This window comes from Microbacterium deminutum, assembly GCF_039530205.1.
Lineage (GTDB): Bacteria > Actinomycetota > Actinomycetes > Actinomycetales > Microbacteriaceae > Microbacterium > Microbacterium deminutum.
Genome location: NZ_BAAAOG010000002.1, coordinates 286,445 through 344,115 on the forward strand (window position 1 = coordinate 286,445; position 57,671 = coordinate 344,115).

48 protein-coding genes (1 of these 48 cut by a window edge) are annotated in these 57,671 nt (G+C 68.7%); 16 read left to right on the plus strand and 32 right to left on the minus strand.

The window, feature by feature from the left end:
• Positions 1–496, plus strand: partial view of a cation:proton antiporter gene (locus tag ABD212_RS07580; RefSeq protein ID WP_344092992.1) — the 3' end only. The gene continues 1,274 nt to the left of window position 1, outside the view; only the last 496 of its 1,770 coding nucleotides appear in the window; its start codon lies off the left edge, out of view; its stop codon occupies positions 494–496.
• 122 nt (positions 497–618) lie between these two features.
• Positions 619–1,077: a recombinase family protein gene (locus ABD212_RS07585; protein WP_425561258.1), complete on the plus strand. Its 459-nt coding sequence runs from the start codon at positions 619–621 to the stop codon at positions 1,075–1,077.
• A 95-nt stretch (positions 1,078–1,172) separates the two neighbouring features.
• Here the strand turns inward: ABD212_RS07585 and ABD212_RS07590 are convergent, their stop codons facing one another.
• From ABD212_RS07590 to ABD212_RS07605, 4 genes are all read right to left on the minus strand, one after another.
• Positions 1,173–3,527, minus strand: a complete 2,355-nt coding sequence (locus tag ABD212_RS07590; protein WP_344092996.1) for an ATP-binding cassette domain-containing protein — start codon at positions 3,525–3,527, stop codon at positions 1,173–1,175.
• Positions 3,528–3,723: 196 nt separating this feature from the next.
• Positions 3,724–4,713: an LLM class flavin-dependent oxidoreductase gene (locus ABD212_RS07595; protein WP_344092998.1), complete on the minus strand. Its 990-nt coding sequence runs from the start codon at positions 4,711–4,713 to the stop codon at positions 3,724–3,726.
• A gap of 12 nt (positions 4,714–4,725) precedes the next feature.
• Positions 4,726–5,301 carry a DNA-3-methyladenine glycosylase I gene (locus tag ABD212_RS07600; RefSeq protein WP_344093000.1) on the minus strand — a complete coding sequence of 192 codons (576 nt, stop codon included), beginning with the start codon at positions 5,299–5,301 and terminating at the stop codon, positions 4,726–4,728.
• Positions 5,302–5,369: 68 nt separating this feature from the next.
• Positions 5,370–7,475, minus strand: coding sequence for an acyl-CoA dehydrogenase family protein (locus tag ABD212_RS07605; protein ID WP_344093002.1), 2,106 nt, complete (start codon positions 7,473–7,475; stop codon positions 5,370–5,372).
• Between the two features lie 227 nt (positions 7,476–7,702).
• Here ABD212_RS07605 and ABD212_RS07610 point away from each other — a divergent pair, with 227 nt between their 5' ends.
• Together ABD212_RS07610 and ABD212_RS07615 are read left to right on the plus strand one after the other, a co-directional pair.
• On the plus strand, positions 7,703–8,233 hold the full coding sequence (locus ABD212_RS07610) for a GNAT family N-acetyltransferase (RefSeq protein WP_344093005.1): 531 nt from the start codon (positions 7,703–7,705) through the stop codon (positions 8,231–8,233).
• 46 nt (positions 8,234–8,279) lie between these two features.
• Complete coding sequence (locus ABD212_RS07615) at positions 8,280–9,560, plus strand: GNAT family N-acetyltransferase (RefSeq protein WP_344093007.1); 1,281 nt, start codon at positions 8,280–8,282, stop codon at positions 9,558–9,560.
• 89 nt (positions 9,561–9,649) lie between these two features.
• Here ABD212_RS07615 and ABD212_RS07620 read toward each other — a convergent pair whose 3' ends face one another.
• From ABD212_RS07620 to recQ, 4 genes are all read right to left on the minus strand, one after another.
• Entirely contained in the window at positions 9,650–11,446 is a 1,797-nt protein-coding gene (locus tag ABD212_RS07620; protein WP_344093009.1) for a glycoside hydrolase family 3 protein, read from the minus strand.
• Between the two features lie 223 nt (positions 11,447–11,669).
• A complete protein-coding gene (locus tag ABD212_RS07625) occupies positions 11,670–13,343 on the minus strand; it encodes a formate--tetrahydrofolate ligase (protein ID WP_344093011.1) in 1,674 nt (557 codons plus the stop codon).
• Positions 13,344–13,430: 87 nt separating this feature from the next.
• Entirely contained in the window at positions 13,431–13,928 is a 498-nt protein-coding gene (locus tag ABD212_RS07630; RefSeq protein ID WP_425561251.1) for a glutathione peroxidase, read from the minus strand.
• A 48-nt stretch (positions 13,929–13,976) separates the two neighbouring features.
• Positions 13,977–15,992 (minus strand): DNA helicase RecQ, encoded by a 2,016-nt coding sequence (gene recQ, locus ABD212_RS07635; protein WP_344093013.1) that lies wholly within the window; start codon positions 15,990–15,992, stop codon positions 13,977–13,979.
• A gap of 207 nt (positions 15,993–16,199) precedes the next feature.
• Here recQ and ABD212_RS07640 point away from each other — a divergent pair, with 207 nt between their 5' ends.
• Positions 16,200–17,081 (plus strand): SDR family oxidoreductase, encoded by an 882-nt coding sequence (locus tag ABD212_RS07640; protein WP_344093015.1) that lies wholly within the window; start codon positions 16,200–16,202, stop codon positions 17,079–17,081.
• A 29-nt stretch (positions 17,082–17,110) separates the two neighbouring features.
• Here ABD212_RS07640 and ABD212_RS07645 read toward each other — a convergent pair whose 3' ends face one another.
• Positions 17,111–19,801 carry a DEAD/DEAH box helicase gene (locus tag ABD212_RS07645; RefSeq protein WP_344093017.1) on the minus strand — a complete coding sequence of 897 codons (2,691 nt, stop codon included), beginning with the start codon at positions 19,799–19,801 and terminating at the stop codon, positions 17,111–17,113.
• A 66-nt stretch (positions 19,802–19,867) separates the two neighbouring features.
• A complete protein-coding gene (locus tag ABD212_RS07650; protein WP_344093019.1) occupies positions 19,868–20,773 on the minus strand; it encodes an SGNH/GDSL hydrolase family protein in 906 nt (301 codons plus the stop codon).
• 247 nt (positions 20,774–21,020) lie between these two features.
• On the opposite strand from ABD212_RS07650, the gene ABD212_RS07655 reads away from it, so the two are divergent.
• The 3 genes from ABD212_RS07655 (at position 21,021) to ABD212_RS07665 (ending at position 22,833) form a co-directional block, all read left to right on the plus strand.
• Positions 21,021–21,347, plus strand: a complete 327-nt coding sequence (locus ABD212_RS07655) for a GNAT family N-acetyltransferase (RefSeq protein ID WP_344093022.1) — start codon at positions 21,021–21,023, stop codon at positions 21,345–21,347.
• Positions 21,348–21,358: 11 nt separating this feature from the next.
• Positions 21,359–22,405: a pirin family protein gene (locus ABD212_RS07660; RefSeq protein ID WP_344093024.1), complete on the plus strand. Its 1,047-nt coding sequence runs from the start codon at positions 21,359–21,361 to the stop codon at positions 22,403–22,405.
• Positions 22,406–22,638: 233 nt separating this feature from the next.
• On the plus strand, positions 22,639–22,833 hold the full coding sequence (locus ABD212_RS07665; RefSeq protein ID WP_425561252.1) for an energy-coupling factor transporter transmembrane component T: 195 nt from the start codon (positions 22,639–22,641) through the stop codon (positions 22,831–22,833).
• A gap of 38 nt (positions 22,834–22,871) precedes the next feature.
• On the opposite strand, the gene ABD212_RS07670 is transcribed toward ABD212_RS07665, so the two are convergent.
• Genes ABD212_RS07670 through ABD212_RS07705 form a run of 8 tightly spaced genes read right to left on the minus strand, consistent with a single transcriptional unit; the run spans position 22,872 to position 31,887 of the window.
• Complete coding sequence (locus ABD212_RS07670; protein WP_344093027.1) at positions 22,872–23,867, minus strand: N-acetylglucosamine kinase; 996 nt, start codon at positions 23,865–23,867, stop codon at positions 22,872–22,874.
• Positions 23,855–25,114, minus strand: coding sequence for a 6-phospho-beta-glucosidase (locus tag ABD212_RS07675; protein ID WP_344093029.1), 1,260 nt, complete (start codon positions 25,112–25,114; stop codon positions 23,855–23,857). The genes ABD212_RS07670 and ABD212_RS07675 overlap by 13 nt, the downstream gene beginning before the upstream one ends.
• Positions 25,115–25,153: 39 nt before the next feature.
• The gene (locus ABD212_RS07680; protein WP_344093031.1) at positions 25,154–26,332 is read right to left on the minus strand and encodes an ROK family transcriptional regulator; all 1,179 of its coding nucleotides are present in this window, start codon (positions 26,330–26,332) and stop codon (positions 25,154–25,156) included.
• Entirely contained in the window at positions 26,329–27,198 is an 870-nt protein-coding gene (locus ABD212_RS07685; RefSeq protein WP_344093033.1) for an ABC transporter ATP-binding protein, read from the minus strand. The genes ABD212_RS07680 and ABD212_RS07685 overlap by 4 nt, the downstream gene beginning before the upstream one ends.
• Positions 27,195–28,097 (minus strand): ABC transporter ATP-binding protein, encoded by a 903-nt coding sequence (locus ABD212_RS07690; RefSeq protein WP_344093035.1) that lies wholly within the window; start codon positions 28,095–28,097, stop codon positions 27,195–27,197. Before ABD212_RS07690 ends, ABD212_RS07685 begins: the two co-directional genes overlap by 4 nt.
• Positions 28,094–29,176, minus strand: a complete 1,083-nt coding sequence (locus tag ABD212_RS07695; RefSeq protein ID WP_344093038.1) for an ABC transporter permease — start codon at positions 29,174–29,176, stop codon at positions 28,094–28,096. The genes ABD212_RS07690 and ABD212_RS07695 overlap by 4 nt, the downstream gene beginning before the upstream one ends.
• A complete protein-coding gene (locus ABD212_RS07700; RefSeq protein ID WP_344093041.1) occupies positions 29,169–30,173 on the minus strand; it encodes an ABC transporter permease in 1,005 nt (334 codons plus the stop codon). Before ABD212_RS07700 ends, ABD212_RS07695 begins: the two co-directional genes overlap by 8 nt.
• A 49-nt stretch (positions 30,174–30,222) precedes the next feature.
• Positions 30,223–31,887 (minus strand): ABC transporter substrate-binding protein, encoded by a 1,665-nt coding sequence (locus tag ABD212_RS07705; protein ID WP_344093043.1) that lies wholly within the window; start codon positions 31,885–31,887, stop codon positions 30,223–30,225.
• 196 nt (positions 31,888–32,083) lie between these two features.
• Here ABD212_RS07705 and ABD212_RS07710 point away from each other — a divergent pair, with 196 nt between their 5' ends.
• A complete protein-coding gene (locus tag ABD212_RS07710; RefSeq protein ID WP_344093045.1) occupies positions 32,084–32,260 on the plus strand; it encodes a hypothetical protein in 177 nt (58 codons plus the stop codon).
• Between the two features lie 12 nt (positions 32,261–32,272).
• Here the strand turns inward: ABD212_RS07710 and ABD212_RS07715 are convergent, their stop codons facing one another.
• On the minus strand, positions 32,273–33,208 hold the full coding sequence (locus tag ABD212_RS07715) for an aldo/keto reductase (protein WP_344093047.1): 936 nt from the start codon (positions 33,206–33,208) through the stop codon (positions 32,273–32,275).
• 242 nt (positions 33,209–33,450) lie between these two features.
• Between ABD212_RS07715 and ABD212_RS07720 the strand changes: the two genes are divergently transcribed.
• Positions 33,451–33,597, plus strand: coding sequence for a hypothetical protein (locus ABD212_RS07720; protein WP_344093049.1), 147 nt, complete (start codon positions 33,451–33,453; stop codon positions 33,595–33,597).
• A gap of 37 nt (positions 33,598–33,634) precedes the next feature.
• Here the strand turns inward: ABD212_RS07720 and ABD212_RS07725 are convergent, their stop codons facing one another.
• Positions 33,635–34,249 carry a dihydrofolate reductase family protein gene (locus ABD212_RS07725; protein WP_344093051.1) on the minus strand — a complete coding sequence of 205 codons (615 nt, stop codon included), beginning with the start codon at positions 34,247–34,249 and terminating at the stop codon, positions 33,635–33,637.
• 189 nt (positions 34,250–34,438) lie between these two features.
• On the opposite strand from ABD212_RS07725, the gene ABD212_RS07730 reads away from it, so the two are divergent.
• From ABD212_RS07730 to ABD212_RS07740, 3 genes are all read left to right on the plus strand, one after another.
• Entirely contained in the window at positions 34,439–35,188 is a 750-nt protein-coding gene (locus ABD212_RS07730; RefSeq protein WP_344093053.1) for an NADPH-dependent F420 reductase, read from the plus strand.
• Positions 35,189–35,363: 175 nt separating this feature from the next.
• Entirely contained in the window at positions 35,364–37,373 is a 2,010-nt protein-coding gene (locus ABD212_RS07735; protein WP_344093055.1) for an FAD-dependent oxidoreductase, read from the plus strand.
• 204 nt (positions 37,374–37,577) lie between these two features.
• Entirely contained in the window at positions 37,578–37,700 is a 123-nt protein-coding gene (locus ABD212_RS07740; protein WP_344093057.1) for a hypothetical protein, read from the plus strand.
• A 43-nt stretch (positions 37,701–37,743) separates the two neighbouring features.
• On the opposite strand, the gene ABD212_RS07745 is transcribed toward ABD212_RS07740, so the two are convergent.
• Positions 37,744–38,907, minus strand: a complete 1,164-nt coding sequence (locus tag ABD212_RS07745; RefSeq protein WP_344094115.1) for an acyl-CoA dehydrogenase family protein — start codon at positions 38,905–38,907, stop codon at positions 37,744–37,746.
• 183 nt (positions 38,908–39,090) lie between these two features.
• Positions 39,091–40,269, minus strand: a complete 1,179-nt coding sequence (locus tag ABD212_RS07750; protein WP_344093059.1) for a M15 family metallopeptidase — start codon at positions 40,267–40,269, stop codon at positions 39,091–39,093.
• A 121-nt stretch (positions 40,270–40,390) separates the two neighbouring features.
• On the opposite strand from ABD212_RS07750, the gene ABD212_RS07755 reads away from it, so the two are divergent.
• Positions 40,391–42,517 (plus strand): intein-containing Rv2578c family radical SAM protein, encoded by a 2,127-nt coding sequence (locus ABD212_RS07755; RefSeq protein WP_344093061.1) that lies wholly within the window; start codon positions 40,391–40,393, stop codon positions 42,515–42,517.
• Between the two features lie 120 nt (positions 42,518–42,637).
• Here the strand turns inward: ABD212_RS07755 and ABD212_RS07760 are convergent, their stop codons facing one another.
• Complete coding sequence (locus ABD212_RS07760; protein ID WP_344093063.1) at positions 42,638–44,656, minus strand: DEAD/DEAH box helicase; 2,019 nt, start codon at positions 44,654–44,656, stop codon at positions 42,638–42,640.
• Positions 44,657–45,012: 356 nt separating this feature from the next.
• On the opposite strand from ABD212_RS07760, the gene ABD212_RS07765 reads away from it, so the two are divergent.
• Positions 45,013–46,101: a DUF998 domain-containing protein gene (locus ABD212_RS07765; protein WP_344093065.1), complete on the plus strand. Its 1,089-nt coding sequence runs from the start codon at positions 45,013–45,015 to the stop codon at positions 46,099–46,101.
• An 81-nt stretch (positions 46,102–46,182) separates the two neighbouring features.
• Here the strand turns inward: ABD212_RS07765 and ABD212_RS07770 are convergent, their stop codons facing one another.
• The 5 genes from ABD212_RS07770 to ABD212_RS07790 all read right to left on the minus strand — a co-directional run bounded on the left by ABD212_RS07770 (position 46,183) and on the right by ABD212_RS07790 (position 52,111).
• Complete coding sequence (locus ABD212_RS07770; protein WP_344093068.1) at positions 46,183–49,824, minus strand: efflux RND transporter permease subunit; 3,642 nt, start codon at positions 49,822–49,824, stop codon at positions 46,183–46,185.
• A gap of 145 nt (positions 49,825–49,969) precedes the next feature.
• Positions 49,970–50,362 (minus strand): fluoride efflux transporter CrcB, encoded by a 393-nt coding sequence (gene crcB, locus ABD212_RS07775; protein WP_344093070.1) that lies wholly within the window; start codon positions 50,360–50,362, stop codon positions 49,970–49,972.
• A complete protein-coding gene (locus tag ABD212_RS07780; RefSeq protein ID WP_344093071.1) occupies positions 50,359–50,808 on the minus strand; it encodes a fluoride efflux transporter FluC in 450 nt (149 codons plus the stop codon). The genes crcB and ABD212_RS07780 overlap by 4 nt, the downstream gene beginning before the upstream one ends.
• Before the next feature lie 56 nt (positions 50,809–50,864).
• Positions 50,865–51,827, minus strand: coding sequence for a DNA topoisomerase IB (locus ABD212_RS07785; RefSeq protein ID WP_344093073.1), 963 nt, complete (start codon positions 51,825–51,827; stop codon positions 50,865–50,867).
• A gap of 17 nt (positions 51,828–51,844) precedes the next feature.
• Positions 51,845–52,111 (minus strand): DUF7218 family protein, encoded by a 267-nt coding sequence (locus tag ABD212_RS07790; RefSeq protein ID WP_344093075.1) that lies wholly within the window; start codon positions 52,109–52,111, stop codon positions 51,845–51,847.
• 302 nt (positions 52,112–52,413) lie between these two features.
• Here ABD212_RS07790 and ABD212_RS07795 point away from each other — a divergent pair, with 302 nt between their 5' ends.
• Positions 52,414–52,578, plus strand: coding sequence for a hypothetical protein (locus ABD212_RS07795; protein WP_344093077.1), 165 nt, complete (start codon positions 52,414–52,416; stop codon positions 52,576–52,578).
• 101 nt (positions 52,579–52,679) lie between these two features.
• Here ABD212_RS07795 and ABD212_RS07800 read toward each other — a convergent pair whose 3' ends face one another.
• The 4 genes from ABD212_RS07800 to ABD212_RS07815 all read right to left on the minus strand — a co-directional run bounded on the left by ABD212_RS07800 (position 52,680) and on the right by ABD212_RS07815 (position 57,495).
• Entirely contained in the window at positions 52,680–54,368 is a 1,689-nt protein-coding gene (locus ABD212_RS07800) for a glycoside hydrolase family 13 protein (RefSeq protein WP_344093079.1), read from the minus strand.
• A complete protein-coding gene (locus ABD212_RS07805) occupies positions 54,352–55,173 on the minus strand; it encodes a carbohydrate ABC transporter permease (RefSeq protein ID WP_344094118.1) in 822 nt (273 codons plus the stop codon). The genes ABD212_RS07800 and ABD212_RS07805 overlap by 17 nt, the downstream gene beginning before the upstream one ends.
• 92 nt (positions 55,174–55,265) lie before the next feature.
• The gene (locus ABD212_RS07810; RefSeq protein ID WP_344093081.1) at positions 55,266–56,201 is read right to left on the minus strand and encodes a carbohydrate ABC transporter permease; all 936 of its coding nucleotides are present in this window, start codon (positions 56,199–56,201) and stop codon (positions 55,266–55,268) included.
• A gap of 22 nt (positions 56,202–56,223) precedes the next feature.
• On the minus strand, positions 56,224–57,495 hold the full coding sequence (locus ABD212_RS07815) for an ABC transporter substrate-binding protein (RefSeq protein ID WP_344093083.1): 1,272 nt from the start codon (positions 57,493–57,495) through the stop codon (positions 56,224–56,226).
• Positions 57,496–57,671: the final 176 nt, after the last annotated feature.

The window sequence follows — 57,671 nt, forward strand, 5'->3', positions numbered from 1 at the left end:
CCTCGCCGCTGCGCAGACGCTGCCTCGCACCGCCACCGAGCGGCCGCTCCTCATCTTCGTCGCGTTCTGCGTCGCGGTCGGCAGCCTCATGCTGCAGGGCTTCACGCTGCCATGGCTCGTGCGCAGGCTGCGCCTCGAGCGGGCGACAGATGATCAGCTCGACCGGGTCGAGCAGTCGAGCCTCGACGGCGAGCTTCGGGATGCCGCCGAGTCGGCTCTCGCCGATTCCGCACTCGTGCGGCGAGACGGCACCCCCTTCCCCAGCGAGCTGGTCCAGCTCGTCGGATCTCGATATTCGGAACCGCCCGACGAGGACAGGTCGATCGCGTTCCGCGACGGGCTGGAGCTGCGTCTCGTGCTCATCGAGGCGATGAGGAAGCGCCTCAACGAGCTTTCCTCGGGCGGCGCGTACAGCACCGCCGCACTGCGGCATGCGCTCGCCGAACTCGACGCGGATCAGCTCAGCTTGCAGCTGCGCATCGACGACCAATCCTGAAGCGGTCGGCCGGGCGTCTCCGCCCGGGGCAGAATAGACCCGAGCGAAGGAGCGGCCGGATGAGCGAGCGCACGAAGTCGGTGAGAGTCGAGGCGACGTCCGTCGAGTCGATGGATGCCGCGATGTCGCGCGCGGCGGCGGTCGAGGGCGCGGCATCCGCCGACACCAGTCCGCTGCACCTGCCGCACCCCGCGGCCGAGTGCCCGCAGTGCTTCACCGAGCTGCAGCGCGATCGTGACTGGTGGCAGGCGCGCCCGGCGGGTTCCCGGCTCGTGGGCCTCGTGATCGCGCGCGATGACATGCCCTCGGTCGTCGAGCAGCGCGACGAGCTGACGCGGTTCGGCGTTTCGATCGAGGGATTCCGGCATCCGGCCCCGGAGACACTGGAATCGTGGGAGGACCGCCTCGTCCGCCTGTTCGGGACCCTCCGCGGCGGCGACGTGCTCGTCGTCTCGAACGTGCACGCGCTTGGCCGCAACATCGACGAAGAGACGCGAACGGTGGCCGAGCTGCACCGGCGGGGTGTGGTGGTCAAGGTGCTGAGCCACGGCGGGCGCCACCTCTTCGACGTCGGCAGGTAGCCCTCGGCGGACCCGGCCCCTCCCGCCGGTCGTTGAGCGAGCCGAAGGCGAGACGAAACGCGCCGAACCCGTCGACATGCCGGGCGAAGCGGGAGTCAGGATCCCACGTACTCTCGCAGGTGCTGAGCCGTCAGGGTCTCGGCATCCGCCACCAGATCGGCGGGGGTTCCCTCGAAGACGATCGCGCCGCCGTCGTGACCGGCGCCCGGTCCGAGGTCGATGATCCAGTCCGCGTGCGCCATCACGGCCTGGTGGTGCTCGATCACGATCACGCTGTTGCCGGCATCCACCAGTCGATCGAGCATCGCGAGCATGTTGGCGACATCCGCGAGGTGCAGCCCCGTGGTGGGCTCGTCGAGCACGTAGATCGCGCCCTTCTTCGCCATCGAGATCGCGAGCTTCAGCCGCTGCCGCTCGCCGCCCGACAGGGTGTTCAGCGCCTGGCCGAGGGTGATGTAGCCGAGGCCGACGTCGATCATGCGGGCGAGCGTGGTGTGGGCGGGTCCCTTGATGAAGAAGTCGGCCGCCTCGGCCGCCGACATCCCGAGCACCTCGGCGATGTTCTTGCCGTCGAGCAGGTACTCGAGCACCTCGTCACTGAACCCCGTGCCTTCGCACAGCTCGCAGAGTGTCTCGACGGTCTGCGTGAACCCCAGCGTCGTGATGATCACGCCCAGCCCGCGGCAGGCGGGGCACGCGCCCTCGGAATTGGCGCTGAAGAGCGCGGCCTTGACGCCGTTCGCCTTCGCGAACGCGGCGCGAATCGCATCGAGGATCCCCGTGTAGGTCGCGGGGCTGCTGCGGCGCGATCCCTTGATCGGTGCCTGGTCGACCACGACGACATCATCGAACGCCGGCACGTTGCCGTGGATGAGCGACGACTTGCCGGATCCCGCGACGCCCGTCACGACGGTGAGCACGCCGAGGGGGATGTCGACGTCGACGTGCTTGAGGTTGTTCTGGGTCGCTCCACGAATCGCCAGCGCGCCCTTCGGTGCGCGGGTGGCGGGCTTCAGCCGCGCGCGGTCGTCGAGGTGGCGGCCGGTGATGGTGCCCGATGTGCGGAGGCCCGCGACATCCCCGGTGTACTGGATCTCGCCGCCCGCGCGCCCAGCGCCCGGACCGAGGTCGACGATGTGGTCGGCGATCTCGATGACCTCGGGCTTGTGCTCCACGACGAGGACCGTGTTGCCCTTGTCGCGAAGAAGCTTGAGAAGGGCGTTCATGCGCTGGATGTCGTGGGGGTGGAGTCCTGCGGTGGGCTCGTCGAAGACGTAGCTGATGTCGGTCAGGGCCGACCCGAGGTGGCGGATCATCTTCGTGCGCTGCGCCTCGCCGCCCGAAAGCGTGCCGGATGCCCGGTCGAGCGAGAGGTAGCCGAGCCCGATGTCGACGAACGAGTCGATCGTGGCGCGGAGCCCCTGCATGAGCGGAGCCACTGCCGGATCGTCGATCGTGGCGAGCCAGTCGGCGAGATCCGTGATCTGCATCGCCGCGGCATCCGCGATGTTCACGCCCTTGATCCTCGACGAGCGCGCGCCCTCGTTCAGGCGGGTCCCGTTGCAGTCGGGACAGGCCGTGAATTTCACGGCACGGTCGACGAACGCACGGATGTGCGGCTGCAGGGAATCGCGATCCTTCTGCAGCATCGACTTCGTGACCTTCGGCACGAGCCCCTCATAGGTCATGTTGATGTTCTGGATCTTGACCTTGGTCGGCTCCTTGTAGAGGAAGTCCTGACGCTCCTGCTCGGTGTAGTCCTTGATCGGCTTGGCGGGGTCGAAGAAGCCGGACTCGGTGAAACCGCGCACCATCCAGCCGTCGACGTTGTAGCCCGGCACTTTGATGGCGCCCCCGGCGAGCGACTTCGAGCTGTCGATGAGTTCGTCGAGGTCGATGTCGCTGGCTTCGCCCAGACCCTCGCACCGGGGGCACATGCCGCCGGTGATCTCGAACGAGCGGCGCTCCTTGACCTTCTTCCCGCCCTTCTCGAACGTGACGGCACCCGCCCCCGACACCGAGGGGATGTTGAAGGAGAAGGCCTGCGGCGAGCCGACGTGCGGCTGGCCGATGCGGCTGAACAGCAGGCGCAGCATCGCGTGCGCGTCCGTCGCGGTCCCGACCGTGGAGCGCGCGTTGGCGCCCATGCGCTCCTGGTCGACGATGATCGCCGGGCTGACGTTCTCGAGCGCGTCCACGTCCGGGCGGCTCAGCTGCCCCATGAACTGCTGGACGAAGGTCGGGTAGGTCTCGTTGATGAGCCGCTGCGACTCGTTGGCGATGGTCCCGAAGACCAGCGAAGACTTGCCCGAGCCGCTGACGCCCGTGAAGACCGTGAGACGGCGCTTCGGGATGTCGAGGTCGATCCCCTTGAGGTTGTTCTCGCGGGCTCCGACCACCCTGATCATCTCGTGCGAGTCGGCGATGGGGATGGCGCTTGCCTCGGTCATGGTGTCCTCTCGATCAGGGCGACTCTTCATTCTGCCCACGCAGGACGACACCGCGCTTCCCAGGTCGCACAGCGCCGACGTCGCAGACCGGTCGTTCACCGGGACGGTCCACTCATTCGGGGGCGTCGCCGGCTGGTCCGCCATGTGTGAACGGGGTCGTGATGCCCCCCGTAGGCGAGGTGCGTGACCATGCAGGCTAGCGCTCGCGCGCGACGGACTCCCGCACCGCGGGCGCGACCTCCGCGCCGAACGCCTGCAGCTCCGCCGCATCGTCGCTCGCGAGGATGAAGGTGCCGATGCCCTCCTCGATGGCGAGCGTCGCGAGCCGATCGGCGAACTCGCGCGTGTCGGGTGCGAGCGTCCCGACGTTGAGAAGACGACGGATGCCGCGCGGATCCCGCCCGACAGACTCGGCCGCGTCATCGATCGCCGCATTCCCGCGACGAAGATCGCCGGGCTTCAGGTAACCGAGCGACGGCAGCCAGCCGTCCCCCTTGCGACCGGTGAGCGAGAGCATCCGCGGCCGGTACGCGCCGATCCAGATCGGGATGTCGTGCGCCGGCTGCGGACCGCGCTTCGCGCCGTGGACCCGGTGGAACCGGCCATCCGTGAAGGCGCCTCGCCGCTCACGGGTGTCCCACAACTCCCGGATGACGTCGATCGCCTCTTCGAGCGCAGTGACGGACTCACCGGGAGCCAGACGGCCGCCACCCATTGCCTCGATCGCGTCCCAGAAGCCCCCGGTTCCGAGGGCGAGGTCGAAGCGGCCGCCCGAGAGAAGGTCGAGACTCGCCGCCGCCCGGGCGACGACAGCCGGTGGGCGCAGGGGGACATTCAGCACATTCGGCGCGATGCGGATGCGGTCGGTCCGCGCGGCGACGAAGCTCATCAGCGTCCAGGTGTCGAGGAACCTCGGCTGGTACGGATGATCCTGGAAGGTCACGAGGTCGAGGCCGGCGGACTCCGCGACACGCGCGAGCTCGACGGTCGACCCGGCGTCTGCGGCGAACGGCGTGATGAAGGCGCCGAACTCGAGTCGATGTCCGTAATCCACGCGGTTGTCAACGATCCGCCGCACCCCCCCATTCCGCGGGGTCGAGGACGGTGTCGAAGGCCATCCCATCGTGAGCACGATCTGCCCCGCGTTGCCCCGCTGACCGGGCGTTGCAGCGATGGTGCGCCGCAAGTCGAGAACTCTTCACCTCGTCGTGCGCCAGCATCCCGCCACGTGATCGTCGACCAGGCCGGCGGACTGCATGAGCGCGTACAACGTCGTGGGCCCCACGAACCGGAATCCGCGCTTGCGCAGGTCCTTGCTCATCGCCTCGGACTCCGCCGTCACGGCCGGGATGTCGGCGAACGACCTCGGCGAGGGCCGGGCGGGAGGCGCGAACGACCACATCAGCGCGTCGAGCTCGCCGGCATCCATCTCGGACACCAGCCGTGCGTTCGAGATCGTCGCCTCGATCTTGGCGCGATTGCGGATGATCCCGGCGTCGGCCATCAGCCGCGCGACATCCGCCTCGCCGAACGCCGCCACGGCGAGCGGCTCGAAACCGGCGAACGCCTCACGGAATCGCGGGCGCTTGCGCAGGATCGTGATCCACGAGAGTCCTGCCTGGAACCCCTCGAGGCTCAGCTTCTCGAACAGGGCGCGGTCGCCGTGCAACGGCACGCCCCACTCCTCGTCGTGATAGCGGCGGTACTCGGGATCGTCGCCCACCCACGCGCAGCGGGCAACGCCGTCCGCGTCGACTCGGATGTCGGTGCTCACGCGGCCAGCCTAGGGCAACGGCACGACGTTCGACCGGCACCGAGGAGCCTGCCTTCGTCGGAGCGGCGTCAGCGCTTGTGCGCCACCTTCTCGGAGATCGGCGCTTCGCCGGAGGCGGCGAGGGCCGCGTAGTACGCGCGCGCCTCGTCCTGGCGTGCCTGCTCGGCTCCAGACGCGATGGGCGCGCGCACGTGCTGCGGCGCGAACCCGTAGGCGTCCACGAGGTCCTGCGCGTGCGGACGCAGCCGGGCGACGAGACGGTCGATGTAGCGCGAGACGGATGACGCACGCTGCGTCGACAGGCGACCGTTTATCAGGTACCAGGCGAGATGCTTCTCGATGAGGTGAAGGCCGAACAGGTCGCGCAGCCACGTGAGCACCTGCTTGGTTCCGTCGTCCTCGACCCGGTTGACGCCGTCGGTGAACGCCTCCCACTGCAGAAGCTCGCCATGCGCGCGAGCAGCCTCGATGAGCTCCGACTGGTGCGCGTTGAAGAGCGCGGCGGCCTCGGGGGGTGCGAGTCTGGATGCCGGGCGAAGGGCCGCGGCGACATCCACCACCATCCGCTGGACGCGCCCCGCCAACAGCTCGTGCTGCTGGTCTGCGCGCAGGCCCAGCTCGACTGAGCGCGCGGTCGATCCGCGATCGGCGACCGCCTGGCCGAGCTGTCGCAGGCCCGCGCCGTGGAACATCTTGCCCGCGGTCTGCGAGACCGCGAAACGGGCGAGGGCCGCGGGATCCTTCCCCTTGAACCGGCCGGCGTAGTCGGCGAGCAGCCGCTTGCCGACCAGCTGCAGCAGGACGTTGTTGTCTCCTTCGAAGGTGACGTAGACGTCGAGGTCCTGATGCAGGCCGACCAGGCGGTTCTCCGCGAGGAATCCAGCACCGCCGCACGCTTCGCGGGCCTCCTGGATCGTGTCGAGGGCGTTCCACGTCGACAGGGGCTTCAGCGCGGCGGCGAGGGTCTCGAGGTCTTCGCGCTCTTCAGGGGTGTCGGTGCGACCCGAGAAGACCCCGTCGAATTTCGTGAGCAGCTCGTCGTGGGCGAAGAACTGGGCGTAGTTCTGGGCGAGACGGGGCAGGAGCCGACGCTGGTGCTTGCCGTAGTCGAGAAGCACGACCTCCGCCGTCCCCACGCCGGAGTCGAACTGGCGGCGCTGGTTCGCGTAGGTCAGCGCGATGTGGAGCGCGAGCGCGGTGCCGGTCGTCGCGGCGCCATCGAGCGACACCCGGCCCTGCACGAGTGCACCGAGCATGGTGAAGAACCGGCGGCCGGGGCTGTGGATGTCGCTCGAGTACGTTCCGTCGGCTGCCACGTCGCCGTAGCGATTGAGCAGGTTCACGCGCGGGATGCGGACGTGATCGAAGTGCAGGCGCCCGTTGTCGATGCCGTTGAGCCCGCCCTTGACGCCGTCGTCCTCGCCGCCGATGCCGGGGAGGAATTCGCCCTCGTCGTCGCGCAGCGGCACGAAGAAGCAGTGCACGCCGTAGTTGACGCCACCGGTGATGAGCTGTGCGAACACGGTCGCAGCCTTGCCGTGCAGCGCCGCGTTGCCGAGGTAGTCCTTCCAAGCGCCGCGGAAGGGGGTGTGGATGACGAATTCCTCGGTGTCGGGGTCGTAGGTGGCCGAGGTGCCGATGGCTGCGACATCCGAGCCGTGCCCCGTCTCGGTCATCGCGAATGCGCCCGGGAGGCTCAGGTCCATCACCCCGGAGAGCCACTTGTCGTGGTGCTCCTTGGTGCCGAGCTGGTAGATCGCCGAGCCGAAGAGGCCCCACTGCACCCCGGACTTGATCTGCAGGCTGGGGTCGGCGAGCACGAGCTCCTGGAACCCGGCGAGGTTCGCGCCATTGTCGCCATGGCCGCCGTACTGCTCGGGGAACGCGCGCCGTGAGCCGCCGTGGTGCACGAGCAGGTGCAGCTGGGTCAGCACGCGTTCGCGATGCTCGGCCATCGGCATCCCCTCGACGCGCCAGAACACGGGATCCTTGATCATCTCGCGGGCCTCGCGGCGGGTGTCGGCCCACGTGCCGAGGAGCAGTTCGGTGACCGCGGCGATGTCGATGCGGGGATCGGACGCCTCGGCGGCGGTGTGCGCAGCGGTCGGGGCGCCGCCGGCGGGGGTGTGTCGGCTGGTGGCGGGCTTCTTCGAACGGACGGCGGCGTCGGCCATGGCATCACCTCTCGTGTGATGGGACGGGAAAGTCACTATCGACGGTAGGACTCCCACAACGTCCGTTCAAACCGGTTGGGTGACATCGACAAGGAAGGGGTTGCACGGGTTGCGGTGCGCTTGTGCGCAATCCACACTGCGGCGCCGTTCGCAGCCACGGGGACCATCCACCTCTGGTGCCCGTCGCCTTGCGCCACGACGATGGAGGCTGACCGGAAGGATGCCGCATGCAGGTGACCCTCGAACGCTGGGGACCCGACGACCTCGTGCTGCTCGAACGGGCCAACTCGCCCGAGATGACGCGGTTCGTCGGTGGGCCTGAAGCCGATGCCGAGTTGGCGCAGCGGCATTCGGACTACCTGACGCTCTGGGACACCGGCGAGGTGCGCATGTTCCGTGTCGTCGTCGACGGCGACGCGGCAGGCTACGCCGGATGGTGGGAGGAGGACCACGACGGGATGCCGGTCTACGAGATCGGCTGCGTCGTCGAGCCGCGATGGCAGGGGCGGGGCATCGCGTCCACCGCGCTGAGTGAGGTCGTCCGCATGGCGGCGGCGACCGGGGACCGGCACGTCATCGTCGGGTACGCGAACGTCGACAACGCCGCCTCGAACGCGCTGTGCCGACGGGTGGGATTCACCCTTGTCGGCACCGGCGAGTTCCCGTCCGACGACGGCGACTCGCGGATGTCGGTGAACGTTTGGATGATCGACACGTCCGGTGTCCTCGACCACCGGCGGGATCAGGCGATCCGATGACATCGACCTGATCCGAGACCGAGTTCCGAAAGGCGGACGCAGTCGGATGGCGATCACGATCGAGCGATGGGGAGAGGACGACCTCCCGCTCCTCGAGCGGTACAACACCCCCGAAATGACCAGGCACCTTGGTGGACCCGAGACGGCGGAGCTGCTCGCCCTGCGCCAGGCGCGGTATCTGCGCCTCTGGGAGACCGACGAGGCGCGGATGTTCCGAATCGAGCAGGACGGCGCCCCGGTCGGCGGGATCGGCTACTGGCAGGTCGAGCACGACGGCGTCCCCGCGTGGGAGTCCGGGTGGAGCGTCGAGCCGCAGTGGCAGGGCCAGGGGATCGCCCGCGAGGCGCTGAGGCTGGTGATCCGCCGCGTCGCCACGGATGCGAGCCGGACGCTTCTCGTGGCGTATCCCGGCGTGGCGAACGCCGCCTCGAACGCGCTGTGCCGCGGGGCGGGGTTCGAGCAGCGAGGGTCGGCGACGCTGCCGTGGCGGGGCGGCGAGCTCGAGGTCAACAACTGGGTGCTCGACATGTCGCCATTGGACCTCGAAGGCCGGGAACCGGATGTCGATGAGACATTCGCCGGCGACGACCTCGACCCGTCCCGCTGGTGGCCGTTCTACACGCCGCACTGGTCCTCGCGAGCGATGACCGCGGCCCGCCGGCGCACGGGCGATCACGGACTGGAGCTGATCATCGACGCCGAAACCCAGCCCTGGGCTCCCGAATTCGACGGTGACATCCGCGTCTCGCACGTGCAGACCGGCCAGTTCTCGGGCGCCCTCGGCAGCGAGATCGGCCAGCATCGGTTCCGCGCGGGCCTCCGCGTCCGCGAGGAGCAGCCCGTCAAGCGCCTCTGGCTCGCACACCACGGAGTGATCGAGGCGCGGCTCCGCGGCATCCGTCATCCTGACGCGATGGTAGCGTTCTGGCCGATCGGATTCGAGGCGCGGCCCGACGAGTGCGGCGAACTGTGCATCGCCGAGATCTTCGGCTCGGAACTCGACGACGAAGGCGGATGGGTCGGTGTGGGTGTGAAGGCGCAGAACGACCCGCGCCTGCGCACCGACTTCGAGAAGATCCGCGTCGAGGGCGACCTGACCGGATTCCACGACTACGCGATCGAGTGGATGCCGGAGCGGGCGCGATTCTTCATCGACGGCCGCTGGGTGAAGACCGTGGCGCAGCGGATCGACTACCCGGTGCAGCTGATGCTCGACGTCTACGAGTTTCCGCATGCTGACGGTTCCCGCGACGTGGCCGCGCTGCCGCACATCTTCCGAGTCGAGCGGATCCGGACGTTCCCGCCCGCCGCGATGCCGGAACTGTAGGTCCGGGGCTGGCGGCGCCGTACCGCTCGCAGCGCGGAAAGGGTGGATCCCTCGGCGGGGATCCACGCTTTCGGCAGTGGACGCTCGGGCTACAGGCTGAGGCCGTGACCGAACCGGAACAGCGGGTCGGCCGTGTCGAACGGCACGTCGGGACGTGATGCCTCGACCGCGGCCATCGAGCGCGGCAGGTCGAAGGGCAGCCGGCCCTTCGGCTCGGCCACGCCGGTGAGCACGTCCAGCAGCGCCGCGGCGCTCGCGCCCCAGTTCAGCGTGACCGCGGCCGCCACCTCGACGATGGGCGCCAGGATCGCAGGGCGATCGGCGACGACATCCACGACCGTCGGCACGGCTGCGGCGACCTCGCGCACGTGGTCGACGACGTCGGCCGGGTAGTCGAGCGAGCCGGCGTGGAAGAAGTTCTCGAACACGGTGTCGCGCTGCTCGAACGGCGCGTGCAGACGCAGGATGGCGGCATCCGCGTCGTCCGGCGAATCGACGACCGTGCCGTACCTGCCGGCCACCTCGGGGTCGACGCCCTCGACGTAGAGCCGCAGCCCGCGCGCCAGCGGCAGCACCGACGCGCCATCCGCGCCGATGAGGTTCGTCAGCACGGTGATCGAGGCGCGCTGCGCGGCCTCGCCGGCGGCGCGGAAGTCCGCGCGCCCGACGATCCGGTCGGCGGCATCCTCATCGACGTACGGGTTCTCGAACAGGCCGAGCAAGAACTTCTCCCGCAGGATGCGGGTCGCCGACACGTCCAGTCGCTCTTGGGTGATCGAGCCGTCGGCGACGAGCTCGAGCAGCAGCCCGGGGCAGGCCTCGCCGCCGAACTGGTCGACGCCGGCCTCGATGACCTTCGTCATGCGCTCACGGGGGGTGAGGTCCTCGACCCCCCACGCGCGCGCCGGCGCCGGCTGCCCGAAGATCTCAGTGTCGTTGATGAGGCCCCAGTCGCTGCACACGATGCCGTCGAAGCCGTAGCGCTCGCGCAGCAGACCCGTGATGACCGACTTGTTGAACCCGAAGCCGACCTCTTCGTACTCGGTGCCGACCGGCATCCCGTAGTAGGGCATGACCTGCCGCGTCCCCGCCTCGAAGGCCGCCTCGAAGGGCTTCAGGTGCAGCTCGAACTCGCCGCCGGGGTAGACCTGCTCGCGTCCGTACGCGAAGTGCGGGTCTTCGCCGTCGCGCTGGGGGCCTCCGCCGGGGAAGTGCTTCGTCATCGTCGATACTGATCCCGGCCCGAAGGACGCGCCCTGGAACCCGCGGATGTACGCGGCACCGAGGCGGCCCGTCAGGTCGGGGTCCTCGCCGAATGTCGCCACCTGCCGCGCCCATCGGGGTTCGGTCGCGAGATCCACCTGAGGGTGCAGCGCGACGCGGAGTCCCACGGCGGCGTACTCCTGGCGGGCGATGTCGGCGAACCGCTCGACGAGCTCCTCGTCGCCGATCGCGGCGAGGCCCATGGTCTCCGGCCACTGCGAGAACGGTCCGGCGAGAATGGCCGCGCCGGGGTTGTCGCTGAACGAGTGACGCGGGTCGGTCGAAAGGGTCACCGGGATCCCGAGACGAGTGGATGCCGCGAGCCGCTGCAGCGCGTTGTGCCAGGCCGCGATCTCGCGGCCGCTCGGCGCGCCTCCGAGGAGGTTGAAGTGCGTCATCCGCTTGCCCTCGACGAACTCGCGAGCCGACGGCATCCCGAACGTCTTGTTCGGCTCGTCGAGATCGCTGATGCCGATCATGCTGTGGAAGAACAGCCCCGCCTTCTCTTCGAGGGTCATCGCGTTCAGCAGCAGGGCGACGCGCTCGTCCACGGGCAGGCTCGCGTCCAGCCAGGGGCGATCGATCTGTGCGGTGGTGGTGCCGGCGTTGTCGAGGTCGGTCATCGTCACTCCTTCGTGGGTCGGTGGCTACATCATAAACCGAATGTTACTCGGTTTTCAAGCCCCCGGCCACCCGGACGGCCCCGGGTTTTGGGGCACATCCTGTCCGTTGGGGCGCATCCTGTACGCCCCAACGGACGAACGGCGCCCCGAACCCGAGCACGCGACGTGACGCGCGCGGTGCGACGACGGGGCCGGAAAGGGTCGGGACCCGGGAACGGCCGGGTCAGAAGAGCCCGACGATGCGGCCGTCCGCGTCGACGTCGATCGACGTCGCCGCCGGCACGGCCGGAAGCCCCGGCATCGTCATTACATCGCCGCACACCATCACGACGAAGCCGGCACCGGCGGCCAGCCTGACTTCGCGGATGTCGACGACGTGCCGCGTCGGGGCGCCCCGCAGCTTCGCATCGGTCGAGAACGAGTACTGGGTCTTGGCGACGCACACCGGGTAGTTGCCGAAACCCTCGTCCTGAAGGCGGTGGATCTGGCGACGCACGGCGGTGCTCGCCGTGATGTCGGACGCGCCGTAGACGCGGGTGGCGATCGTCCGCATCTTCTGCCACAGCGGCGCCTCGTCGGGATACGTGAACCGCATCGTGGACGGCTCCTCAGTGGTCCGCATCACCTCGCGAGCGAGCTCCGTGGCTCCCGCGCCGCCGTCTGCATAATGGCGGGCGACGACTGCCCGGACACCCGCCTGCTCCGCCACCCGGACCAGCGCGGCGACCTCGGCGTCGGTGTCTTCGGCTCGATGGTTGATCGCGACCACGGCCGGCAGCCCGAGCGTCTCGCGCACGATGCCGAGATGCCGCAGCAGGTTGACCGACCCCTTCTCAAGGGCTTCCACGTTCTCGCTGGTGAGGTTCGCGACATCCACTCCGCCGTGGTACTTCATCGCCCGCACGGTCGCGACGATCACCGCACCCGAGGGCCGCAGACCCGACGACCGGCACAGGATGTCGACGAACTTCTCGGCACCGAGATCGGAGCCGAAGCCCGCCTCGGTGACGACGTAGTCGGCGAGCTTCAGGGCCGCGCGGGTCGCCACGAGCGAATTGCAGCCGTGCGCGATGTTCGCGAACGGGCCGCCGTGCACGAACGCCGGAGTGTGCTCGAGCGTCTGGACGAGGTTCGGAGCCAGGGCATCCCGCAGGATCGCGGTCATCGCGCCGTGCGCGTCGAGCTCCCGAGCCCGCACCGGCTTCCGGTCCCGCGTGTATCCCACGATGATCTCGCCCAGTCGCTCGCGCAGGTCGGCGAGATCGGTGGCGAGACAGAAGACCGCCATGACCTCGCTCGCGACCACGATGTCGAATCCGGACTCGCGCGGGTAGCCGTTGTCTGGGCCCCCGAGGCCCACGACGACGTCCCGCAGGGCGCGGTCGTTCACGTCGAGGACGCGACGCCAGGTGATTCGCCGCACATCGATGCCGAGCGCGTTGCCGCGATGGATGTGATTGTCGATGAGCGCGGCGAGCAGATTCGTCGCGACCGCGATCGCGGCGAAATCGCCCGTGAAGTGCAGGTTGATGTCCTCCATCGGGACGACCTGCGCGTAGCCGCCGCCCGCTGCGCCGCCCTTCATCCCGAACACCGGCCCGAGCGCAGGCTCGCGCAGGCAGATCATCGCCCGCTGGCCGATCCGGGTGAGCGCGTCACCCAGCCCGACCGTCGTCGTCGTCTTGCCCTCGCCCGCCGGGGTGGGCGAGACCGCCGTCACGAGGATCAGCTTCCCGTCCGGCCTGTCCTCGAGGCCGGCGAGCCAGCGCAGCGCGACCTTGGCTTTGTGCCGGCCGTACGGTTCGAGCGCTTCATCGGGGATGCCGAGACCCTCCGCGATCTGCTGGATCGGCAGCATCCGCGCCGCCTGGGCGATCTCGATGTTGGTCTGGCTCATGCTCCCCCTCGCACCGACACCGTCGTCTCGCGCGCCCAGCATATTCCCGGGGGGACGGATGCCGCGGCAATGCCGAGCGCGTGAGCGTCAGGCGGGCAGGCTCTGCTCGATCGCGGCGACCACCTTCGGGTCATCGGGCAGGGTGTGAGGGCGGAATCGGATCACTTCGTCGCTCGGGGTCACCAGGAACTTCTCGAAGTTCCACTGCACCTTCCCCGCCTTGCCGTCGTCGCCGATGGTCTTCTTCAGCTCGGTGTAGAGCGGGTGCTCGCGGTGGCCGTTGACCCGCACACGGTCGAAGATCGGGAACGTGATGCCCCACGTGGTGGAGCAGTACTCCTTGACGGCATCGTTGGAGCGCAGCTCCTGCAGGAACTGATTGCTCGGGAAGCCGATGACCTGCAGTCCTCGCTCGCCGTACTGCCGCTGCAGCTTCTCGAGCTTCTCGTACTGCGGTGCGAGCCCGCATCGAGAGGCGACATTGACGATCAGCAGCGCCTTCCCATCGAACTCGGAGAGGGACGTCTCAGTGCCCTCCATAGTCTTGATCGGGATGTCGCGAAGGCTCATGGTGGAAGCAACCATCGCGCATCCCGACTCATTCCGGACAACGGTCTCCGGTTGACTCCGACCTCAGCGGTCGCCCCGCACGGCGATGACGTCCAGCACCGCCTCGCCGTATGCCTCGCGCTTCTTCGCGCCGATTCCGGATACCCCGTCCAGATCCGCGAGCGACGCGGGCCGGAGCTCGGCGAGCGCGCGCAGCGTCGCATCCCCGAAGACGATGTACGCGGGCACCCCGAGCTCTTTCGCAACCCCGGCGCGCCACTCGCGCAGCGCTTCGAAGAGCGGCCGGTCGGCGGCATCCAGCGAGTCCGATGCCGCAGCCTTGCGCACCCGCGGTGCCGAACCGCTGCGGCCCATCACGTCACGGCGCAGCGGCACCGGCCCTTCGCCGCGCAGCACCGCGGCGGCCGGTTCACCGAGAGCCAGCGTGCCGTACTCGCCCTGCGCGACCAGGATGCCGCGGGCCAGCAGCTGACGGATCACGCTGCGCCAGTCCTGCTCGGACAGATCGGCGCCCAGCCCGTACGTCGAGAGCGAACCGTGGCCCTGCTGCCGGATGCGCTCGGTCGAACTGCCGCGCAGGATGTCGATGAGATGCCCGGCCCCGAAGGCCTGGCCGCGCTCGCGATGCAGCCGGACGATCGTCGACAGCAGCTTCTGCGCCGGGACGAGCCCGTCCCACGTGTCGGGCGCCTCGAGACAGGTGTCGCAGTTTCGGCACGGGCCGGATGCCTCGCCGAAGTAGTCCAGCAGGTTCTGGCGCCGGCAGGCCACCGTCTCGCAGAGCGCGAGCATGGCGTCGAGGTGCTGGCCGAGGCGCACGCGATATGTGCGGTCGCCCGGACTCTGGTCGATCATGCGCCGCTGCTGGACGACATCCCCCAGCCCATAAGCCATCCACGCCACCGCGGGGTCGCCGTCGCGGCCTGCGCGCCCGGTCTCCTGGTAGTAGCCCTCGACCGATTTCGGCAGATCGATATGGGCGACGAAGCGGACATCGGGCTTGTCGATGCCCATGCCGAACGCGATCGTCGCTACCATGACCACGCCGTCGTCTCGCAGGAATCGGGACTGGTTGGCCGAGCGGACGGATGCCTCGAGCCCCGCGTGATACGGCAGGGCGTCGATGCCCTGTGCGCTGAGGAAATCGGCGGTCTGCTCGACCGACTTGCGGCTCAGCGCGTAGACGATGCCGGCCGACCGCTCGGGCTGGGACCGGATGAATGCCGCCAGCTGACGCCGCGGATCGACCTTGGGCTCGATGCGGTACTGGATGTTCGGGCGGTCGAAGCTCGAGACGAAGTGCCTCGCCGAGGTCAGCTGAAGGCGCTCGGTGATCTCGCGGTGCGTCGCCGGCGTCGCGGTCGCGGTGAGGGCGAGCCGCGGCACACCGGGGAACCGATCGGCGAGGTCGCCGAGCGCGAGGTAGTCGGGTCGGAAGTCGTGCCCCCACTGCGACACGCAGTGCGCCTCGTCGATCGCGATGACGCTGAGTCGGCCTCGCGCCAGCAGTGCGACGAGCCCATTCGGCCCCTGCGCCTGGCGGAGTGCGAACCGCTCAGGTGCCACATAGAGCAGATCGAGGTCGCCGGCGAGATACGCGCGTTCTACGCCGGCTCGCTCGGCGGGCGTCTGCGTGGAGTTGAGGTATGCGGCGCGCACACCGTTGGCCAGGAGCGCGTCGACCTGGTCGTGCATGAGGGCGATGAGCGGGCTCACCACGAGCCCCGTGCCTTCGCGCACGAGGGCAGGCACCTGGTAGCAGACGCTCTTGCCGCCGCCGGTCGGCATCAGCACGACCGCGTCGCCTCCGGCGATGACCTGCTCGATGATCGACTGCTGCTCGTCTCGGAAAGCGTCGAAACCGTAGACCTCGTGGAGCACGGCACGAGGATCCGCACCCACGAAATCCCGCCGTGGCGGGCCCCTGAACACGCTGACGGGCGGGACGATGCCGTGCACCGCTGCGCCGAAGCCGGCGGACGGCTCGACGTACGGCGGTTCGTCGAACTCGGGCGGCGGTGCGAGCTCGTCGGGGTCCCACACAAGATCCGCGTAGGGATCGGCCGGGGGGATGCTCACCCGGTCCACAGTAGCCGCGGCCGCCGACCTCGCGGTGACGGAACGGACGGGCGCGGTGGCACGAGTGGATAGGTATGGTGTGCGCGGCTTGGGGAGGAGGAGTTGCGAGCGGCGTCGGCGCTTCGTACGCTCGAGGCCATGCAATGCCGGTGACCCGCCTCCATCCCCCATCCATTGGAGCGCGTTCGTCGCGCCGAAAGGCAGAGCATGCACACGTCACCGACATCCCTTCCGCTCGAAGGCAGGACCGCGCTCGTGACCGGGGTCTCCCGCCGCCGCGGAATCGGCTTCGCCGTCGCGAGTGATCTCGCCCGCCGTGGTGCGAGCGTCTTCTTCCACCACTACCGCCCGCACGACCTCGATCTGCCGTGGGGCGGCGACGACCTCGACAGCGTCCGCACCGAACTCGACGCCGCGCTCGCGCCGGGCGCGTCTCTCGGCGACCTGAGCGCGGACCTCCGGGATGCCGACACGATCCCGGTGCTGATCGAGGCCGCGCTGGCCCTCACCGGGCGTCTCGACATCCTGGTCTGCAACCACGCGCAGAGCGGCGACGACGGATCGATCCTCGACATGACCGCCGACCGCCTGGACTCGTTCTGGCAGACGAACACGCGCTCGACGATCCTGCTGACGCGGGAGTTCGCGGCCCTTCGCGCCCTCGGGAGCAAGGCGCCCGGCGCGCGACCGGGCGATCGCGCGGCCTCCGGCCGGCCGTTCGACGAGCCGACCGGGCGTGTGTTCTGGATGACGTCCGGGCAGATGTACGGACCGATGCGCGGCGAGGTCGCCTACGCAACGAGCAAGGCCGCGCTCGCGGGGGTCACCAAGACGGTGGCCGCCGAACTGCTCGACCTCGGCATCGTGCTTAACACGATCGATCCCGGCCCGGTGAACACCGGGTACCTGGATCCCGAGACCACGGATCGGTCTCTCGAAGAGATCGAGGAGTGGATGCGGGGCACGCCGTTCGGCCGATTCGGGCACCCGACCGACCCTGCGCGACTCATCGGGTGGCTCTCGACCGACGAAGGCAGGTGGATCGTCGGCGAGGTGCTCAGCACGGACGGCGGGCTCAGGCTCGGCTGAGGCGCGCACGGCGCCTGCGGAGCGCGGCCTCAGAGCCGAAGGACCTCGGTGACGTTGACCACTGCGGTGCCCAGTTCTTCGGAGGCGGCGAGGTCGACGACGCCGCGGATCCGCCAGTCGTGGTTTCCCTCGGGGTCGTCGACCGTCTGCTCGACGCGCCAGAGACGTGTGGCCGCGGCATCCGTCTCGTCGATGTCCACCAGTCGAGGCGACCGTGCCGCGCCGCCGGTGAGGATCTCGTCGTGCTCGTCGAAGTAGGCGTCCAGCGCGGCCGACCAATCCACATCGGGGTCGAGGGCCGCGAGTTCGTCGTCCTTCTGCACGGCGGCGAGCTGCACCCGGCGGAACAGCTCGTTGCGCACGAGCACCAGGAACGCCCTGCGGTTCGTCAGCACCGACGGCGGCGCCGGAGGGACCACCGGCGCGGTCGGATCGACCACGGGATTGACGAGCGACTCCCACTCGTCGACGAGGCTGGAGTCGACCTGTCGCACGAGCTCGCCGAGCCATGCGACGAGGTCGAGCAGCTCCGAGGTCTGGGCCTCGATGGGCACCGTCTGGCGCATCGCACGGTACGCGTCGCTCAGGTACCGCAGCACCAGGCCCTCGCTGCGGGCGAGCTGGTAGAACGAGATCAGCTCGCCGAACGAGAGCGCGCGCTCGAACATGTCCCGGACGACGGACTTGGGCGACAGCTCGAAGTCGCGCACCCAGGGCTGGCTCGTCGCGAAGACCTCGAACGACTGAGCGAGCAGCATCTCGAGCGGCTTCGGATACGTGATCTCCTCGAGGGCCTCCATGCGCTCGTCGTAGTCGAGCCCATCGCGCTTCATGGCCGCGACCGCCTCTCCGCGTGCGAGGAACTGCTGCTGCGAGAGCACCGGGCGCGGGTCGTCGAGCGTCGCCTCGATCACGCTCACGACGTCGAGCGCGTAGTGTCCCGTGCCGGCGGACCCGGGCGCGTCGTGCGGATCGAGGATCCCGATCGCAGCGAGCGCGAACGGTGAGAGCGGCTGGTTGAGCGCGAAGTTCGGCTGCAGTTCGACGGTGAGCCGGATGCGGGGATGCTCGAAAGCACCGGTCTCGGTCGTCGCACCCGCGAGCGAGGTCGGCTCACCCCGTTTCGTCTCGGTCGCTCCGCTCCCTCGCTCAACGACCGGAGGCTCGGCGGCACCGGTCGTTGAGCGAGCGAAGCGAGACCAAACGCCCGCACCCGCGAGCACGACCGGGGGCTCGACGGCCGACGCGGAACGGTCGACCACGACCACCTGGGCCGCGACCAGGGTGCGGAAGATCCCGAGCGCGCGGCGCGCGAGCTCGTACCGCCGCGCGGAGGGCTCGTGGTTGTCGAACACGAGCGACCGCACGTTCGTGAACACGTCGCCGCCGCGCGCGATCACGTTGATGAGCATCGCGGCCGTCAGCTGCAGCTGGGGCACGAGCGGCTCGGGCTCGGCGGCCACAAGGCGCTCGAACGACGCCTCGCCCCAGTTCACGAAGCCCTGCGGCGCCTTCTTGCGCACGATCTTGCGGAGCTTCTTGGGGTCGTCGCCGGCCTTCGCGATCGCCGCGGCATTCTCGATCTCGTGCTCGGGCGCCATCACGACCACGGTGCCCGCGGTGTCGAAGCCGGCTCTGCCGGCACGGCCGGCGACCTGGTGGAACTCCCGGGCGCTGAGCTGGCGCATCCGCTGTCCGTCGTATTTCGCGAGCGCCGTGATCAGCACCGTCCGGATCGGCACGTTGATCCCGACGCCGAGCGTATCCGTGCCGCAGATGACCCGCAGCAGTCCCCGCTGGGCGAGGGTCTCGACCAGTCGGCGATAGCGAGGCAGCATCCCGGCGTGGTGCACGCCGATGCCGGCACGCACGTAGCGCGACAGCATCCGTCCGAACGCCGTCGTGAAACGGAAGCCGCCGATCGCCTCCGCGATCGCATCGCGCTGCTCGCGGCCGACGATCCGCAGGCTCGACAGGGCCTGCGCCCGCTCCATGGCCGCCGCCTGCGAGAAATGCACGATGTAGACCGGCGCCTGGCCGGTCAGCAACAGTTCGTCCACGGTCTCGTGCACGGGCGTCCGCGCGTACGAGAAGTGCAGCGGCACCGGGCGCTCGACCCCCGTGATGCGCGCTGTCGGGCGGCCGGTCCGGCGCGAGAGGTCGTCGGCGATCGCGGTCATGTCGCCGAGCGTCGCCGACATCAGCACGAACTGGGCTCGCGGCAGCAGCAGCAGCGGCACCTGCCACGCCCAGCCTCGATCGGGGTCCCCGTAATAGTGGAACTCGTCCATCACGACCTGGTCGGCCGCGGCATCCGCCCCTTTTCGCAGGGCGAGGTTCGCGAGGATCTCGGCGGTGCAGCAGATGATCGGAGCGTCCGGGTTGACGGACGAGTCGCCCGTCACCATGCCCACGTTCTCGGCGCCGAAGATGTCGACCAGCGCGAAGAACTTCTCGCTGACGAGCGCCTTGATGGGCGCGGTGTAGTACGTGCGACCTCCCCGCACGAGGCACGCTGCGTGCGCTGCGACGGCGACGAGCGACTTGCCCGTGCCGGTCGGCGTCGACAGGACGACATTCGATCCCGACACGATCTCGATGATCGCCTCATCCTGGGCGGGGTACAGCGTGAGGCCCTGATCAGCCGCCCACTCCACGAAGCCGGTGTACACGGCGTCGGCGTCGGCGCCCGCGGGAATGCGATCCAGCAACGGCATCATCCGAGTCTGCCCCATGGGGTGGGAAACGGATCCCGTGGCCCCGGCTATCGCGCGCCGGCTGGCCGGCTACCCGGTGATCGCCTGCTTGAGGACGTGAGCGTACGCCGACTGACCGAGGCCGTTCGGGTGGAAGGCGCCGTCAACCGCCGGGGACTCTGGTGGCTGGATGCCGCCGATCCAGGGGACTCCGCTGTCGCAGAGCCCGTGCCCGTCGAAACGCTGGACCACGTCGACATACCCTGCCTTGGCATCGCGTGTCGCAGTCACGCCCGCGGCGATGCGGCGGTCGACCTCCAGCACCGCATCGTTGAGAAGCTTCACCTGAGCCGGCTCGAACGAGAGGCCACCCCCGACACCGCACGTCGCGGAGACGTCACCGAACAGAGGCGCGTAGCCGGTGACGAAGATCTTCGCCTTGGGGGCCTTGGCGCGTATGGTCCCGATCAGCCCCGCGATCTTCTGTGGCAGATCGTCCAGCGTAGACAGCGACAACTGGACAGCGAATTCGCACGCCGCAAGCGTGGAGGCATTGCTGCATGCGCCGAGCGCGTCCGCCCAGTCGGGTGCGGGATCGAATGGGATTCCATCCAGGGCCGGCCACTGAACGTCGTTCACTCCGACGGTCATGGTGACCAACCGGGTCGCGGGTCCCAGATCGCCCAACTGGTACAGTGCGACTTCCTGTGTGTCGTACTCGGCGCATGCCTCCGACACGACGGGCACCCGGAGTTTCGCCGCCAGGAGCGTCGGATAGGCCGACCGCTTCGAACGGAGTGCCGGCTTCATCGTGCCGTCCGTGTGCGGGCACACCACGGCGACATACGGCACGTTGCCCGTTCCGGCGGCCACCGAATCGCCCAACGCGACGTAGTACGTCCCGCCGCGCGCTTGAGCTAGGGCGGGCGCGGCAACGCCGACGGTCGACAGACCGAGGGCGATGGCCGCGAGAACACTGACGATGCGTCGCTTCATGATTTCCCTACTGAGTGGACCGGGCTGCCCCGAATGAAGCGGACTGCTCCGGATAGAGCGGAATTGCATGGATTGCGCTCGCCAGACCCCAGTAGCGGATGAGACTGACGATAGACCCGGCTCCGCGTCCTCCACCAGTCCCCTGACAGCAACCGCGCAGCATTGTCGCCGCTCCGACGTCCCCGATCCGGCTCCCTCGGTGGTGGAATGCGACGCGCCGCTCTACGTTGAAGACGAGGACGAAGGGATGCCGATGCCAGACGCCGACGATGACCTGACCGTCACCCGCAACGACGCGGCCGGGCGCTACGAGATCCATGTCAACCACGTGCTCGCGGGGTACACGAAGTTCCGGGTGGACCCGAAGGGGCGCCTGATCTTCCCGCACACCGAGGTGGATCCCGCCTTCCGAGGCCGCGGGCTCGCGCAGACGCTCGTGGCGGGTGCGATGGCGGATGTCGCCCGCCGCGGCGAGACGGTCATCCCGCATTGCCCGGTCGTTGCGGGATACCTCCGCAAGAACGAGGTGCCCGGGCTCGACATCCTCTGGCCCGTGCACCCGAATCCGGAGTGACGGGAGGAGCCATGACCAGACTCGACACCGACGACGCCGTCGCGACCGAGACCTCATCCGAGTGCGACGGTCCCCGCGCGATGCTGCTCGAGACGCGCGAAGTGCCGTTGGGCGGCGTCCGCGCGATGCATGTGCGGCGCAGCCTGCCGCAGCGTGATCTTCCGCTCGTGGGCGCTTGGTGCTTCCTCGACCGGTTCGGGCCGCAGGTGACGCGGATGCGTGTCGAGCCGCATCCGCACATCGGCCTGCAGACGGTGACCTGGCCGTTCGTCGGCGAGGTGCGCCACCGCGACACGGTCGGAAGCGACGTGGTCGTCCGCCGCGGTGCCCTGAACCTGATGACGAGCGGCGCGGGGATCGCCCACTCGGAGTACTCGGTAGGCGAGGACGCCGTTCCGCTCGACGCCATGCAGCTCTGGGTGGCGCTCCCCGAGTCGCGCCGCCACGGCGGCCCCGCCTTCGAGCGGCACGAGGATCTGCCGATCATCGCGCTCGACGCGGTGAGCGGGCCCGCTGGCGAGGCGACCGTGGTGCTCGGCACGCTCGGAGGTGCGGTGTCGCCCGCGACCACCTATACGCCGATCGTGGGAGCCGAACTGCGCATCCCTCCGGGCGCTCGTGTGCGTGTGCCGCTCGACCCGGCGTGGGAGCACGCACTGGTGGCCGTCACCGGAGATGCGAGTGTCGCGACGGTCCCCACGCCCGCTCCGACCGCCGCCGGCGCGTCGCCCGGAGCCTCTGCGGCCGTAGGCCCGGCTGCGACCACGGTCGCGCTGGACGACGGGCACCTGCTGTATCTCGGCGTGCAGCGCGACGAGGTCGTGGTGTCCAGCGCCTCCGGCTCGACGCTGTTCCTGCTGGGCGGCGAGCCGTTCGAGGACGACATCGTGATGTGGTGGAACTTCGTCGCCCGCTCGCACGAAGAGATCGCGCAGGCGCGCGAGGACTGGGAGGCCGAGTCGTCGCGCTTCGGCCGCGTGGTCGATCACGGCGACGAGCGCATCCCGGCCCCGCCGATGCCGGCGGTACGGCTGACTCGTCGCAGGCGTCGGTTGTAGACCGCGCGCGATTGCGGACGTCCTGCCCACCCCGGCCGACCGCGGCACGGACGAGCCAAGACCGGCGGTTTCAGGCGGCGGCAGCCCATGTAAGGGTGGCTGACCGTGACGGCGAGCCCGGTGCGGTTCCTCCACCGGCTGAATCCGCTGGCGAAGCTCGCCGGTCCATTGCCGGCGAGGGCGCTGCTCGTTTTCGTACGCGGAGCGGCGATCGCTCGCTGGTCGGCTATCTCGTGCCTCTGCTCGCGGGAGCGATCCGCCATGCCGAACGCGTGGCGCCGGCGATGGATGCTCGTGCCTTCGGCGCGCATCCCGACCGCACCGAGCGGCATGTCGTGCCGTTCCGGGCGCGCGACACGGTGTTCGTCGTGGTGTTCCTGATCGCGTCCGCCGGGATCTTCGCGGGCTTCTTCCCGTGGGGGCTGTGACACCCGGCAACCTCGACCGGGCATTCGCCGCGCGAAAGCTAGCCCCTCGGCATGACAGCGACCCGTTGGCGGGCGAACTCGCGCCGCAGGCGGGCGATCGCATCCGGGGGCGCGCCGGCGTGCAGGCCGGCGGCGATCGCGGCGCCCAGGATCGGCGCGGCATCCGGCCGCACGATGCGCGCATGCGGCGCGATGGCGGCGATTCCCGCGGCGACACGGTCGTCGAGCATCGGGTGGCCGCCCTGCAGGATGCTGCCGCCGAGCACGATCGGGAACGACAGCGCCGCGAGGTCGAGGCGCGCGACGATGGCACGCACGAACGCCACGACCTCGTCCGCCTGGCGCTGCACGAGCGCCCGCGCCACCGCGTCGCCCGCGGCCGCCTCGGCGAAGACGACCGGCGCGAGCGCGTAGAGGTCGGCGTCGTCGCGCTCGCCGAAGTGCAGCTGCTCGATCAGCTCCGCCACCGAGCCGACACCGAGCGCCGCGCAGATCGCTGCGGTCAGGGTCGTCGGCTCGCCGCGGCCGTCGACGTCCCGCGCGGCGAACCAGAGCGCCTCCGGGCCGAGCCCAGACCCGCCTCCCCAGTCCCCCGACAGCGGTCCGAGCGACGGGAACCGCACCGCCGCTCCGTCGGCGCGGACGCCGACCGCGTTGACGCCGCTCCCGCAGACGACGGCGACGGCATCCGGCTCATTGGTGCCCGAACGCAGCAGCGCGAAAAGGTCGTTGTCGATCACGAGCCCCTGCTGAGCCCACGGCAGCGACTCCACGGCAGCGCGATAGCGGTCGATCTCGACGGGCAGATCGAGCCCCGACAGGTAGAGGTCGACGTGTCCTATCGGCGCGCCGCCCGACACCTCCCGGACGAGCGCGTCGACGATCGCGAGCGAGCGCGCCAGACCCTCGAAATGCGGGCTGCTTCCCGGACCGCGCCGACGGGCGACGATCTGCCCGTCCATGGTCAGGGCGACGGCATCCGTCTTCGTCCCGCCGCCGTCGACGGCGACGACCAGCCCGGTCACTTCGCCCACTCCAGAAAGCCGCGGTTCGCGCGCAGCAGCAGGTCGGTGAGACGCTCGGCGCGGTCGTGCTGCAGCACCAGAGGGTGTGCACGCATCGCGCGGATGACTCGGTCGCGCCCGCCGTGCACCGCCGCGTCCAGGGCCAGTCGCTCGTATCCCGCCACCGCCGCGATGAGCCCACGGATGTCGTCATCCAGCGCATCGACCGGCTCGGCGACGAACGCGCCGCCGGTGAACCGCGCGGGCACCTCGATGACGTGGTCGTCGGGCAGGAAGGGCAGCACACCGTCGTTGCGAAGGTTCACGACCCTCGCTGGCCCGCCCGCCCCGCGGACCTCGGCCAGCAGCTCTACGGCCGCCTCGGAGTAGAACGCACCGCCCCGTCGCCCGAGCGCCTCGGGCTTCTGGTCGACGGACGGGTCGGCGTACATCTCGAGCAGCTCGTTCTCGATCGCGCGCACGGCCTCGGCGCGCGAGGGCTCGTGGAGCTGCTCGGCGAGGACCTCGTCGTGGGCGTAGTAGTAGCGCAGGTAGTACGAGGGAACGACGCCGAGTTGCGCCAAGAGCGACGGAGCGAGCTCCACCTCGTCGGCGAGATCACCGAGGCTGTCACGCAGGAGATCGGGAAGGATGTCGCGTCCCGCGACCGAGACGCTGCGCTCCCATGTCAGGTGGTTGAGGCCCACGTGTCCGAGCGCCACCTCGTCGGGCGTGACGCCGAGCATCGCCGCGAACCGCCGCTGGAACCCGATCGCCACGTTGCACAGCCCCACCGCGCGATGCCCGGCCCGCAGCAGCGCCCGCGTGACGATGCCGACCGGGTTCGTGAAGTCGACGATCCACGCTCCGGGCGCGGCATGAGCGCGCACCACGTCGGCGATCCTCAGCACCACGGGCACGGTCCGCAGCGCCTTCGCGAAGCCGCCGGGGCCCGTCGTCTCCTGTCCGATGCAGTGCGCCTCGTGGGGCCAGGTCTCATCGGCGTGCCGAGCATCCTGGCTGCCAACGCGCAGCTGGATGAGCACGGCGTCCGCGCCCTCGACACCCTCCCGCAGGTCGGTCGTCGCGAGGATCTGCGCGGGGTGACCGGCGCGCGCGAGCATGCGGCGCGCCATCCCGCCGACCAGTTCCAGTCGGCGCGGATCCGGGTCTACCAGGGCGATCTGCTGCACGGGCAGGATGTCGCGGTACCGGGTGAAGCCGTCGATGAGCTCCGGCGTGTACGTCGAGCCGCCGCCGACGATGGCGAGCTTCATGCGGTTCCTCTCTGTGGCGGGGGCGTCCGCCAGGGTTTCTCAGGCGGCGACGATCGCTTCTTCGAGTCGTGCGCGGATGTGCGCGACCAGCACCTGGCGCGCACCGAGGAGGATGGACTCGCTGCCGGTGGTGCTGGCGCGGATCGCGATGTGCGGCCGGGCGCCGCTGGATTCGGGCCGCTGATACTGGATGCTGTCGATGCGCTGCTGGACGAGCGACGCGAGCCGGTCGCCGCCGGCGACTCCCGTCGGTCCGCCGAGGACGATGGATCCCGGATCCAGCAGCGCGATGATGGGGGCGAGCGCGAGTGCGACCCGGTCGGCGACCGAATCCCAGGCCGGATGCTCGGCATCCACCCGCATGAGCGCCACCCGCAGCCGCGATCCGGGCGCGCCCATGAGCGCTGCGATCGCCGGGCCGCCGAGCAGATCCGTGAAGTCCGCGGCGGCGGGATCGATGGCCGACGCCGACCGGGGGACCTCGAGGTACCCGATCTCGCCCGCGCTGCCCGAGGTTCCACGCTGGATCTGCCCGTCGATGTCGACGCCCACGCCGAGCCCTTCGCCGATCCAGAAGTACGTGAAGCTCGTCGCATCCTGCGTGATGCCGAGCGCGCGCTCCGCGATCGCGGCGAGGTTGACGTCGTTGTCCAGGATGACCGTCATGCCGGTGGCGCGCTCGATCCGCGCTCGGGCGCCCGCCTGCGGCCAGCCGGGGAGCGTATCGGTGAACGACAGTTCGTCGTTGGCGACATCCACCGCCGCCTGAACGCCGATCGCGACGACGCTGACCGACGAGCGAGCGACGCCGGCCGCCTGGCATGCGGCGTCGATCGCGGAGTTCACATCATGCTCGGGCGAGCGCTCGGCGCCTGCGAGCGGCAGCACGACCACGGGGCGGTCTGAGTCGACGGCGTCGGTGAGCACGGCCTCGATGGTGTCCGCGAGGACGCTGATCGCGACGCCGGTCATGACGTCGCGCCGCACGCCGTAGATGGTCGCGTTCGGGCCTCGATTCGCCGCGATCTCGCCCATCGGCTCGATGAGTCCGACCCGCTCGAGCCGCAGGATCATCGCCCCGGCGGTGGGCTTCGACAGCCCGGAGAGCCTGCCCAGGCTGGAACGGCTCAACGGCCCGTGCTCGAGGAGGAGCCGGAACGCCGTGCGGTCGTTGTGCGTGCGAAGCCACGTCGGGGTGCCGGGGTCGACCGTCGTCATCGCGAGGCGCTCCTCTGCTCGTCCGTGGCGCTGTCGCGGCGCACCTCGTCGCGCAGCCGGCCCAGCCGATCCGGATCGGCCGCCGCCTCGCGCAGCTGCCGCGTGTACTCGTGGCGGGCGTTGAGGATGACGTCATCCGCATCACCCCGCTCGACGATGTCGCCGCGGAACATCACGAGGATCTCGTCCGAGAAGTGGCGGGCCGTCGCGAGATCGTGGGTGATGTAGAGCACTCCGAGCCCGTCCTGACGCTGCAGATCGGCGAGGAGGTTGAGGACCCCGAGCCGGATCGAGACGTCCAGCATCGACACCGGCTCGTCCGCCACGATGAACCGGGCTCCCGGGGCCAGGGCGCGAGCGATGGCGACCCGCTGGCGCTGGCCGCCCGACAGCTCGTGCGGCCGGCGGTCGGCGAACTTCGACGCCGGGCTCAGCTGCACCCGATCGAGCAGCTGTGCCGCGCGCATCCGGACGTCGGGACCCGACAGACCCGGATTGTGGATGCGGATCGGCCTCTCGATGTGGTGGGCGATCGTGTGGAACGGGTTCAGCGAGGCGAAGGGGTCCTGGAACACCATCTGCACCTCGCGCCGGTACGCCTCGAGGCCCTTGCCGCCGGTGGCCGACGGCGCGCCGTCGAGGAGCACGGTTCCGGATGTCGGATGCTCGAGCTTCGCGATCATCCGCGCGATCGTCGACTTCCCCGACCCGCTCTCGCCTACGAGGGCGATCGTCCTGCCCTGCTCGATCGCGAACGAGACGTCCTTGACGGCGTGCAGCATGGAGAACTTCAGGCCCGACCGCAGCCGGAAGTCCTTCACGAGGTTGCGGGCCTCGAGCGTGCCCTTTCGCGTGCTGTCGCTCATGCCGCTCCCTCGGTGCCCACTGATCCCGGGCCGATCGGTCCCGCTCGCATCGATCGGCCCGTTTCGGCGCGACCGCGGATGAAGGCGCCGCGATCGCCGGTCAGGCTCGGGAAGCTCGCCAGCAGGTGCTTGGTGTAGTCCTCGGTCGGATTCCGATAGATCTGCTCTGCCGTGCCCTGCTCGACGATCCGCCCGTCCCGCATCACCGCGATGTGATCGCTGATCTCGATCAGCAGCGGCAGATCGTGCGTGATGAAGACCACCGCGAATCCGAGCCGCTCACGCAGGCGCATGATCTCACGGATGATGCCGCGCTGGACGACCACGTCGAGCGCCGTCGTCGGCTCGTCCATGATCATCACCTGCGGATCCAGCGACAGCGCCATCGCGATCATGACGCGCTGCCGCATCCCACCCGAGAGTTCGTGCGGGAAGCTGGAAAGCCGAGACGGATCGACCCCCACGAGCTTCAGCAGGTCGGCACTACGCGCCTCGCGCTCCGACTTCCGCATCCCGCGACGGTGCGTCTTGAAGACGTCGTGCAGCTGCTTGCGGACGCTCATGACCGGGTTGAGCGAATTCATCGAACCCTGGAACACCATCGAGACCTTGTCCCAGCGGAACCTCCGCAATCCGTCGCCCGAGAGCCCGACGACGTCGATGTCCTGGCCGGACTGGTCGTGGAACACGACATCCCCGCGGGTCATCACGGCGGGGGCCTTGAGCAGCCGCGTCATGCCGTAGGCGAGGGTGGTCTTGCCGCACCCGGACTCGCCGGCAAGGCCGAGGATCTCGCCGCGGTGCAGGGTCAGCGAGACTCCCTTGACCGCCTCGACCGGAGGGTCCACCTCGTAGCGGATGGAGATGTCGCGGGCAGTGAGCACTGCTTCCCCGATCATGCGAACGCACCTCCATCGGCTATCGCGCCGTGCTTGGTCGCGCGACGCTGCCGGCGCGCGGCCTGCGGCGCCAGGCGCAGCTTGGGATCGACGACCTCGTCGATCGCGAAGTTGACGAGCGACAGCCCGGCGCCGAGCATCGCGATGACCAGGCCAGGGGGAACGAACCACCACCACGCTCCGCTGCCGACTGCCTGCCCGGTCTGCGCATCATTGAGCATCGTGCCGAGCGTGATCGACCCGGTGGGGCCGAGGCCGAGGTAGGAGAGCCCCGCCTCGCCGAGCACCGCGAAGATGATGCCGAAGATGAACTGCGCGGCGATCAGCGGCACGAGATTCGGAAGGATCTCGACGAAGATCACCCGCATCGGCTTCTCGCCCGACACGCGGGCGGCCGCGACGTATTCGCGGGTGCGCAACGACCTCGCCTGCGCCCGCAGCACGACGGCGGACCCCGCCCAGCTGGTGATGCCCAGCACGATCGCCACCATGAACGAGCTCCGCGCGAGGGGCCCGAGCCCCGGCGAGTTCTGCACGTATGCCGCGATCACCATCACGAGCGGCAGTCCAGGGATGACGAGCATGATGTTGGTGGCCATCATCAGCATCTCGTCGAGCACCCCGCCGAAATAGCCCGCGAGGATGCCGAACACGATCGCGAGGAAGAGCGCCACCGTCCCCGCGACGATGCCGACGAACAGCGACTCACGGGTGCCCCACGTCAGCTGGGCGAAGACGTCGTAGCCGAGCTTGGTGGTGCCGAGCCAGTGCTCGGGGCTCGGCGGCTGGAGCGAGGGATTGTCGGAGTCGCGCGGGTTCTGCGAGATGAGGGGGCCGATCAGACCCAGCGCTGTGATGAACCCCGCGATCACGAGCCCCCAGATGAGCTTGCCTGACCAGCGAGGCAGCAGGTGCTGCACGCCGGCGAAGCGTCGCGTCGCGAGAGTCTCGGTGGTCGCCTGCGCGGACTGCTCGCTGCGGTTCGCATCGCGGACAGCCTGCACCTCAGCCGGCGACCCGAATGGGATGTCGCGCACGACATCGGACTCGAATTCGGCGGTGTCGACGGGCTCAGCCATTGTGTCTCACTCGAGGATCGATCAGTCCGTAGAAGAGGTCCATGATGAAGTTCGCGGCAAGCACGGTGAGCGTGATGACGAGGAACGCGCCCTGCATGAGCGCATAGTCGAGACCCTGGATCGCCTGGATGAGCAGCTTGCCGATGCCCGGATAGCTGAACACCTGCTCCATCACCACGAATCCTGCGACCACGAACCCGAGGGCGATGCCGAAGCCCGCGAGGCTCGGGATCGCGGCGTTGCGCGCCGCGTACCTGTTGCGGATCCGGCGCGGAGTCAGGCCTTTGGCCTCGGCGGTGACGACGTAGTCCTCGGACAGCGTCGAGACCATCATGTTGCGCATGCCGAGAAGCCACCCGCCGACCGACGAGATGATGATCGTGACCGCGGGGAGGATGGCGTGCTGGACGGCGCTCATGAAGAACGCCCAGCTCCACTCCGGCCCGGCCGGGAATTCGAAGACGTCGTAGCCGCCGACGATCGGCAGCAGCCCGAGCTGCACCGAGAAGACGGCCACGAGCACGAGGGCCAGCCAGAAGTAGGGGATCGACTGCAGGAACGTCGTCAGCGGCACCAGCTGGTCGAGTGCGGTGCCCCGCTTCCAGCCGACCCACGCTCCGACGGCGATTCCCAGCACGAACGAGATGACGGTCGCCGTCCCGACGAGCACGATCGTCCACGGCAGCGCCGCGGCGATGAGGTCGCCGACGGAGGCCGGATACCGGGTGGAGGAGACTCCCAGGTCGCCGTGCAGCAGCCTGCTCCAGTACGCGACGTACTGGTCCCACAGCGACATCCCCTTCTCGGCGCCGAGGATCGAGGTGATCGTCTTCACGGTCTCCTCGGACAGCGGCCGCCCGCCATTGGCACGCCGGAGCTTGCCGAGCATGATCGCCGCCGGATCCCCGGGCAGCAGACGCGGCAGCAGGAAGTTGAGCGAGATGGCCGCCCACAGGGTCACGATGTAGAAGGCGACCCGCCGTACGTAGAAGTTCATCTCGCCTCCTCTCGGCGCCGATCAGGGGATGTCGTCATGGTGGTTCCTGCTACTTCGCGGGCTGCAGGTGGGTGAGGACGATCGCGGACGCCACCGAGAGGTACGGCAGCGGGTTCGCGTAGAGGTCCGACTCCGTCGGCCACCCCGTGAACTTCTTCACGTTGAAGAACGCCTGCGATGCGTTGAGCACGACCGGAATGTAGGGCAGGTCGGTCGCGATCTGGTCCTGGATCGCGGCGTACGCGGCCTTCTTGGTGGCTTCGTCCTGCGTTCCGGCCGCGGTCGCGACCGCTTCGTCGACCGTCGGGCTGCTGTAACGCGAGTAGTTCTGCCCGGTCACGGGGCTCTCGCCGACCTTGGTGGTGAACTTGCCGTAGAAGTACTGGTCGTAGTTCGTGTACGGATCAGCGACGAGCGACTGCGTGAGGCCGTACAGCGCCATCTGGAAGTCGCCGTTCGCGATCGGCGTCCAGTACTCGGCATCCGACACCGTCCGGGCGTTGATCCGCAGACCCGCCTTGGCCGCCTCCTCGCTGATGAGCTTGGCTGCGTCGTTGTAGTCGGTCCAGCCGTCGGGCGAGAACAGGTCGAGCTCGAGGGCCTTGCCGTCTCTGCCGTAGAAGCCGTCCGAGCCCTTCGTGTAGCCGGCCGCCTCGAGGATGCCCTCCGCGCCCGCGACATCCGGTGCCTGCGGGCTCTCGCCGTTCGCGGCGTCGCCGAGCCACTGCTCATCGCGCGGAAGCAGGACGAAGGCCGGGTTGCTCGCGGCGGGCAGGCCCGCGAACGCCTTCGCGGCGATCGCCGCGCGATCGATCACGAGGTTGATCGCCTGACGGACGGCGGGGTCGGTCTGCGGTCCGGTGCAGCCGAGATCGGCGTTCGCGCACGTGATGATCGTGGTGGGGTCCTGCTGGTTGTTCATCGTCGCGATCTCGCCGCTGGCCGTCACCGGGTCGGGGTTCGCGATGAACTGGCCGACCCAGTCCAGCTTGCCGGTGGTGAGCAGGTCCTGCGACGACTGGTTCGAGTCGAGTCCCACATACTGCACCTCCTTGACGGCGGGCTCGCCATCGCGGAAGTACTTGTTCGCCTCGACGGTGTACGCGGCATCCGAGAAGGACTTCACCTTGTAGGGTCCGGAGCCGACCGGCTCGGGATTGGTCTCGCTGATGTAGTCGTCGATCTTCTCCCAGACGTGCTTCGGGATGATCCAGGTCGAGCCGAGCAGCAGCGATGCCGAGGTGAACTGGGGCTCGGTGTAGGTGAACACGACGGTGGTGGCGTCGGTCGCCTTCGCCGAGATGAGCTTGTCGCTCTTGTTCGCGCCGTAGCCGAACGTGAAGACCACGTCGTCGGCCGTGAGCGGCTCGCCGTCGTTCCATTTGAGGTCGGGCTTGATCTTCACGGTCAGCGTCTTGCCGTCCGCGCTGTACTCGTAGCTGTCGCCGATCATGCCGGTGGCGGGTTTGCTGGATAGCTGGTTGAAGAAGAACAGCGGCTCGTAGATCGCGCCGAAGGTCGCGTGGACGGCGGTGTCAACGGCGAAGGGGTTGAAGTTGTGGTTGATGGGCGTGGCGCTTCCCGCCCACACTCGCAGCACCGCGCCGCTGCTCGAAGACTGCTGCGAAGACGGCGAGCAGCCCGCGAGGGCGACGGACAGGGCGACGACGCCGGCCGCTATCGCGACCGTCGCCTTGCGCATTTCTCGTCTCATGTTCCGGCGTTCCTTTCAACTCCTGGTGAGGGGACGGTGCGCCGGACGGCTATGCCTCAGCGCATGGCCATCACGTTATAGGAAAGACACTTACCGATAACAGTCTTTATTGTTACGTTTTCATGACGGATGCCGCGGCTTGGTCCCGCGCCTGCACGCCGTGCAAGCCGGCCGCTGGGCCCCGTACGATCGGCACATGGGCAAGCCTGAAGGCACGGGGAGCTGGTGGCGTCGCGCGCTCGACTCGTGGCGCGCCCGATCGATCAAGGCCGCACGGATGGAGCGGGGCATGGACCAGGCGCATGCCGAGCGGGATGCCTACGCTCAGCTCCAGAAGATGCGCCAGAACTATCCTCCGTTCGGCGGCCCCTGAACAGGCGCCAGGTCACGGCACGATGTGCCCGGCGGCCCGGAACAGCTCGTACCACTCGGCGCGAGTCAGCGGGATGTCCGATCCGAGTGCTGCACCCCTGACGCGTTCGGGATTGGTGGTGCCGAGGACGACCTGCATCTGCGCGGGATGCCGGGTGATCCAGGCGGTCGCGATGGCGATCGGCGGCACATCGTAGGTTGCGGCGAGCCGGTCGAGAACGGCGTTGAGCTCCGGGTACACGGGTGAGTCGAGGAACGCGCCTGTGAAGAACCCGCCCTGGAAGGGCGACCATGCCTGCACGGTGATGTCGTTGAGGCGGCAGTAGTCGAGGATCCCGCCCCCGTCGAGCACCACGGACTGGGCCTCCGCGGCCATGTTTCCCGACACGCCCTGCGCGATGATCGGCGAATGGGTGATCGAGAGCTGCAGCTGGTTCGCGATGATGGACTGGCGGACGGACTTCTTGAGCAGGTCGATCTGACGGGGCGTGTGGTTGGAGACGCCGAACGCCCGGACCTTGCCTTCCGTCTCGAGCTGATCGAACGCGCGGGCCACCTCATCGGGCTCGACGAGAGCATCCGGCCGGTGCAGAAGCAGGATGTCGATGTAGTCGGTCTGCAACGCGGCGAGCGAGCCGTTCACCGACTCGATGATGTGCTCGGCAGAGAAGTCGAAGTACGGTCCGCTCGGGACGATGCCGGCCTTGGTCTGGATGGTGATCTCCGCCCGGTCGGACGCGGAGAGCTGCAGCGCCTCTGCGAAGCGCCTTTCACAGCCATGAAGCTCGCCGCCGTAGACATCCGCGTGATCGAAGAAATCGATCCCCGCATCCCGGGCCGAGCGCACCAGGTCTCGGACCTCGTCGTCCGACATGTCGGCGATACGCATCACCCCGAGCACGACGTTCGGAGCGACGATGCCGGCCGCGGACAGGTTGATCGATTTCACGTCTTCGCTCCTCGGAGTGGGATGCTCGCGGCTCGATCGGGAGTCGATCTGCGCGGCCCACTCTCCTCTCCACGCTAGAGAGCGTCGCACTCGATGTCCAACGATCCCGCGCCCCGTTCGGCGGTGGATGGCGGATGCCCGGCCGACGGGGAGCGGCAGAGCCCGCCCGATCGGCTGGTTCCCGGGATGTACGTGTAGCGTCACCCTCACAGGGTCACCGTGGCTCTCAAAGGAGCACACTCATGGGCGACAAGTCCACTCGCAAAGAAGGCGGCAAGACCGCGCCCGCGAAGACGCTGAAGGAGAAGCGCACCGCCAAGGCCGACAAGCGGACCGCGAACAACCGCGCGGCCGATACCGACGCCGTGACGCGGATCAAGAACCGCTAGCGCCCGCTCGGGGGCCCGGCATCCACCTCGCGTACGCTCAAGTGCGCAGGGGACGGTAGGTGTTCACGATGACACCGGATGCCAGGGTGCGCGTGTCGACCGGCATGAGTCGGGTGAACGCGAACCCGTCCGAGAAGAGCCTCTTGCCGTTGCCCAGCACGAGCGGGTAGCGCATGAGCCGGTATTCGTCGATGAGGTCGTGCGCGGCGAGGGTCTTCACGAGCTGTGTGCTCCCCCACACCCGGATCTCGCCGCCCGGCTCGGCCCGCAGCCGCGTGACCGTTGCTGCGACGTCGGAACCGAGCAGGTGCGAGTTCTTCCACCCGAGCTCCGTCAGCGTGCGAGACGCGACGTACTTGGGGATGCGGTTGTATCTGCGCGTGAACTCGCCCTCGATCCCGTCGGCGTTCTCGCTCCACGCGCCCCAGGAGCGGGCGAAGATCTCGTAGGTCTTGCGTCCGAGCAGCAGCGCCTCGGCCCTGCTCTCCCACTCCCTGATGATCTCGACGCCCTCCGCCGCGCCGTCTCGGGCGTCGTACTCGGCTGTCCAGCCGCTGTGCTCGAAGCCGCCTTCGGGATCCTCGTCGGGACCGCCGCCCGCCTGGACGACACCGTCGAGGGTGATGAACGCCTGCACCACGATGGCGCCCATGGCGGGTCCTCCTTCATCTGGCTGGGCCGACGCCCGGTCGCGGGCGATGGCCCTGATCCTCCCCCCTGGCTGTCCGCCGGTCAACCGGCATCCGCAGCCGACGCGATCGACGACCGAACCGCTGCGCGGGCGGGTATGTTGTGTGCGTCATGCCGCGAGACGCCGAGCGGACGGAAAGGTCGTGCCCGCGTGACCGGATCCAGCCCAGTCATCGGGATCCTCGGAACCGGCAGGCTCGGGAGCGTGCTGGCGCGACGCGCCGCCGCCGCCGGTTACGAGGTCCTCATCGCGGCTTCCGGTGACCCCAAGCGGATCGCGGCGGCGGCCGAGGGCTCCGGGACTGCAATCCAGGCGACCACCGCTGCGGATGCCGCGGCTCGGGCTGACATCGTGGTCCTCGCTCTTCCCCTGGGCAAGTACCGCGCGATTCCGGTGGACGCCCTCGCCGGCAAGCTGGTGATCGACGCCATGAACTACTGGTGGGAGGTCGATGGCTTCCCCGACGAGTTCACCGACCCCCTCGCGACGAGCAGCGAGCTCGTGCGCGACCACCTGCCGGCGTCGAGGATCGTCAAGGCGTTCAACCACATGGGCTACCGCGACCTCGCGGACGAGGCTCGTCCGGCCGGCGCCCCCGGTCGCAAGGCCATCGGCATCGCCGGGGATGACGACCGCGACCTCGCCACGGTCGCCCGCGTCGTGGATGACTTCGGCTTCGACCCCGTCATCGTGGGATCCCTCGCCGACGGAGTGCGGCTGGAGCCGGGCACCGAACCCTTCGGCGCCGACGTCGACACCCAGGAGCTGCGCGAGATGATCGAACACTTCCCGACTTCGCAGCGTGGCATCCGCAGGGCAGCGGCTTTGGCGGCGCGACGCGGATCCGGATCCGGGTCCGGGTCCGACGACCAGAGCTCCCAGACGAGCAGCCTTTCGTGACGGTCGCTGCCGGTCTCCGCCCGAGGTGAAGAACGTCTACCCCGGCTGCGAGGAACGGCTGGGGTTCCGCCGTCGCACGCGTCGGCACCTTGACATCGCGATCTCGCGCTGGCCATAGTGCTTGCAAGGGCCGGATCCGCGTCGGCGCATTCCCTCGTTCTCCGTGAGGAAGGCCATGTCCCAAGAGATCAGCCGGCGTCACGTCCTGCGGCTCGGCGGTGCCAGCCTCCTGCTGACCGCCGCGCAGTTGGCGGGCGCGCCCGAACTCGCCGCCGCACTCGTCACGGTCGACCTCGTCATCTACGGCGCCACGTCCGCTGGGATCGTCGCCGCCGTCCAGGGCCGGCGGATGGGGCGTACGGTCGTCGTCATCGAGCCGGGTGCTCACATCGGCGGCCTCAGCACGGGTGGTCTCGGCAAGACCGACACCGGCATCGCCGCGTCGATAGGCGGAATCGCCGCCCAGTTCCACCGCCGCATCTACGCCAAATACGCAGGCACAGCAGTCACTCCGACATCCCCCACACGGTTTCTGTTCGAGCCCCACATCGCCGGTGCCGTCTTCGATGACATGATCGCCGAAGCCGGGGTGCCGATATACGTGGGGATGCCGCTCAGCCAGGTCAACCGGAGCGGCGACCGTCTCACGGAGCTCGTGGCGACCAACGGGCAGGTCTTCCGCGGCGCGATGTTCATCGATGCGACCTATGAGGGCGACCTGATGGACCGAGCCGCCGTGACGTGGACCGCTGGGCGGGAGCCCAACACGACGTACGGCGAGACCATCAACGGGGTGGAGCTGCGCGACGCGCACCAATTCGACTTCCCGATCTCGCCGTACCGGACTCCCGGCGATCCCGCATCGGGACTGCTGCCGGGCATCAACCCCACGCTTGCCCCCGACGGCACGGGGGACAGCCGCATCCAGGCGTACAACTTCCGCATGTGCCTGACGAAGGCGGCGAACCGCATCCGATTCCCGCAGCCGGCGGGCTACGACGCGGCCGACTACGAACTGCTGTGGCGCTACATCCAGGCGGGCTACTCCGGACCCTTCTTCAACACCTACATCGTCGGAAACGGCAAGACCGATTCCAACAACAGCGGCGCGTTCTCCACCGACCACGTCGGCGCGAGCGACGCCTATCCCACGGCCGACCTCAGTACCCGCGAGAGCATCGTCGCCGAGCATCGGCGATACCAGCAGGGTCTGATGTGGTTTCTGGCGAACGATCCTCGGCTGCCGGCCGCCATCCGCGCCGACACCGCATCGTGGGGTCTGGCGGCCGACGAGTTCGTCGACACCGGCGGCTGGTCGCCTCAGCTCTACGTGCGTGAAGCCCGTCGGATGGTCTCGGGCTACGTCATGACCGAACACGACTGCCGCGGAAGCGTCAAGGCCGTGGACTCCGTCGGGCTGGCGAGTTACCTCATGGACGTCCACAACTGCCAGCGCGCCGTCGTCGACGGTGTGGTCAAGAACGAGGGTGACGTCCAGATCAAGGTGCCTCGGCCATACCCGATCAGCTACCGGTCGATCGTCTCGGTCGCCGGCCAGTGCGCCAATCTCCTGGTGCCCGTGTGCCTGTCCGCGAGTCATATCGCGTACGGCTCGGCCCGCATGGAGCCCGTCTTCATGATCCTGGGCCAGTCCGCGGCCACCGCTGCGAGCCTCGCCATCGCGAGTGGGACATCCGTGCAGCAGGTGAGCTATGTGGCGCTCGCGGACCGGCTGCGGGCCGACCGACAGTTTCTGCAATGGCCCCTTTCCACACCCGGCGAGGTCATCGTGGACAATGCCTCGACGTCGGGCGTCACCCGCGCCGGCACATGGACCCGCAGCAGCTCCTCCAGCGGCTACTTCGGGCCCGACTACGAGCACGACGGCAATGCCGGCAAGGGGGTCAACCGGCTGCGGTTCAGGCCATCGCTCCCGGCTGCCGGCACCTACTCCGTCTACCTGCGATGGACCGCCCACTCGAACCGCGCATCCAACGTGCCCGTCGACATCTTCCACGGCAACGGGATGACGACCCAGACAGTCGACCAACGGGTGTCAGGCGGTCAATGGGTCTCGCTCGGGTCATACCCGTTCGCCGCCGGGACGGCGGGCAGCGTGCTCATCCGCACCGACGCCACCAACGGCTACGTCATCGCCGACGCCGCACGCTTCGTCTTGGCGTGACGCCGCAGCCGCAGTCGTCGGCCGACAGCCACAGGGACAGCGGGCGGCCGCGCGGAGCACACCGAGGGTACGTCGAAGAGGAGGTCGCCATGGTCACGATCGCAGCGGGAACGTGGAACATCGCGAACTACTTCCTTTACGTACCAGGGGCAGCCCGAGCTGATCGATCAGGTCTTCGTTTCGCGCGCCTTGAGCGACCACGTCGTGAACCCCACCATCGTGCCGCCGGCAGGCGGGCAGGTCTCGATCATGAACGACCCCAACGCCTGCAAGAACGTGCCCTCGAGCGACCACTCGACGGTGAGATACGACCTCGAGCTCGACTGACCCCCTGGGACGCTCGGCACGATCGGCCGAGCGTCCGTTCGAGTCAGCGTCTGCCGGCGAGCTGGCGCCCGACGATCTCGCGCATGATCTCGTTCGTGCCGCCGTAGATGCGGTGCACGCGCGCGTCGAGGAACGCCCGGGCGATCGGGTACTCCGTGATGTAGCCGTAACCGCCGTGCAGCTGCACGCACGCGTCGAGCACCTCCCACTCGCGCTCGGTGGTCCAGAACTTGACCTTCGCGGCCTCTTCGGGCGTGAGCTTGCCGTTGCCGTAGGCGGTGATCGCCCGATCGGTGTACGCCCACAGCGCGTCGACGGTTGTCGCGACCTCTGCGAGGCGGAAGCGCGTGTTCTGGAAGTCGATGATCCGCTCGCCGAAGGCCTCGCGGTCCTTCGTGTACGCCATCGTCCACTTCAGCGCCGCCTCGGACGCCGCGGCGGCCGCCACACCGATCGAGAGTCGCTCGAGAGGCAGGTTCATGAGCAGCTGCAGGAAGCCCTGGCCTTCCTTCCCGCCGATGAGGTTCTCTTCCGGGACGAAGACGTCGCTGAACGAGAGCTCGGCGGTGTCGTGGCCGTGGAACCCCATCTTGTGGAGCTTCTTGCCATGGTCGAAGCCGTTCATGCCGTTCTCGATGAGGAGCAGGCTGAAGGCATCCGGGCGATTGCCCTCGCCGGTCTTCACGAACGTCACGATGACGTCCGCGGTCTTGCCGCTGGAGATGAAGGTCTTCGCGCCATTGACGATGAAGCCGCCTTCGACCTTCTTGGCGGTCGTCTTTATCCCACGGAGGTCGCTGCCCGCAGCCGGCTCGCTCATGGCGAGAGCGCCGAGGATCTCGCCCGTCGCCATGCCGGGGAGCCACTTCTCCTTCTGCTCCTGCGTGCCCATGTGGACCAGATACGGGATGGCGAGATCGTCCTGAATGCCGAAGGCACCGGCGAGTGAGCCGGCTCCAGCGGCGATCACCTCTTCGTTGATGATCGCGCGGAAGCGGTAGTCCTGGAGCATGCCGGCGCCGCCGAACTCCTCGGGGACCGGCAGGCCGATGAGGCCGGACTCGCCCGCGGCGAGCATCGTGGCACGGTCGATCTCGCCCTGGGCGTCCCACCGCTCGCGCGCCTCGTTCGTCACATAGCGCTTGATGAACTCCTTGACGACGTCGCGGAACGCCTCGTGGTCCTCGTCGTAGATGTCGCGCTCCATGTGCGCCTTCCTCTCGTCCTCGAGCGGCTCGCTCGCCGGCATGCGTGCGGGTTCTCGGTGCCTTCGACCCGGGTCGATGATACCCGTGCAACACATTCATACCGCTCGGTATGTGAGATTCGATCCTAACGATGACGGAACTGCGTCCCGCGGATTGTGGGATGCCGCAATGGGCGATCTCGGTCAGCCGATGTAGCTCGGCGCCGGATCGAGGCCGAAGAATTCCTCGAGCGTGTGCCATCCGCCGGTGTGGTAAGCCTCGGCCAACTGGGGCCCGATGAAGCGCACGTGCCACGGCTCGGCGAGGTAGCCGCTCGTCGACGTGTGGCCCGCCTCGTAGCGGACGATCCACCCGTACTCCCACGCGTGCGCAGCGATCCAGGCGCCCTGCGCTGATGCCGCGAGGTCGTCGAGCGTGCCGCACCCCCCGTTGCACGCGACGAGATCGGCGGCGATGCCGGACTGGTGCTCGCTGTACCCCGGGCGCGCGCTCACCATGTCGGCTCCCGCTGCTCCCCGTTCGGACACCTGGGCGCCGTAGGACGACTGCTGCGTCGAGTAGGCGCGGAATCCGCTCTCCATCGCTATCTCGCCGACGCCTGCTGTGCGCGCCGCGGCGACCATCGCGGTGAGGGCGGATGCGGCATCCGGTCTCAGGTACCCGCCCTCGAGACTGCGCACATCATCAGGCAGGACGAGCATGGCCGGGCGGAACTCCAGAGGGGTGAACGGGCGCCGCTTGTTGACGATGACCCAGGTGCGAGCCGGATCCGCGAGCGAGATGCACGGCGCGTTTCCGCCGACGACGGCGGCGCGGAACGCCTCGCCGCCGCCGGCCGCGGTGATGACCCCCTCGTTGTCGCCGGCGGCGAGAGCCTCACCCACCTCGGGCAGTGCGCAGATGTCGTGCGTCGCCTCGGCCTGCTCGACCTGCGGCACCGGCAGCGCGGCGACTGAGGGGAGCCGGGGCGGCGCGAACCTGGCGGATGCCGCCGTGCCCGAGCCGCTCACGGCCGGTGTCTCGGTCATCATGGCGGTCATCGCAGCGGATGAGCCCACGAGCAGGGCCCCTGCCGCGGCGAGTGCGACAGCGACCGCCGCTCGGGTGGCTCGGCGAGGCCGCGCATGGCGGGCGGGAGCGATCGGCGCGCTCAGCAGCTCCGCCGCACGCGCGTCATGACGGGTCGGCGGCACGGTCGGCTCTGACGCAGGTGACAGCGGGACGATGGGCAGGGGAAGCGTCGTCCGCGGGGGCTCCAGCGCGATCGGGGCCGATTCGAGCGCACGCCGTTCAGCCTCTTCGCGCAGCGCTCTCGCGGCACGTCGAGACGGGGGGGATTCGGGCGGTCGGGACACCGTCACGAACCCCATTCTTACCCGGTTGACAGCGCGTGGCGAGGGCTGCGGCATCCCGCTCCGTACTTCGTTCTACAGTGGGTGTGCCGCCCTTGACATCCGATAGAACATCTGTTCCCATGGATGCATGCGATGGCAGGGTCAGGAGCTGGGCGTGGCGGATGCCGAGGCCCTTCCTGGCCTCGAACGCCTCAACGGCCTGGTCCGCTCGGTCACGACACCGGAGTTCGCGGGCGTGACGTTCCACGAGGTCATGTGCAAGAGCGCGCTCAACCATGTTCCGGGTGCGTCAGCCATGCCGTTCGATTGGACGGTCAACCCGTATCGCGGATGCACGCATGCGTGCAGTTACTGCGTGAGTCCCGACACCCTGGTGATGACGGCTGAGGGCCGTCACCGTCCGATCAGCGAGCTCAACGTGGGCGACGAGATCATTGGAACAGAGCCGCAGGGCGCCTACCGCCGATACACGAAGACTCGCGTGAGTGCGAAGTGGTGGACGCGCAAGCGTGCCTACCGGGTCACGCTGGCGGACGGCACCGAACTCGTCGCGAGCGGTGACCACCGGTTTTTGACGGACCGCGGGTGGAAGCATGTGACGGGCTCGATGAGCGGGCAGACTCGGCGCCCCTACCTGACCATGAACCTGCGGCTTCAGGGTTTCGGCTTGACAGGGACGCCGGCATCCGACGCGGATTCTGTCGACCCGGCGTATCGGCGCGGGTACCTCGCCGGAATGATCCGCGGCGATGGGATGCTCTTTCATCGCGACTACACCGACGAACGCAGGACGCGGAGTATCCATCGCTTCCGCCTCGCTCTTGCCGACACAGCAGCGCTGGACCGGACGCGCGCGTTCCTCACAGACGAGGGTGTCGTGACGAATACCCGGCCGTTCGCGGGCGCCACGACGACCCGACGCGTGATCACCGCCATCCATACCGCTCGACGCGAAGACGTCGCGTGTATCGAAGGCCTGATCGAGACGCCTGCGGCGCGATCTGACTCGTGGCACGCGGGCTTCCTCGCCGGGATCTTCGACGCTGAAGGCTCCCACTCGCGGGGCGTGCTGCGAATCTCCAACAAAGATCCTCACGTGCTGCGCCTGGTGACCGACGCCCTTGAGTGGTATTCGATCCCGCACGTCTCCGAGCCGCCACGGCCGAACGGCGTGGTCGCTGTCCGGGTGCGAGGAGGCATCCCTTCGACACAGCGGTTCTTCCGCATTTCACAGCCGGCAATCACTCGCAAACTCGATATGACGGGGACGGCAATCAAGACGGTGGCCGACCTTCGCGTCGTGAGCGTCGAAGACCTCGGCACCGAGATCGACATGGTCGACATCACCACCGGCACCGGCGACTTCATCGCGAACGGAGTCATCAGCCACAATTGCTTCGCCCGCGGCACGCACGAGTACCTCGACCTCGATGCGGGGCACGACTTCGACTCGCAGATCGTCGTGAAGATCAATGTGGCCGACGTGCTGACGAAAGAGCTGCGGCGCGGCTCGTGGCAGCACGACGCCGTGATGCTCGGAACGAACACTGATCCGTACCAGCGCGCGGAGGGACGCTACCGGCTCATGCCCGGCATCGTGTCGGCGCTGACGGAGTCCGGCACCCCGTTCTCGATCCTGACGAAGGGGACGCTGCTTCGGCGGGACCTTCCGCTGCTGCAGGATGCCGCGGCATCCGTGCACGTTTCGCTGGCGATGTCGATCGCGGTCTTCGACGACGACCTGCAGCACAGCGTCGAGCCGGGCACGCCGTCGGCGACGGCCAGGCTGGAGACCGTGCGCGCGGCGACCGAGGCGGGGTTCCGCGTCACGGTGTTCCTGATGCCGATCCTGCCGCACCTCACCGACGCCATACCGGCGATCGACCACGCTCTCACGCGGATCAAGGAGGCAGGTGCGTCGCGGGTCGTGTACGGTGCGCTCCACCTTCGTCCCGGCGCGAAGCAGTGGTTCATGCAATGGCTGCAGCGCGAGCATCCGGAGCTCGTCTCTTCGTATCTGGGTCTGTACCCGGGGGTGTCGGCGAACGCGCCGAAGGCCTACCGATCGTGGCTGGCGAAGCGGGTCAGACCGCTGCTGCGCGTGCATCGCCTGGACGGCCATGCCGAGGACGATTCGAGCCGTCCGCGCAGTGCGGTGCCCGGGCTCGCGCTGAGATCGGCTGCGGTGCCGGCGACGGTGGTGACGACCTCGCGCGGACGAGCCGCGGCGGAGGACGAGGCGAGGCTGTTCTAGCGGCTCCGGCGCTGGCCCCGGAAGTCCCTCTGTCGAGCACACCAGGGTGCCCGCGGCGGCGCATCTACGCAGCGAGCCGCCCCGAGCCTGACGGACTCGGGGCGGTTCGATCGATGCGGACTACGCGGTGATCTCGGCAGCTGTCGGAACGCGACCGGCGAGCTCTTCGATCAGCTCGTCACCGAGGCGGACCTCGTCGAACGGCGCCTGGATCTCGGCGCGGTCGAGCATCTCCGTCATCCGGCGACGGCGCTGACGGGTGATGAGCGTCACGACCGTGCCGCTGCGGCCGGCGCGGCCGGTGCGGCCGGAGCGGTGCAGGTACGTCTTGTACTCGTCGGGCGCATCGGCCTGGATGACCAGATCGATGTCGTCGACATGGATGCCGCGGGCTGCGACATCCGTCGCCACCAGCACGTTGACACGTCCACTCGTCAGCTTCTCGAGGTTGCGCGTGCGCTTGGCCTGGTTGAGGTCGCCGTGCAGCGCGAGGGCCGGGATGCCGGCATCGTCGAACTGCTCGGCGAGCATCTCGGCGTAGGCGCGGGTGCGTGCGAAGACGAGCGTCTTGCCCTCGCGGTCGACGAGGCTGTCGAGGATCTCGGCCTTCTCGCGGTGCTCGATGACGAGGATGCGGTGGTCGATGGTGCTCGACTCCTGGTCCTCGCCGGCGACCTCGTAGACGGCGGGCTCGACCAGGAACTCATCCACCAGCGCCGCGACCTCGCGGTCGAGCGTCGCCGAGAAGAGGAGCTTCTGGCTTCCGTCCGCGGTGTGGCGGAGGATCCGCTGCACGGGCTCGAGGAATCCGAGCTCGCACATGTGATCTGCCTCGTCGATCACCGCAATGGTGACCTCGCGCAGGTCGAGCTTTCGCTGCTCGATGAGGTCTTCGATGCGGCCGGGCGTGCCGATGATGATGTCGACGCCCTTCTTGAGCGCACCCACCTGGCGGCCCTGGGGCACGCCGCCGTAGATCTGTGTCGTGAAGAGGCCCACACTGCGGGCGATCGGCTGGATCGTGCGGTCGATCTGCAGGGCGAGCTCGCGGGTCGGCGCCAGGATGATCGCCTTGGGCGCGCGGCCGAACTCGCGGCGCTGACCGGCCTGGGCGCGCAGCACGCTCTCGACGAGCGGAGCGCCGAAGGCGATCGTCTTGCCCGAGCCGGTGCGGCCGCGGGCGAGCACGTCCTTGCCCTCGAGGATCGACGGGATGGTCGCCGCCTGGATCGGGAATGGCGTGGCCGCCCCGAGGTCGGCGAGCGTGCGGACGATGTTCTCGCCGAGCCCGAGTGCCCCGAAGGTCACCTCGGAGACGCTCTCGGCTTGGATCGCCTCTGCTTGCAGACGATCGTGGACGACGTCGACGTGCTGCTCCTGCGCCGCGGTGCGGTCGGGACGCGCGTTCCAGTCCGAGCGACCGGGACGGTCGGCCCGTTCGCGGTTCGGGCGGTCGCCCGTGTGCTCGCGGCGGGGGCGGTCGTCGTACGAGCGCACCGGGCGGTCGCTGTGCGACCGAGCCGGACGGTCGTCATGCGAGCGAAGGGGACGGTCGTTGGAGTACTCGCGGCGCGGCCGGTCATCGAACGAGCGGGCGGGCCGTTCGCTGTAAGAACGAGCGGGACGCTCCGCTCCGGCCCGGGCCGGACGGTCGCCGTAAGGGCGGGCTGGACGGTCGTCGTACGAACGGGAAGGACGTACATCGCGCTGCGCGCGGTCGTCATAGGAACGGGCGGGGCGATCGTTCGAGCGGGCCGGCCGGTCATCGTACGAACGCGCGGGACGGTCATAGGAACGCGTCGGGCGATCGGCGGAACGCGTCGGGCGATCGGCGGAACGCACGGGACGGTCTTCGCCCGAGCGTGCGGGGCGATCGCTGTGCGCGCGGGTGCGGATGCCGCGAGCCTCGTCACGGCCGGCGCGCTCCTGTGCGGTCCAGCGGCCCTTCGCCGGGGCATCCTGGTCGGCGGGACGGTGGCCGCGGTGACCGGGGCTGCGGCTGCCGGCCTTCGACGCGGCGGCGCCACGCGACGCGCCGTCAGCAGGACGGTGCTTGCGGTCCTGGAAGGAGGTCTTCCTCTCGCCGTAGCGGGGCTCGTAATTCGGGCGGCCCCCGGTGGGCTTGCTGCTCTTGGGCATGTCTGATGTCTCTCTGGGTTGTCTCGATGCGAGAACAGCACTCAGCGGCATCCCTCTGCACGAGCGGATGCCTCCCGCGCGCACGGCGCGGTGCAAACCCGGACATTGTCGGCCGGGGGCCATTCACTTGATGGTCGTCAGAGCGGAATCGCTCTTACCATCGGCCCCAGGGACTCACAAACCCATCCGCGCACTACGCGCAGTGTCCCGAGCCGACCTTTCGAGCGTAGCGGACTCGCCTGGGAACTCACCCGGGCCACCCCGCGCCTGCGACACTGTCCGGCGGGCAGGCAACCGGTTCGGCGCGTCGCACGCGCACCGCCTTCGACCTCTCCCGCCGGTCTTACACTGGCGCCATGAGCACCGACTTCCTCGCCTCATCCTCCGCCCTCACGGACGCCGCATCACCCCCGCCTCTGCTGCGGGTCGAGTCGGCGGCGGTCTATCTCGCACTGCTGTCGGGCGTCGTCGGCGGACTCTACGGCCTCATCGTCTCGCTCATCTACCCGCAGCTGCCGCTGAACGGCGAGTGGTCGTTCGGGGTGTTCGCCGCGATCGGATCGAGTGTGATCGCGGCCGCCATCTCGGCGATCGGCTACTGGGGTTCTCGGCGGCGCCCCGGGCAGGAATGGCGCCGCTCGCTCGCGCCGTGGAAGTTCACGGTCAACACCATCTCGGTGGTCATCGTCCACACCGCGCTCGCGTACCTCGCGACCTACGTGGTGTATCTCGTGCTGGCCCTCGGGTTCGTCGACCTCCCCATCGTCGCGTTCTGGGCCATCGTCCTGATGGCCGTCACGCTCGGGATGACGGCCTACATCGTCTTCCTGTCCGTTTCGCGCATGACCACGCAGCGGATGTCGTCGCTGCTCATGGCCTTCATCGTGCTCGGCACGCTGACCGCGATGGTGACCACCCCCGACAAGGAGTGGTGGCAGGTGCACTTCAGCCACCTCGGCACGTTCGACGACATGTCGAGCTGGATCTTCAACGGAACCCTGATCGCCGGAGGCCTGCTGGTCACCACATTCGCCGTCTACATCGCGAATGACATGCACACCCTGGTGGACGCCGGGCGACTGTCGAACCGGTCCTCGCCACGGACGGTCTCGACCCTCTTCGTGATAATGGGGGTGATGCTCGCCGGCGTCGGCCTGTGCCCTGTCGATGTGAACATGACCGTGCACAATCTGTCGGCGTCGGGGATGGCCATCATTTTCATGGTGCTGCTCATCGGCGGTCCGCGGTTCCTGCGCGGGATGCCGCGCACCTACTTCGTGTCGGCGTGGTCGTTCCTCGGCGCGCTGGTGGCCTCGATCGTGCTGTTCATCCCGGCGGTCGGCTACTTCTCGCTGACCGCGTTCGAGATCATCGTCTTCGCGCTGATCTTCGGGTGGATCGCGGTGTTCATCCGCTTCCTCGGGGTCGCGGGACAGCACGAATAGTCACTTCGAACGGTGCCGGGGCTCGGGGCTCGTGGTGGCTCCCGCGTCGCGGCCCGCCGTCTGATCGGTCGTGCGCCTCGACTACTCGGAGTGGTCGGGGTTCTCGCGATCCGGATCGTGGTGCTGCTCGGGCTCGGGCTCCGAAGCCTCAGGCTCGGACTCTTCAGCAGGCGTAGAGACCGGCTCGACCGCCGCCTCGGGCTCGGACTCTTCAGCAGGCGTACGGACCGGCTCGACCGCCGCCTCGGGCTCGGCTTCGGCTTCGGCTTCGGCATGGGCTTCGGGCTGAGGCCCCGCCTCGGGCTCCGGCTCGGACCCCGCCTCCGCGTCAGTGTCGGACCGACCCTCGGCCTCGGGCTCCGGCGCTGCCTCAGGCTCGGACCCAGACCCCTCGGCGGGCTCAGCGTCCGCGGCGGGCTCCGACTCGGCTCCAGCCTCCACGGCCGCGGCCGCAGCCTCGGGGACCTCGATGTCGGGATCCTCCTCGATCATCGGCACGACGACTGCTGCCGTAGCGGCGGTTCCGGCCTCGCGCGTCCGCAGCTCGCGACGCGTAAGCACCGCGGCCGAGCCGCTCGCGCCGACGGCAGCACCGACGAGCACGGGTTCGGGCTCGAGTGCCGGGCCTGCGGCATCCGCGTTCTCGGCGCGACGCGCCGCGCGGCGCTCCTTGGCACCCTCGACGAGGTTGTAGAGCGTGGGAAGCACCAGCAGGGTGAGCACCGTCGACGAGATCAGACCGCCGATGACGACGATCGCGAGCGGCTGCGAGATGAATCCGCCGTGGCCGGTGATGCCCAGAGCCATCGGAGTCAGGGCGAAGATCGTCGCGAGCGCCGTCATGAGGATGGGGCGAAGACGTCGGGAGCCGCCCGCCACGGTCGCGTCGTGGGCAGTGAGGCCCTTCGTGCGGTACTGGTTCACGAGATCGACGAGGACGATGGCATTGGTCACCACGATGCCGATGAGCATCAGCACGCCGATCAGCGAGGCGACGCCGAGCGGCACCCCTGTCGCGATCTGCAGCAGGATCGCGCCGGTCGCGGCGAACGGCACCGAGACCAGCAGCAGCAGCGGCTGGCGCAGCGACTTGAAGGTTGCGACCATGACGATGTACACGATGAGGATCGCGGCCAGCAGCGCCAGACCGAGCTGCGAGAACGCATCCGACTGCTGGGAAACGACGCCGCCGAGCGTGGCATCGGCGGACGCCGGAAGCTGTGCGTCCTTGAGCGCGGCCGTGACGGCCGCCGAGGCCGCCTGCAGGTTGTCGGTCGACGGCGTCGCCGTCACGGTGGCGGTCCGCTGGCCGCCTTGCGTCGTGATCGAGGTCGGACCCTCGCTCTGCTTAACGGTGGCGACCTGCGAGAGCTGCACGGGGCCGGTCGCCGAGGGAATGGTGAGCGCGCTCAGCTCGTCCACCGTGGCCGGCGTCTGCGACGCGGCGAGGTACACGGTCAGCGAGGTGTCATCGATCTCGACCGTCCCGATGTCCTGGGGCCGCATCGTGTTGGACACGAGCGCGCCGACCGTGACTTCCGACAGGCCGAGCTGTGCGGCCTTGTCGCGGTCGACGGTCACCGAGATGTAGGGGAGGGATGCCGAGAGGTTGCTCGACACCTGGCCGATGCCGTCGGCATTCGAGACCGCGGTGACGACGGCATCCGTCGCCTCCTTCAGGGTCGCCGAGTCGGGGGCTGTCACGTCGACGGCGATGTCGCTCGAGCCGAAGCCGCCGCCGGAGCCGGCGACCGTGATGGTGCCCGCGTTGTCGAGGGCGGCGACCGCCGCCTGAACGTCTTGGCGAAGCTGCACCTGGTCGACGTCGGGGTCCGTCGTGATCGAGTACGTGATGCCGCTGCCGCCTCCCGAGAACGCATCTCGCAGTGCGGATCCGCTCGATCCGATGGAGACCTGGACGGTCTCGATGCCGTCGATGCCCTTCAGCGCGTCTTCGACCTGCTTGGCGGCGGCGTCCTCGGCGTCGAGGCTGGGAGCAGGCCCGATGCTCTGCGTCATCGTGAAGGTGTTCTGGCCCGAGTCGCCGAGGAAGTTCGTCTTCATCAACGGCGCGGCAGCGATCGTGCCGACGAGGACGAGAGCCGCAAGGCCGAGCGTGACCCACGAGTGGCGCAGCGTCCATCGCAGAATCGGCAGGTAGCCCTTCTGCAGTCGGCTCGGCGGAGCATCCCACGCCTCGGGGTCGACTTCACGACCCTGCTCGTCCAGCAGTGGCTTGCCCGGGCGCAGGAACCAGTAGGCGAGCACGGGCACGATCGTCAAGGCGACGAGCAGCGAAGCGGTCATCGCGATCGTGATGGTCAGGGCGAACGGGCGGAAGAGCTCGCCCGTGATGTCGCCGACGAAGGCGATCGGCAGGAACACGGCGACCGTGGTGATCGTCGACGACGTGACGGCGGTGGCGACCTCGTGCACGGCGCGCAGGATCGACGCCTTCTTGTCGGCATCCCCGACATAGTGACGTTTGATGTTCTCGATGACGACGATGGAGTCGTCGACCACGCGCCCGATCGCGATCGTGAGCGCACCCAGGGTCAGGATGTTCAGCGAGAAGCCGAACGCCTGGATGCCGATGAACGTGATGAGCACGCTCGTCGGGATGGAGATCGCCGTGACGAGCGTCGCCCGGACCGACATCAGGAAGATCAGGATGACGATGACGGCGAAGAAGAGGCCGAGGAGCCCCTCGATGGCCAGACTGTCGATCGACTGCTGGATGTAGGGCGCCTGGTCGAACACGACCGTGAACGTCGCACCGTTCAGGCTCTTCTCGAGGTCCGGCAGGACTGCGCGCACGCCCTTCGACACGTCCACCGTGTTCGCGGACGGGAGCTTCGTCACGGCGATGGTGATCGCCGGCTTGCCGTCGACCCGCGAGATCGTCGTGACCGGGTCCTGGTTCTGCTCGACGGTGGCGACATCCCCGATCGTGACTGCGCCTGCCTGGACCTGACCCGCCGTCGACGGCACGAGCGGCAGGGCCGCGATCTCGTCCACCGACGTGATCTTGGAGCCGGTCTGAACCGTGAGCGTCTGATCGTTCTCGGTGATGTCGCCGCCCGGGAACAGCACGCCGTTCTGATCCAGCGCGTCGTGGATCGCCTGCTGGGTGTACCCGGCAGCCGCGAGCTTCGCCGGGTCGGGTGTGATCGTGACGCGCTGGCCCACACCGCCGACGATCTGCGCCGCGTTGACCCCGTGGACGTCTTCGAGGGCGGGAACGACGCTCGCCTCGAGCTTCGCCTGGATCGTCTCGGCGTCGTTGTAGCCGGTGACCGCCACCTGGATGACGGGGAAGTCGTCGATGCTCGCCGAGATGACGTTCGGCTCCACCCCCGACGGAAGCTGGCTCGAGATCCGGTTGATCGCCTGGGTCATCTTCTGCTCGGCCGTGGCGAGATCCGTGCCGTATGTGAACGAGGCCTGCACGATGGAGGCGTTCGTCGTGCTCGTGGCTGTGGACGATTCGAGTCCTGGCACTCCCTGGATCGCCTTCTCGATGGGAGTCGAGACATCGTGGTTGACGACCTCGGGCGAGGCGCCGGGGTACGTCGAGACGACGACCAGCGCGGGGAACTCGATCGAGGGGATGAGCTCCTGCTTGAGGCTGGTCAGGGCGAGCCCCCCGAACACCGCGACGACGATCGTGATGAGGGCGATGAGCGCGCGGTTCCTGAGGCTCAAGACGGCGAGGTTCGACACGGGAGGCCTTCGCGAAGATGGTGCGGATGTGAGTGCCGGATCGACGACCCGACGGATGCCGCGGCGCGGCCGATACGGAGATGTATCGAGTTCCCAGTATTTCACGCCGATTCCTTCGGATCAGCCGAGAGGACGCTGTGCGCGGTCACCCTCCCGCGAGAGCGGCAACCGCTCCGCCGATGAGCATGCCGAGCCCTGCCGCCGCGAGCGCCAGCACGAGCGTGCCGACGATGTTCACCACCGCGGCGCGCCGTCGCCGGCGCTGGAGGAGCAGCGCCGTCTCCACCGACACGGTGCTGAACGTCGTATAGCCGCCCAGCAGCCCGGTGCCGACGACCATCACGAGCGCCGGCGGTGCGATCGCGGCGCCGAGCCCGACGAGGATTCCGAGCGCGAGCGACCCGGTGACATTCACGACAAGGATGCCGAGCGGGAACGCCCCTTCGCGGCCGCGGATGACGACCGCATCCACGAGGTAGCGGAGCCCGGCGCCCATCCCGCCCGCGACCGCGGCTGCGAACACGAGCCCGAGTGTCATTCGGCGGACTCCGGCGGCTCGATCTCGCCGGGGACGTCTGCGATTCTGCGCCCGACGAACAGCCCGATGATCGCGCCGAGGAATCCGGCGCCCACCGATGCGACCACCAGCCCGACCGCGATCCCGGGAGCATCGCCGCCCACCGCCACGGTCTGCACGGCGAAGGCGCTGTAGGTCGTGAATCCGCCGAGCACGCCGGTTCCGACGAATGCCCGCGCTCGAGGATGCCGGCCATCCAGCCAGCCGACGACGACGCCGAGCAGGAACGACCCGGCCGCGTTGATCACGGCCGTCACCCAGGGGATGGCCGCGGGATCGGTCACCGGAAGAAGCAGTGCCGCACGCGCGAGCACGCCCACCGCGCCGCCGGCGACCACCAGCCCGAGGATCGCAAGGCGCGCGCCCCGATCGGGCGCACCGCCGACGGGGCCGGGAGCAGTCGTCACCCGCTCACGCTACCGGCCGTCCTTCGCGGGCGCAGACGACCGGCCGCTGCCGGTCGTCACTCGAGGATCAGCCGCTGGATGGCCGACTCCGGCGAGACCCCCAGGTCGAGAAGCCGGCCGCGTCGGTAGGCCTTCCAGATCCGCGGATCTATGTAGCTTCCCCGGGCGACCGCGGGCGTATTCCCGAGCGCCGCCGCGGTCGCCGTGACCGCCAGTCGCTCGGCCCGCTTGCGGTCCTTGTCGGTGTCGACCGTCCCGATGCGCGCCAGCGCCTCCGCCGCGAAGATCGTCCCGCGCAGCGTGCGGAAGTCCTTCGCCGTGAACGAGCCGCCCGTGAGCGACCGGACGTGCGCATTCACGTCCGCCGGCGTCAGCGGCACCCGCCGCTGACCTCGCTGGTACGAGAGCAGCGCGGAGCGCGGGCGGCCCACGGCCAGCTGCGCCATCACGACCGCGAGCTCGCCGTCGTGGATCTCGATCAGGGCTCGCTTGCCGCTCTTGCCGGGGAACGACAGCGTCACGACCGACCCGTCGACGACGGCATCCCGCCTCTGCAGTGTCGTCAGCCCGCGGCTGCCGTGCCGCTCGAGATATCGCGCCGACCCGATGCGCGGCGCCGCCTCGTCGAGCAGCCGGAAGGCCGTGGCGAGCACCCGCTCGCGCGCGAGCCCCTCGTGGCGCAGCGCCGTCGTCACGCGGCCGCGCGCGCGGGGGAGCGCCTCGGCGAGCGCGAGGGCACGAGCGAACTTGCCACGGTCGCGTCGCGCGCGCCACTGCGGGTGGTAAAGGTACTGACGCCTGCCGGCCTCGTCCACGCCGACCACCTGGATGTGACCGTACGGTTCGGCCGAGATCCAGACGTCCTCCCATGCCGGGGGGATGACGAGCCCGTGGATCCGCTCCCGGTCGGCTTCCGGCACGGCGGAGCCATGCGCGTCGACATAGCGGAAGCCGCTTCCGGAGCGGACGCGTCGGAAGCCGGGTGAGTCGCCGGGGCGCACCCGGACCAGTCGCGGCACGCGCTGGCCGCGTCCGCTCAGTGGGTGCGGAGCATCGAGATGAGCTCCGACTTGCGCTTGCCGGAGTACCCCCGGATGCCGAGCTCCTTCGCGCGCGCCCGGAGCCTGTCGACGGTCCAGTCGTCGTAGTCGCCGGACTCGCCCCCGCGCCGGCCGACGTTCTCAGCCCCTTCCGCCGCGACGGCGTTCGAGATGCGCGCGGCCTTCTCTTTCGAGGCGCCCTCGTTGCGCAGCTCCTCGTACAGTTCTCGGTTCTTCAGGCTGGATCCACGCCCACCGGGCATCGTCCGCTCCCTTCGTCGTGGTCAGAGACCTTTCCGCCCGTGACGGGCAGGACGCCGAGCGCGGATCGTTCGTCACGGTCATTTCGAGAGATTATGAGCCCGGCTTGCGGCGCTTGAGGGGGTTGACAGCATCCGAGTGCGCGATTAAGCGCCGATGACTGGGCTCGGCGATATCACCGCGGATCCGGGGTCGTCAACCCCCTCCCTCGCAGTCCCGTGCCGGTGCGAGGGTCGAGGCGTGCCCACGAGGCATCCGGGATGCGCCATTGGGCGTCCGCCCGGCGACAGAAGGAGTACCCGACATGAACCTCGCCCTCATCATCATCATCGTCATCGCGGTCATCCTCGCAATCTTCGGCGGTCTCAACTCTGCGTTGAGCTGGCTGCTGTGGGTCGCGATCGTCGTAGGCGTCATCGCTCTGATCGTCTTCCTGTTCCGCGTCATCAGCGGAAACCGCCGAGCGTAGACCAGCGCGCGCCGAGAGGCCCGCGAGTTCCCACCCCCGGGAGCATGGATGCCGCGACCGATCCGGTCGCGGCATCCGTCTCTGCGCTTCAGCGCTCGCGGTCAATCCTGGCGGGGGTGGATCCACGCCGTAGTGGCACCGGGGAGCAGGCCGTCCGCCTCCAGCGGTGAACTCGCGAAGACCTCGTCGCGCACCTCGAACGCGAACGGCTCGGGGCCGAACGCGGTGAGGACATCCCACCCCCCGGGACGGCGGAACCGCAGCACGTCATCGCGGCCGGTGTCGATCCACTCGAGATCCTCGGCGGCCTGCAGCCGAGCGCGCAGCGCCAGCGCACGGCGGTAGAGCCAGAGCATCGACGCGGGATCCTCCTCTTGGACGTCGACGGCAAGCGGCGCGAACCACTCCGGCTGGGGTAGGTGGGCGCCATCGGAGCCGAAGCCCAGCGACCTTCCGACGTGCCGCCACGGCAGGGGCACGCGGCATCCGTCCCGTCCGACGTCGATGCCGGGGCTGCGGAAGTAGGTCGGATCCTGCCGGTCGCCGTCGGGGATGTCGGCGACCTCGTGCAGTCCCAGCTCCTCGCCCTGGTACAGATATGCGGATCCGGGCAGACCCAGCACGAACAGCACCGCGGCGCGGGCGCGTCGCGTGCCTGCTTCGCGGTCGAGCACCGGCGTGCGACCTCGCGAGAGCAGCCAGTCGTTGCCGTGCTTGACGGTGGGCTCTCCCTTAGACCCGCGCTCGGCGTCCGGCAGTCCGTAGCGCGTCGCATGGCGCACTACGTCATGGTTCGACAGCACCCAGGTCGACGATGATCCCGACTCCTCGACGAGCGCGAGATTGTCCGCGACGACGTGGCGGAACTGGGCGGCGTCGAAGTCCGCTTGCAGCAGGTCGAAGTTGAACGCCTGTCCGAGCCCCTCCGCGCTCGCGTACCTGGTGCGTCGGGGGCGCGCCACCCAGGCTTCCGCGACAGCGGTGCGGGGCGGGTCGTACTCGTTGAACACGCTGCGCCACTGCGCGTAGATCTCGTGCACGTCGTCGCGGTCCATGACCGGATGCGAGCCGTCGACCGGACGCGCATCGAGTTCGGCCTTGCTCGGCAAAGGCTCACTGAGATCCTTCGTGAGCATGTGGGCGACGTCGATGCGGAAGCCGTCCACTCCTCGATCCGCCCAGAACCGGAGCGTGCGCAGGAAGTCCTCCCGGACATCGGGATTGCGCCAGTTCAGGTCGGGCTGCTCGATGGCGAAGAAGTGCAGGTACCACTGGCCGTCCGGCACCTGCGCCCACGCGGATCCGCCGAAGAACGACTCCCAGTCGGTCGGCGGCTCCGACCCGTCAGAACCGCGTCCGTCGCGGAAGATGTAGCGGTCTCGCGCCGCCGAGCCGGCCGGAGCCGTGAGCGCCTCCTGGAACCACGCGTGCCGGTTGGATGTGTGGTTCGGCACGATGTCGACGACGACTCGGATGCCGGCACCGTGCAGTGCCGAAACCATCACGTCGAAGTCGGCCAGGGTTCCGAGGCGTGGATCGACGTCGCGGTAGTCGTCGACGTCGTAGCCCCCGTCGGCGAGCGCGGACGGATAGAACGGGCTCAGCCACACCGCGTCGATGCCGAGGGCCGCGAGATAATCCACTCTCGATGTCACGCCCGGCAGGTCGCCGATCCCGTCGCCCGTGCCGTCGGCGAAGCTGCGCGGGTAGATCTGGTAGACGACGGCCTGCCGCCACCAGTCGGGGTCATCGGTGATGCGGTTCGAGTGCAGGTCAGCCCTTGACGGCACCCTGCGTCACCCCCTCCATCACCCAGCGCTGGGTGAACAGGTAGACGACGATGGCAGGCGCCATGGCCATCAGGTAAGAGGCGAACGACACGTTGTAGTTGTTGCTGAACTGTGACTGGAACAGCGACTGCAGCACGGGAAGCGTCTGCAGCGCGGGGTCGGCGATGATCAGCGACGGCATCATGAAGTCGTTCCACGCGTACAGGAACGCGAAGATGCCGATCGTCGCACTCATCGGCGCGAGCAGCGGAAAGATCATGTGCCAGAAGGTCTGCCAGGTCGTCGCCCCGTCGATGCGCGCGCTCTCCTCCAGCTCGAACGGGATCGAGCGCAGGAAAGCCGTGAACAGCAGCACGCTGAAGCTCAGCTGGAACATGGTCGCGAGGATGATCACGCCGAACGGGTTGGCCAGCCCGACGAGACCCGTCATCTGCACCTGCGGAAGCGCCACGACCGGGAACGGGATGAACATGGCAGCGAGCAGGTAGAAGAACGAGAAGCGGAAGAACTTGCGATCCCAATTGCGGACGATCGCGAACGAGGCGAACGCCGCGAGGAAGATCGTCGCGACGACCGTGCCCGCCGTGACCAGCAGCGACATCGCCGCCCCGACCGGGAAGTTCGTCAGATTCCACGCTGCGACGAAGCCTTCGATGCTGAACGGCGCCGGCAGCGAGAAGGCGTTGCCGTCGACGGCCTGAGCGCTCGTCTTGAACGCCATCGTGAGCGTCACGTACAGCGGCAGGATGACCGTGACGGCGCAGAGGATCAGGATGATGGTGCCCGACCAGTTGACCCGCTCCATGCTGAAGCGGCTCTTGGCGGGTTGGGGTGCGACGTCTTCGAGAACCTCCGTGGCCTCGATCGATTCGAAGACAAGAGCTGGCTGAACAGACATCAGAGGGCGCTCCTTCCGCGCGTGATCGAGAGTTGGACGATGGCGATGACGACCGTGATGACGAAGAAGACCGTCGCGTTGGCCATCTGATAGGCGTAGTCGCCGGTGGTGAGTCCTGAGACGACCGTCATCGCGATGCTGTACGTCGACGTTCCGGGGCCGCCGCCCGTGAGTCCCTTGATGATGTCGTAAGCGTTCAGGAAGCCCTTGAAGCCCAGGATCACGTTTATCACGATGTAGCCGAACATGAGCGGGACGGTGATGCGCGTGAGCTGCTGCACCTTGCTGGCCCCGTCGATGTCGGCCGCTTCGTACACCTCGCCCGGGATCGACAGGATGCCCGCAATGTAGATGAGGAGCGCCCCGGGGATCGCCTGCCATGCCGTGACGATGACGATCGCGAGCCACGCCCAGTCCGGTTTGGCGAGGATGCTCTCCTGCAGCCACGCGATGCCAGAGATGTTGCCGAATGCCGGCAGCGAGTTCGAGAACAGGAACTTGAAGACGAACGAGATGATGATGCCCGAGATCACCATCGGGATCACGAAGATCGTGCGCAACGGCGTCTTGAGGCGGATCCGCGAGGTCAGCGCCACCGCCAGGAGCAGGGCGATGATGTTCACCGCGATGACCGTCACGAGCGAGAACCCGAACGTGAACAGGTAGCTCTGGACGATCAGCGGGTCGCTCCACAGCGCGATGTAGTTCGTCAGCCCGACGAACTTCCACTCCCCGAGTCCGATCGAGTTGGTGAAGCTGAAGAAGATGCCGATCACCGCGGGGACCGTGATCGCCAGCGTGAACAGGACCAGAGTGGGAACGAGGAACCAGTAGTAGATGGGCTCGACCCGGCGGCGCGGGCGGGCCTGCCCCGCTTTGCGCGTCCCCTGGGTGATGAGGGTCGTGGTGGTGGGCGGGGTCGTGGTGGTTGTCATGAGGGACTCCTTCGTTCCCGGATCACTGCTGACGGTAAGCGAGCCGCGCGTAGTCGGCGTCGATGTTGCTGAGGATCTTCGCCGGATCGCTGCCGAGCATGATCGCCTGCACGTAGTTCATGATCGGGATTGCTCGGGGCACGAGTTGCGTCGAGCCCTGGTACATCTCCCCTGCGTCGATGTACTTCTGGAGACCGAGGATGCGCTCGTCCGCGACGGGCGGGGCGTTCTTGGTCGGCATGAAGCCCAGTTGCGACTCGTTGTAGGCCTTGATGACCTCCGGCTGGTAGAGGTATTCGAGGAACGCGCGCGCCGCGGCATGGTGTTTCGAGGCCTCGGGGATCCACGCGGCGAGGTCCATGTTGATGCGGGCCTTGAGGTCGCCGGCGTTGTTCGTCACCGGCAGCGGGAACATGCCGAGCTGGAGGTCGGGGGCCGCCTTCGCGATCTCGCCGAACGCCCACGGGCCCTGCATGTACATCGCGGCTTCGCCCTTGGCCATCGCCGTGTTGCCGTCGCCGTAGGCGCGACTCGGGGCGTCTTTGTTGACGTACTTCGACAGCTCGAGCATCTTGTCGACGGGAGCAGCCTGATCCTTCTGGAATGAGACCTGCGAGGTCGGCCCGACGTTCACGCCCTCCTTGGCGAGGTCGTCGAAGAATGCCACCGTGTTGAGCGTGCCGCCTACGGTGTAGTCGTACCACCCCTGCCCGATCGTCCAGCTGTCGGCGAAGGTCGCGTAGAACGGCGTGATCCCCGCTGCCTTGAGCTTCTCGCACACGGCGATGAGCTCGTCCCACGTGGTGGGCACGTCGAGTCCCTGCTTCTGGAAGATCTCTTTGTTGTAGATCACCGCGGCGCCCATGATCGAGTACGGAATCGCGCTGGTGCGGCCGGGGCAGACGCCGAACTGATCCATGAAGGGTGTCAGGTCTTCCCGGACGCTCTTCGCGGCCGCAGTCCCGGAGAGATCCGACATCGCGCAGCGCTGGATGAATCGTGCCGTCTCCTGGTTGTAGTTGTTCAGCCCGATGTCGGGCGGGTCGCCGCGAACGAACCCCGCCGAGAAGGCGTCGACGCCGGAGGTGTCGAGCACCACGTTCACCTTGTCCTGCGAGCTGTTGTACTTCTGGACGAGCTCCTTCATGTAGGGAATCGCCTCGGGCTTCGCGAAGGCGAACCGAATCGTCTCCCGGCCATCGGAGGCGGAGCAGGCCGCGAGCGCCCCGCCCGCGAGGACGAGCGCGAGGCTCGCCGCGAGTACGCGGGTCTTTCGTCGTGAGGTTCCAGACACCTTCGTCCTTCCGTTCGTGCCGGTGCGCGAGACGGCCGCCCGGTTGGCAAGGCGTAGTGATGTCCTGTGAGAACGAGGCACGTCGTCGTCCCTTTCTCCCCCGCCTTTGGGAGGCGCTCAGTTTCTTCAGGGATTAGATTTATCACGCGAATCAACTTTATGGACGCAATAATGCT

Excerpts from the sequence above, each read along its gene's own strand:
- ABD212_RS07585 (WP_425561258.1), top strand. The coding sequence starts at position 619 with ATGTCGCGCGCGGCGGCGGTCGAGGGCGCGGCATCCGCCGACACCAGT.
- ABD212_RS07590 (WP_344092996.1), bottom strand. The coding sequence starts at position 3,527 with ATGACCGAGGCAAGCGCCATCCCCATCGCCGACTCGCACGAGATGATC.
- ABD212_RS07605 (WP_344093002.1), bottom strand. The coding sequence starts at position 7,475 with ATGGCCGACGCCGCCGTCCGTTCGAAGAAGCCCGCCACCAGCCGACAC.
- ABD212_RS07610 (WP_344093005.1), top strand. The coding sequence starts at position 7,703 with ATGCAGGTGACCCTCGAACGCTGGGGACCCGACGACCTCGTGCTGCTC.
- ABD212_RS07615 (WP_344093007.1), top strand. The coding sequence starts at position 8,280 with ATGGCGATCACGATCGAGCGATGGGGAGAGGACGACCTCCCGCTCCTC.
- ABD212_RS07620 (WP_344093009.1), bottom strand. The coding sequence starts at position 11,446 with ATGACCGACCTCGACAACGCCGGCACCACCACCGCACAGATCGATCGC.
- ABD212_RS07625 (WP_344093011.1), bottom strand. The coding sequence starts at position 13,343 with ATGAGCCAGACCAACATCGAGATCGCCCAGGCGGCGCGGATGCTGCCG.
- ABD212_RS07630 (WP_425561251.1), bottom strand. The coding sequence starts at position 13,928 with ATGGTTGCTTCCACCATGAGCCTTCGCGACATCCCGATCAAGACTATG.
- ABD212_RS07640 (WP_344093015.1), top strand. The coding sequence starts at position 16,200 with ATGCACACGTCACCGACATCCCTTCCGCTCGAAGGCAGGACCGCGCTC.
- ABD212_RS07645 (WP_344093017.1), bottom strand. The coding sequence starts at position 19,801 with ATGATGCCGTTGCTGGATCGCATTCCCGCGGGCGCCGACGCCGACGCC.
- ABD212_RS07650 (WP_344093019.1), bottom strand. The coding sequence starts at position 20,773 with ATGAAGCGACGCATCGTCAGTGTTCTCGCGGCCATCGCCCTCGGTCTG.
- ABD212_RS07655 (WP_344093022.1), top strand. The coding sequence starts at position 21,021 with ATGCCGATGCCAGACGCCGACGATGACCTGACCGTCACCCGCAACGAC.
- ABD212_RS07660 (WP_344093024.1), top strand. The coding sequence starts at position 21,359 with ATGACCAGACTCGACACCGACGACGCCGTCGCGACCGAGACCTCATCC.
- ABD212_RS07675 (WP_344093029.1), bottom strand. The coding sequence starts at position 25,114 with ATGAAGCTCGCCATCGTCGGCGGCGGCTCGACGTACACGCCGGAGCTC.
- ABD212_RS07680 (WP_344093031.1), bottom strand. The coding sequence starts at position 26,332 with ATGACGACGGTCGACCCCGGCACCCCGACGTGGCTTCGCACGCACAAC.
- ABD212_RS07685 (WP_344093033.1), bottom strand. The coding sequence starts at position 27,198 with ATGAGCGACAGCACGCGAAAGGGCACGCTCGAGGCCCGCAACCTCGTG.
- ABD212_RS07690 (WP_344093035.1), bottom strand. The coding sequence starts at position 28,097 with ATGATCGGGGAAGCAGTGCTCACTGCCCGCGACATCTCCATCCGCTAC.
- ABD212_RS07695 (WP_344093038.1), bottom strand. The coding sequence starts at position 29,176 with ATGGCTGAGCCCGTCGACACCGCCGAATTCGAGTCCGATGTCGTGCGC.
- ABD212_RS07700 (WP_344093041.1), bottom strand. The coding sequence starts at position 30,173 with ATGAACTTCTACGTACGGCGGGTCGCCTTCTACATCGTGACCCTGTGG.
- ABD212_RS07705 (WP_344093043.1), bottom strand. The coding sequence starts at position 31,887 with ATGAGACGAGAAATGCGCAAGGCGACGGTCGCGATAGCGGCCGGCGTC.
- ABD212_RS07710 (WP_344093045.1), top strand. The coding sequence starts at position 32,084 with ATGGGCAAGCCTGAAGGCACGGGGAGCTGGTGGCGTCGCGCGCTCGAC.
- ABD212_RS07720 (WP_344093049.1), top strand. The coding sequence starts at position 33,451 with ATGGGCGACAAGTCCACTCGCAAAGAAGGCGGCAAGACCGCGCCCGCG.
- ABD212_RS07725 (WP_344093051.1), bottom strand. The coding sequence starts at position 34,249 with ATGGGCGCCATCGTGGTGCAGGCGTTCATCACCCTCGACGGTGTCGTC.
- ABD212_RS07735 (WP_344093055.1), top strand. The coding sequence starts at position 35,364 with ATGTCCCAAGAGATCAGCCGGCGTCACGTCCTGCGGCTCGGCGGTGCC.
- ABD212_RS07745 (WP_344094115.1), bottom strand. The coding sequence starts at position 38,907 with ATGGAGCGCGACATCTACGACGAGGACCACGAGGCGTTCCGCGACGTC.
- ABD212_RS07755 (WP_344093061.1), top strand. The coding sequence starts at position 40,391 with ATGCGATGGCAGGGTCAGGAGCTGGGCGTGGCGGATGCCGAGGCCCTT.
- ABD212_RS07760 (WP_344093063.1), bottom strand. The coding sequence starts at position 44,656 with ATGCCCAAGAGCAGCAAGCCCACCGGGGGCCGCCCGAATTACGAGCCC.
- ABD212_RS07765 (WP_344093065.1), top strand. The coding sequence starts at position 45,013 with ATGAGCACCGACTTCCTCGCCTCATCCTCCGCCCTCACGGACGCCGCA.
- crcB (WP_344093070.1), bottom strand. The coding sequence starts at position 50,362 with ATGACACTCGGGCTCGTGTTCGCAGCCGCGGTCGCGGGCGGGATGGGC.
- ABD212_RS07790 (WP_344093075.1), bottom strand. The coding sequence starts at position 52,111 with ATGCCCGGTGGGCGTGGATCCAGCCTGAAGAACCGAGAACTGTACGAG.
- ABD212_RS07795 (WP_344093077.1), top strand. The coding sequence starts at position 52,414 with ATGAACCTCGCCCTCATCATCATCATCGTCATCGCGGTCATCCTCGCA.
- ABD212_RS07805 (WP_344094118.1), bottom strand. The coding sequence starts at position 55,173 with ATGGAGCGGGTCAACTGGTCGGGCACCATCATCCTGATCCTCTGCGCC.
- ABD212_RS07810 (WP_344093081.1), bottom strand. The coding sequence starts at position 56,201 with ATGACAACCACCACGACCCCGCCCACCACCACGACCCTCATCACCCAG.